Below are 57,671 nucleotides of genomic sequence, written 5' to 3'. Positions count from 1 at the left end.
TGCGCTTCCAGGATAGCCAGACAGCGGTGAAGGTGTTGCGTCGGCCCACCCAGCAAGTGTTTTTCGACGCCATGATGTCGGGACAGTTGCGCCTGGTAGGGGACGCTCAGGATATGGACAGATTGCAGCGTCTGCTCAAGCATCTGTAGGTGGATGACGGCAACCATTGTGTGGCTCGTGATCGCGCGGAGCTGGCCCACCGACAGCGAGTGAATCTTGGCACCCTCATCCACCACACCTTGATCGTGTTACAGAACTTGATAGTGCTGCAGGCATTGAGGACATCCCGTTTCAGGGAGCATCACCCACCGTCTTCCTGCACGCTTCCCACGACATGCCTTATGGCTCTGCGCGGTCTACACCTGCCCATAGCGCCCAGCTTCTTCTCCCAGCCAGCGCCGGATCAGCGGGCGACTGGCCCCAGGATCGCGTGCCAGTAACGCGTCCGCCAGTGGGGTGATCTGTGGCAGCAGGTCGGCGTCGCGTTCCAGATCGGCAATCTTCATCTGGGCCAGGCCTGTCTGGCGGGTGCCCAGCACCTCGCCTGGACCACGAATTTCCAGATCCCGCTCGGCAATGCGAAAGCCATCGGTAGTTTCTCGCATCACCGCCAGGCGCTGCTTCGAGGTGTTCGACAGCGGCGGGTGATAGAGCAGCACGCAGTAGCTTTCGGTGCTGCCTCGACCGACGCGTCCACGCAGCTGGTGAAGCTGGGAGAGCCCGAGACGTTCAGGGTTCTCGATGATCATCAGGCTGGCGTTGGGCACGTCGACACCGACTTCAATGACGGTAGTCGCTACCAACAGGTCCAGCTCACCGCCCTTGAAGGCAGCCATGGTAGCGGCCTTGTCGGCGGCTTTCATGCGACCGTGTACCAGCCCGATGGACAGCTCAGGCAGGGCCTCTGTCAGCTCCTGATGGGTCACCTCGGCTGCCTGACAGGTCAGCGCCTCGGATTCCTCGATCAAGGTACACACCCAGTACGCCTGCCTTCCTTCGGCACAGGCGTTACGAATTCGTGCAATGACGTCGGGCCGACGCTCGTCCGGCACCACAGCAGTGGTGACCGGAGTTCGGCCGGGCGGTAGTTCATCAATCACCGACACATCAAGATCGGCATAGGCACTCATCGCCAGGGTGCGTGGGATCGGCGTCGCAGTCATGACCAGCTGATGGGGCGTCAGACCACCTTGCTCGCCTTTCTCGCGCAGTGCCAGGCGTTGGTGGACGCCGAAGCGATGCTGCTCGTCGATGATGGCCAGGCCAAGGCGGTCAAAAGAGACGTCATCCTGAAAGATGGCATGGGTGCCGACAATCATCCGCGCCCGACCATCGGCGATAGCCGCCTTGGTATCCAGTCGTGCCTTGCCCTTGAGCTTGCCCGACAGCCAGGCGACGTCGATGTCCAGAGCGATGAACCAGTCGCGAAACGCCCGATAGTGCTGTTCTGCCAACAGTTCCGTCGGCGCCATGATGGCGGCCTGGCAGCCTCCGGCAATGGCGGTCAGGGCGGCCATGGCAGCGACCACGGTCTTGCCTGAACCCACGTCACCCTGGACCAGCCGCAGCATGGGAGCAGGCTTGGCCAGATCGACGCCAATCTCGTCGAGCACACGCCGCTGGGCGCCGGTCAGAGAAAAGGGCAACTGCGCCAGAAAACGCGTCTTCAGACTGCGTCCGCTGGGCAAGCAAGGGGCGCCGTCGGACTGAATACGCAGGCGCACCTCGCGCAGGCTCAATTGATGGGCCAGCAGCTCTTCCGTGGCCAGGCGTCTGCTGGCCGGATGGCGGCCATCGCTCAGGGCGTCGACATCGCTGTCCGGGGGTGGGTGGTGCAGGGTCTTCAGGCTGTCCTGCAGTCCGACCAGGGAAAACTGTTGGCGAATGTCGTCCGGCACATAGTCGGGCAAGGCTGCTGGGTCGGCCTCGAGCATCGCCATGGCCTGGTCGATCAAGGCGCGCAGCCTGGCCTGGTGGAGACCCTCGGTGGTCGGATAGATGGGGGTCAGATGATCTTCCACGGGTGGCTCGTCACCCCCGATCAGGCGGTACTCGGGGTGGTAGATCTCCAGCCCCGTGGCACCGGCGCGGGCTTCACCGAAGGCGCGCACCCGTGTGCCTGGACGGAATTGCTGCTGCTGGGCAGGAGAAAAGTGAAAGAAGCGCAGGCTGAGAATGCCGCTGCCATCCTTCAGTCGCACCAGCAGACTGCGGCGCCGACCGCGGATGACGTCAGCGGCACTGACATCTCCCTCGACGACCGCTTCATGGCCCCCGCGCAGGGTCGCGATGGGGGTGATCCGCGTGCGGTCCTGGTAGCGCAGCGGCAGATGAAAGAGCAGATCCTCGACGGTCTCCACTTTCAGCCGCGCGAGCTTCAGTGCCAGCGCCTCGCCCACACCCTTCAGTGATGTGACGGCTTCGTTCAGGCGACTCACGCCGTCTCCTGGTCGGCGGCGCGGCAGCGGGCGATGGCTTCAGTGACCGCATCGATCGCCTTGGGCCGCGGAAAGCTGGCGCGCCAGGCGATCGCCACCGTGCGCCCCGGGGGCTCGCTGAACGGTCGGCTGATCAACATGCCGCTCTCATAGTGGCTGGTACCAATGGCGGAGCGTGGCAATACCGTGATGCCAAGACCCGACGCGACCATGTGGCGAATGGTCTCCAGGGACCCGCCTTCTGCGGTCAGCGTGTTGTTGGGACTGTTGAGCTTCTGGCTGATGGCCGGGCAGGCTTCCAGGATCTGGTCACGGAAGCAGTGACCTTCACCCAGCAGCAGCAGGCGTTCTTCCAGCAAGTCTTCCTTGGCGATGCTCTTGCGCTTGGCCCAGCGATGATCTGACGGTAGCAGAACCTCGAAGTCTTCTTCATACAGCGGCTTGGTGACCACGTCGGTCTCGGTAAACGGCAGGGCGACGATGATGGCATCCAGCTCGCCGTTCCTCAGCTTGCGCCGCAGCCCACCGGTGAAGCCTTCCTCGATATAAAGAGGCATCTGGGGGGCGCCTCGGGTCAGCTCCGGAATCAGATGCGGGAACAGGTAGGGCCCGATGGTGTAGATCGCACCAATGCGCAGGGGACTGGCCAGCTGGTCACGTCCGGCCGTCGCCAGTTCCTTGATGGCGCTGCTTTGTTCCAGCACGCGCTGAGCCTGCTCGACGATCTTTTCGCCGAGGGGTGTGACCTGTACCGTGGACTTGGATCGCTCGAACAGGGCGACCTCCAGCTCCTCTTCCAGCTTTTTCACCGCCACCGAGAGTGTCGGCTGGGAGACAAAGCAGCGCTCTGCGGCACGCCCGAAATGGCGCTCCTGGGCCAAGGTTACGATATAGCGGAGTTCTGTTAGAGTCATATGGTGCCGATCGGCATCCTCTGTTCGGGGTATTGATCAAGGCGCCAGACGCTGGATGCGCGGGTCTCCGGACCGGAGCCTCATAGGGATTTTATATCAGGGGGACGCGGTAAAGGTGAAGACGACGACGTTGATTGTTGGTTGTGGCGACATTGGCATAGCGCTGGGCCGTGAACTTCTGGCCAAGGAACATCGGGTCATTGGTGCTCGGCGCCACCCCGAACGGCTGGCCGAAACGGGCATCGAGGGAGTGACGGTGGATCTCGCCGATCCTGAATCCGTGACTGCTCTACCGGATGCTGACATCGTGGTATACGTGGTCAGCGCTGACCGCTTCGAGGAAGATGCGTATCGTGCGGCATATCCGCAGGGGCTGAAAGCGGTCCTGGGCACCCTGTCAGAACGTGATGTCCCGCCCCGCCATGTGTTCTTCGTATCCTCCACCAGCGTGTACGCCCAGCGTGACGGAGAAACGGTCGATGAACAGAGCCCTACCGAGCCATCCGGCTTTTCCGGCGTGTTAATGCGGGAAGCCGAACAGGCGTTGATCGATCACTCGCTACCGGGAACCGTGGTGCGCTTTTCCGGCATCTATGGGCCTGGCCGCGACCGTCTGATTCGGCAGGTCAGTGAAGGACGGATTGCGCCCGCCACGCCCCCCATGTACTCCAATCGCATTCATCGCGACGATTGCGCCGGGGTGCTGGTGCACCTGATCGACAAGGCGTTGCAGGACGACGCCCTGGCCCCGCTCTATCTGGCCAGTGACAGCGAACCCGCCCCGCTCAATGAAGTGATGACGTGGTTGGCCAAGCAGTTGAAGGTCGAGTGCACCGAGACCATTCAGTCCCCGCTGCGGCGCAGGGCCAGCAAGCGTTGCGATTCTCGTCTGCTGATCGAGAGCGGCTACCGTTTTCGTTACCCCAGCTTTCGCGACGGCTACGCTCAGGTCCTCAAGGAAGGGGGCTTCCTGCAGGTGGATCCCGTCGGCTGAGATTGCCTGGAAAGGTCAGGGCCCGCGACATGTGTCACGGGCCCGGTCGCTAGGACAGCTCGACAAGACGCTGATGGCACAGCGAGTCATCACGGTGCCTATGGGCTTGGCTAGTAGGCCAGACGCCAATTCAACCCATACAGCTCGAAGCCGTCATTGGGTTCCTTGATACTGGCGTTGGAGTAGTGGGTGACGCTGACTGACAGGTCACCATAGACCCCCATTCTTACGCCCAGAGCCAAACGATCTTCGAACTGAAAGGCGCTGCCCAGGTCTCGGTCCTCGATGTGGGTATCGACAAATCCTGACGCGCCAATACCTCCCTCGACGAAGACGTGTTCCCAGCTGTAGCGAAGTGCCGGACGAACATAAAACGCCTGGTTATCGCTGCGTTCATCCCCCTCGAAAAGAATGAATCCTGTGCCCAGGCGAAGATCCAGTGCCGGATGATAGTGGCTGAGGTCAAAGGTCCAGTCGTAGCCCAGGTCCAGGGCTCCTGTCCCTTCACTGGTGGAGCCGAGACCAAGCGTCGGACCAGCCATGGCTGGAGTGGCAAGGCTGGCAAGCAGGCAGACGGCCAGCGGACGAGCAAGTATGTTTGGCATGAGTGTTCCCTGGTTCTTTTCATCCCTTGTTATTGGCCTGCGATGTCCCTGCAAGCCTTCACCCGAGACAGGGTGAACCTGTCTGTCACGCATGTGCGGTCGGTGCGGACCGCGGGGGGCTGGCAGCACGTTGGGCAAAGGTGCTGGCAACTCTGTGTATGATCGATGCCACAAAGATGCGTCAGTTTTTTGCCAATAGAGCCACCAACTGACGGTGATTCACCCTGATGATTCGCCTTCATGCCTTGCTGGAGGCCAAGATCGTGTAGTGGCTTCCCTCATGGCTTAAAGATGACTGTATTAGGTGAATAGAAGTATAGGGCCAGCAGAATTTGTCCACGGATAAAGCTTGTGCCGCAGGCGCCATTGCTCTACGCCGTAGCGATACATGGGGACGAAAATGAGAAGGCCGGTGAGCCAGTCCCATGTCAGCGAGCTGACGAGACAGCGCTGCCTGTTGCAGCAGAAGATTCTGAGGTGGTTGCCCGGGGCCGATCCAGACAATGCCGGGAGTCTTAAAAACACCGAGGGTATCGAGGACGAGCCGGCCGTTCACGGGCGGGTAGTGTTCGACAAACTGGCGAAGGCGTGCGCTTGTCGTCGCATCCTGTTCACCCAGGAAGGCCAAGGTCAGGTGAATATTGGCATCGGCAATGCGGCGGCCGCCACAGTCAGCCTCCAGCGCTTCGGAGAGGGCACCCAGGCGCTTGCGCAGGGCGTCGTCAGGGAGCAGGGCGATGAACAGTCGCATGATGGGCTGGGCCAGCGAGGAGCCATGCCGGTACCTTGATGACGCCACAGGCACCGGCAGGCGTGAGGGTCATCAGTCGCCGATGACCATGACCGCTTCTGCTTCGAACTGGCTGCCCTTGGGCAGTGCCTTGACGCCTACCGCCGCACGGGCCGGGTACGGCTTGGTGAAGATCTCTTCCATCACCTTGTTGACCGTGGCGAAGTTGTCCAGGTCCACCAGATACAGGTTGAGCTTGACGATGTCCTGCAGTGAGCCAGCGGCTTCTTCGCAGACGGCTTTCATGTTGGTGAACACCTGGCGCGCCTGGGCCTCGAAGTCATCCGACACCAGCTCCATGGTGGTCGGGTCGAGCGGGATCTGGCCTGACAGGTAGACCGTGTTGCCGGCCTTGATCGCCTGGGAGTAAGGACCGATGGCGGAGGGGGCTTGATCGGTGTTGATAACAGCCTTGTTGCTCATTATTGACTCCTGATGTCATGTCGATGGCGACAGCCACGTGGCGAACGGCCATGGGATTCATGGCCTGTTGGCGCCACCCAGGTCAGTTGCCGAGACGAGAAATCTTGCCGATATGGGAGAGATTACGCAGTCGCTTGATGATGCGCGCCAAGTGAATGCGATCCCGCACAGAAAGCGTCAGATTGACGATGGAGAGACGAGCGTCTCTCTCTTCGATACCAATGCGCTCGATGTTGGCGTCGGCATCGGTGACCAGTCCGGCCAGTTCGGCCACCAGACCGCGACGACTCTCGACCTCCAGGCGCAGTGCCACCTGGAAATCTTCATCAATGGTGTCCGACCAGTTCAGGGTGAACAGCTTTTCCGGATCGCTCTTCAGCTCCTGCAGATTGCGACACTCGGAGCGATGTACCACGATGCCCTTGCCCACCGATAAGTGGCCGATGATCGGATCGCCCGGTAGCGGATAACAGCAGCGCGCAAACTTGATCACCATGCCTTCCACGCCACTGATAGTGACGTTGGAGCTGTCGCTGCTGTCGCGATTCTGCGTGATCCGCTCGCCCCGCTGCAGCTCCACCAGGCGCCGCGCGATGACGTGGGTCATGCGGTTGCCAAGCCCGATGGCTTCCAGCAGATCGGACTCGTTCTGGATCTCCATTTCCTTGAGCAGGCGGGCCATGACGTCGTCACCCAGATCTTCCAGGTGTACCTCGAACTCCATCAACGCCCGGGTCAGCAGGCGGCGACCAAGCTGCACGGCTTCGGTGTGCTGTTGGTGCTTCAAGGCGTGACGAATGGCCGAGCGGGCCTTGGCCGTGACCACGAAATTGAGCCAGGCAAGGTTAGGCTTGCCCCCAGGAGAGGTGATGATCTCCAGCGTCTGGCCGCTTTCGAGGCGGGTCGACAGCGGCGCCAGGTGACGATCGATGCGACAGGCGATGCAGGTGTTGCCGATCTCGGTGTGTACCGCATAGGCAAAGTCGATCACGGTAGCGCCCTGGGGCAGCTCCATGATGTCGCCCTTGGGGGTGAACACGTAGATATCGTCCGGGAACAGGTCGTTCTTGACGTGCTCGATGAACTCCAGGGAGTCGCCGGCATGGCGCTGCATCTCCAGCAGGCCCTTGACCCATTCGCGGGCCCTGGCACGGCTGCCCTCGGCAATCGGATGCGAGGTCTGGCCTGCCTTGTAGAGCCAGTGGGCAGCGATGCCGTTGTTGGCCATGGCTTCCATTTCACGAGTGCGGATCTGCACTTCGATGGGCATGCCGTTGGTGCCGAACAAGGTCGTGTGCAGGCTCTGGTAGCCATTGGCTTTGGGGATCGCGATGTAGTCCTTGAAGCGTCCGGGTACCGGCTTGTAAAGGTTGTGCACCATGCCCAGGATGCGATAGCAGCTGTCGACATCGTCGGCGATGATGCGAAAGCCGAACACGTCCATGATCTCGGCGAAGGACTTTCGCTGGTCGCGCATCTTGCGGTAGATCGACAGCAGATGCTTCTGGCGACCGATGACGGTGCCCTTGAGCTCGTGCTCGTCGAGCCGCGTCTGCAAGGCGTTCTGCACCTGGCGAATGGCGGAGCGACGATTGCCACGGGCGCTGGCCACGGCACGCTTGATTCGCTCGGCCCGCATCGGGTGGATAGCCTGAAAGGACAGGTCCTCGAGCTCGACGCGAATGGTGTTGATGCCAAGGCGGCTGGCAACGCGAGCATAGATTTCCAGGGTTTCCCTGGCGATGCGACGCTTCTTGTCAGGTCTGAGCGCACCGAGGGTGCGCATATTGTGCAGACGGTCGGCCAGTTTGACGATGATGACCCGGATGTCCTGGGACATCGCCAGCACCATCTTCTGGAAGTTCTCAGCCTGGGCGACGGCCTTGTCCTCGAAGGTGATCTGGGTCAGCTTGGATACACCGTCGACCAGGTCGGCCACGGGCTCGCCGAACTGTCTGGCCAGGGCCTCCTTGGGGACGCCGGTATCCTCGATGACATCGTGCAGCATGGCCGCCATCAGACTCTGATGGTCCATGTGCATGTTGGCGAGGATATTGGCCACCGCCAAGGGATGAGTCACATAGGGTTCACCGGAACGCCTGCGCTGGCCGTCATGGGCCTGTTCAGCGTAGTAAAAGGCACGCCTGACCTGCTGGATTTCCTCGGCGGGCAGATAGCCTCCGAGTCGGTCAGACAGATCGTCGATGGTGAACATGTGGCGTGCCCCGACTGCGTGATGAGGACCCCGTGGGATGGCCAACGGCCATCCCCGGCGCGATCATTCCTCGGAGGGCGAGGCGTGAGAGTACTCGGGACGGAAGCGGCTGGGAGCCTCGACCGGCTCGTCCAGTACGCTGTCATCGATCAGGCCGTCGGCGATTTCACGCAGGGCCATGACCGTGGGCTTGTCGTTTTCCCAGGGCAGCAGGGCATCGCGGGAGCCGCGGGCCAGCTGACGGGAGCGCTGGGTGGAAATCATCACCAGCTTGAAACGGTTCTCGACATGTTCCAGACAATCTTCGACGGTAACTCGCGCCATTGGGCCCTTCCTGATCTGACAGACAGTGTGTCGGGCAGGTGCTGGCCTTTCGCGGTCGGCGAGACGGACTATGCCCCCGCCGACGATTGCGCCCGGGGGTTGCACCTGCGAAGTGACAGGCTAGATTACTCGAGTCACGCCGCTTCTGACAAGACGCTGGACGGTCGTTGCAGTGCCGAACCGCTTGCCCAACGGCGTGGTGGTGAGGAGGTACCTCAATTGTGTGGCTGCGTATCGGTCAACAGCGCTTCGAGCAGGGCAGCATGACGCTGATTCTGGCGCGGGGTCGCCAGGCGCTGGGCGACGACCAGTGCACGCAGTTCGTCCAGCGCCGTGGTGAAGTCGTCATTGATCACCAGGAAGTCGTATTCGTCATGGTGAGACATTTCACTGACGGCTTCACGCATGCGCGCGCTGACGACCTGATGGTCATCCGTACCACGGCTCGACAGGCGACGCTCGAGCTCTTCCCGGGAGGGCGGCAGAATGAACACCGAAACCGCGTCCGGCATCTGCGCCCTGACCTGACGAGCGCCCTGCCAATCGATCTCGAGGATGACGTCCTGACCTGCGGCCAACAGGGTTTCCACGGCGCTTCGCGAGGTGCCGTAGCAGTTGTCGAAGACCCGTGCGTGCTCGAAGAAGTCGCCCTTGTCGATCATGGCGTCGAAGGTTGGCATGTCGACGAAATGGTAGTTCACGCCATCTACCTCGCCCGGTCGCTTGGCTCGGGTCGTATGCGAGACCGATACCTGAATGCCGTCGAGGCCCTCGATCAATTCGCGCACCAGGCTGGTCTTGCCGGCGCCGGAAGGGGCGGAAATGATGAATAGCGTACCTTGGGACATGGGCGGGGTCTTCACCTGAGGGATTCGGAACAGAGAGTGCAATATGAGGGCAACCGAGGGCCCGAAGTATGGCACAGTTGCCGTCCGGGCTGCACCCGTCGACGCCGGAGAGGGAGATCTCGCACGCGGTGCCTGATACAGGGAATGAACATGAAGAAACCCTCTTGGAGGGCGTCATTGACGGGCATGCTGATTCGCCTGTTCGCACGCCTGGTGACATCGCCACGGCCAATCTGGTCGGGAATCGCGCCGATAGCGCGCCAGCGGCTGTATTACGCCAATCACTCCAGTCATGGCGACTTTGTCTTGATCTGGACCACCTTGCCGCCGCGCCTGCGAGCGCGAACTCGCCCGGTGGCGGGGGCCGACTATTGGCTGGCGTCGCCGCTGCGCCGCTTTTTGATTCATGAGGTGTTTCAGGGCGTGCTCATCGCGCGTCAGCGCAAGACAGACCAGACGGCGACGCAGCCACAGGGAGACCCCCTCGAAGACATGGGCGCTGCACTGGCAGCAGGCGACTCCTTGATCCTGTTCCCTGAGGGCACGCGTAACACCCGTGAGGATGGCATGCTGCCGTTTCGTTCCGGGCTTTATCACCTGGCCCAGCGCCATCCCGAGGTCGAACTGGTACCGGTATGGATCGATAACCTCAACCGGGTGCTGCCCAAGGGCGAGGTGGTTCCCCTGCCCCTGCTGTGCACCCTGACCTACGGGGCACCCCTGCCGCGTATTGATCACGAGAGCCGCACAGACTTCCTGGCGCGTGCCCAGGAGGCGCTGATGGCGTTGGCGCCGAACGCGCAAGAAGCATCGCTCCAGGGAGGCGCGTCGCATGAATGACATGGTGATCCCCGCAGGCCTGGGAACGCTGCTGGCGGCGATTGCCGGCATCCTGGTGGTCGCGAGTACCATCGGTTTCGTGTTGGCGAGGCGTTACTCCCCTGGTGGGGAGAACGAGGTGATCGAGAACCTCAACCAGCGTATTCGTTCCTGGTGGCTGATGGCGATACTGATGGGCATCGCCCTGCTGGGCGGACGAACAGGCGTGGTGCTGCTGTTCGCCTTTGCCTCCTTCTCCGCGCTGCGCGAATTTCTCAGCCTGATTCCTTCTCGACGCGCCGATCACTGGGCGTTGGCGCTGGTGTTCTTCGTGGTGCTGCCCGTGCAGTACGTGTTTATCTGGCAGCAGTACTACGGCATGTATTCGATCTTCATTCCGGTGTATGCCTTCTTGCTGCTGCCGGTTGTCGCCGCGATCAGGGGCGATAGCCATGGCTTTTTAGACCGAGTCAGCGAGGTGCAGTGGGCCTTGATGGTGTGCGTGTTCTGCGTATCGCACGTGCCCGCATTGCTGACGCTGGATATTCCCGGTTTTGAAGGGCGCAATGTCCTGCTGATTGCCTTTCTTATCGTCGTCGTCCAGCTCAGTGACGTGCTGCAGTACGTGTGGGGCAAGCTGATAGGTCGGCGCAAGATCGCCCCACGCTTGTCCCCATCGAAGACGATTGAAGGGTTTGTCGGAGGGGTGGCGAGTGCCACCCTGGTCGGTGCCGGACTGGCCTGGATGACCCCGTTTACCTTGCTCCAGGCGGCCTTGCTGGCACTGATGATCGCGTTGCTGGGCTTCGTTGGAGGGCTGGTGATGTCAGCGATCAAGCGTGATCGCGGGATCAAGGATTGGGGACACCTGATTGAAGGGCATGGTGGCTTTATCGATCGCCTGGATTCAGTGATCTTTTCCGCGCCCATCTTCTTTCATGTGGTGCGCTACTTCTGGTCTGTCGCCTGAGCTGACTCGCTACCTCTGCCTTGTGGGCGTCATGACGACAGCGCCGGTCCTCAGGGGACCGGCGCTGTCGTATGAACCACCCGGCGGAGCGGGTCGGGAGTGTGCCCGGCCGAGATCGTCGGTCGGTCGCCGCCTCAGGCGTTGTTGTCGGCCGCCTGCGCCCGTGCGGCACGACGGGCGTCGCTGCGTTTTTCTGCCCGCAGCCCCAGCATGAACACCACCAGGCCGCCAAACGCCAGCCCTGCACCCACCAGGCCACTGGATGACCAGGGAGCGCCCGCCTTGATGGCCACACCACCGAGATAGGCACCCAAGGCATTGGCACAGTTGAACGCAGCGTGGTTCATCGAGGCCGCCATGGTCTGAGCGTCGCCGGCGACGTCCATCAGGCGGGTCTGCAGGGCAGGCCCCAGCGCCATGCTGGTGCCGACCAGGCCGACAAACAGTATGCCGGTGTAAAGGTTGTTGGCGGCAAAGTAGAAGGCGGCCTGGACGACCAGACACCACAGCAGGATTCTGGGCACCGCTTTCATCAAGTGGCGATCGGCGGCGCGTGCACCCACCAGGTTGCCGATGATGCCACCGATGCCGAAGATCGCCAGGACCCAGGGTCCGATGGACTCGGGCATGTCGGCCTGGGCGCGCAAGGTGGGGACCACGTAGCTGAAGACCGAGAACATGCCGCCAAAGCCGATGCTGGCAACGCCCAGAGTGTAAAGCACGCGTTGTTTCACCAGGGCTGTCAGCTCGCGCTTGGGACTGGCCTTGACGTCATGGGGCTGGCGCGGCACGAACAGCCGGATCATGCCCATGGTAAGGAAGGCGATGACACCGACCGCATGAAAGGCAAACTGCCAGCCCATCCACTGACCGGCCCAGGTCGCCAGGGGGGCGCCGATCACGATGGCACTGGTCAGACCCAGCATGACACGACTGATGGCCCGCGCTCGCTCCTCGACCGGGACCGCGGCGGCGGCGACCAGAGCGGCGACGCCGAAATAGGCGCCGTGGGGCAAGCCCGCAATGAAGCGCAGCCCGACGAAGGGCCAGAAGCTGGTGGCCAGGGCGCTGGCGATATTGCCAATGGCGAAGACCAGCATCAGGCAGATCAGCAGTGTACGCCTGGGCACCCGTGCCGCCAGCGCCGAGATCAATGGAGCGCCGACAACCACGCCGAGGGCATAGGCGGAAATCGCGTAGCCCACGTCAGCGGAACTGACCGACAGGTCCAGAGCGACCCGCTCCATCAACCCCATGATCACGAATTCGCTGGTACCGATGCCGAAGCCACCAAGGGCAAGGGCGAGCTCCGCCAGGCGAGGATGCCGTGCACGAAGATTGGTGATGGAGATTGCCATGGGACCTCCCGACAAACGAAAACGATCCCGACGGGATGTCGAGATCGTAAATTTACGACGAAAGTATAAAGCAACTAACAGGCGTGTTCTACCGTCTGTAGGGTCCTTTCTCGGCGACAATGATGACAATATTCTCGAATATGCCGACCTTTTGTCGCCAGTACGCCGGTGGTGGCAGGCCTGCGCAGAGCGCACAGCTGGCGATTTCATCGCTGATCAGATTCGGAGCTTTACTACATGAACGGCACGACCTGGCCTGGACGAGACCTTCACTCAGCTTGGTGTGTCCTTAGGTGAAAAAGTTTCATCTCTCGCCAGCCCACTGATTTTCTGTGCACTTTTTTCTCAGGGAACTGGCACCACCCGGTGTGGATGATCCGTTCACTCAGATGATTCGATGATGATCAAAGAGTTACGGATAGGTGCCTGAGGTTGCTGGAGCCAGGGCAGCCACAGACGGTTGGCCGTGAAACAACTACCTTGATAATCCATTACGCTGCGGCTAATTCCGCTGAAGAGGGTTCTGCCGGTGAGCGGGACCGTCTCGTTCTGGCGCATCGTCCCTGCTGCTGATGGCAGCAAAGGGTGACTCCATGAAGGTGATACTGAGGCAAACGATAACGTCTTCTTCCGCTCGCGCCAAACCGCTGACAGTAGCGGGAGTCTGGCGGGTGCAGGCGGGAGGTCAGCAGTTGTTGGTCGCGCCCAATGCGCGCTGGCCGGCGCTGCGTGCGACGCTTGATGACAGTACTGGCGATAGTACTGGAGATAGTACTGGCGATAGTACTGGCAATAGCGCCGACGTGCAGGCGGTGGATGTCGCCCGAGGGAGCCTGCACGGTGTCTGCCAGAAGGGCCGGCTGTTTCAGCAGCAGTATCCTGACGTGCCGGTACTGCTGAATGCGGGCCGCTATCTGGTGGTCGACCTGGACCGAGCCACGGCGCGTCAGATCAACGCTGGGCTCGATGACCATCAGGAGCCGTGTTTTCGCCTGTTTCCGCTGAACAAGGACACTGTTCTGTTCCATCAGGCCAAGCCCACCGCGGTTCCTGAGACTCGCGCCACGTCGCTGACTGCCCTGGTGAACTCGGCCTCGCGTTCACGCTATGACCAGTTGATCAGACAGCTGGTGTCCTGGCCCACTCGGCATTCTACCAGCGCCAGCTATGGCGAGGCCGCGGATTGGGCGGAAGGCCAATTTGCTGCTGCGGGTTTGTCCTGTTCGCGTCAGACCGTATCGATCCCGACAGGGGGCACCAGTAGCAATGTGGCAGCCGCGCTGGCAGGGGTTGGCGCCCATCCTCGGCATTGGCTGGTCGTGGCGCACCTGGACAGCGTCAATCATCAGGGAGGACCGTCGGCGCCAGCTCCGGGCGCCGACGACAACGCCAGCGGATCGGCGGCGGTAGTGCTGATGGCCGAGGTGCTGGCTCAGCGCCAGTTCGACGATGACATCAGCTTTGTCCTGTTCGGTGGGGAAGAGCAGGGGCTGCATGGTAGCCGTCAGTGGGTCGCGGGACTGTCGAGTAGCGAGCGGCAACGGATCGCGGGCGTGGTCAATATGGACATGATTGGTTCGGTCAATGCGACGCCTCAAGCCGTCCTGCTGGAAGGCGCGCCGCTCAGCCAGGACATGCTCGATGGACTCAGCGCCGCGGGAGCGCAGTTTACTGATCTTGAGCTGCAGGTCTCGCTGAATCCCTTCGCGAGTGACCATGTGCCCTTTATTGATGCTGGCATTCCGGCGGTATTGACCATTGAAGGTGCCGATGGAGCCAACGCCAATATCCATGGGCCTGGTGACGTGCTGGCCACGGTCGATATCGACTATGCGATGAAGATCTTCAGCATGAACCTGGCCTTTGTGGCCGAACGCGCCGGGCTACGGTCGTCGATGCAGCCCCCCGCGCCGCTGCCGCTATGTGTTTGCCGCGGCGACGAGCGCCATCATCGGGGGGACCCGTGGCGTCACTTCGAGGCCCACCGGCAGGCGCTGCTGGCGCAGTACCGTCGTCTGCAGGCGTCGGCACAATGGCATCCGTCCCTCGACGCCGGGTGGCAATGGGCCTTGGCGACGAAGGTCTCTGCATGACCGCGCTGGAGCGTAGAACAACACCTCATAAGGAGGCAGCCATGACGATGCCGCTGTGCGGAGACTGGGTGGAAGTGAAGGAGGAGGGAGTGAACGGCTGCATGATTCTGCGCCATCCCGATTCACCGGCGATCGCCCCGTCGCGCATGCCTCGTCGGCGGCTTTGCCTCCACCCTGATGGCTCTGCCGAGTGCTACAGCGGCAGCGCATCCGACCGGCCCTGTCGTGATGCCACGGGACATTGGCAGCAGCAAGGACAAAAGCTGCAGCTGACGTTGCCCGGATGGGAAGGCGATTACGACATTGATGCAGTGGAAGAGGACATTCTGATCATCACCAAGCGATAGGCTCCTGGCGCAACCCGCCCGAGGCGAATGGGAAGAGCGTTGTGGGGCCGCAGGAGGCCAGCCTGCCGCTGGCCAATGAGTCCGTACTCACAACGCTGGCCTCCTGGCTGGCGGGGAGCAAGTCATGTCTGAAGAAATGAACCATCCAAGAGGATGTCGCTGCTGTGGCACCATGGCGCTGCACCGGCGCCTGCTTGACGAAGACCCAGGGTACGCCCGTCGCCGGGCGCGCATCGAGGAGCACGCCTTTCGTGCCATGCGTGGCACCATGGCACAGCGTCCGGGATGCACGCGCATACCGGTGGTGGTGCACGTGGTCTACAAGACCGATGCCCAGAACATTTCCAGAGAGCAAATCGACAGCCAGATCGAGATCCTCAACCAGGATTTCCGCAAGACCAACGCCGATATCTCCAGCGTACCGGCGCCGTTCGCCCCTTTGGCGGCGGATGCCAGACTGCTGTTTGTCCTGGCCACCACCGATCCAGACGGCAACGCCACCGACGGCATCACTCGCACCCAGACCGAGGTCAGCGGGTTCTCGGGGGATGACAAGGTCAAGGCCGACGCCACCGGCGGCAAGGATGGCTGGCCCTCTGATGAGTACCTCAATATCTGGGTCTGCCCGCTGAGCGGAGGTCTGCTCGGCTATGCCCAGTTCCCGGGAGGCCCCGCCGCCACCGACGGCGTGGTCGTGACCTACACGGCCTTCGGCAACATGGGCACCGCCCAGGCGCCGTTCAATCTGGGGCGTACGGCCACCCATGAAATCGGCCATTGGCTCAATCTGTTCCATATCTGGGGGGATGACGGCACCGGCTGTTCCGGCTCGGACTTTGTCGACGATACGCCCAACCAAGGCGGCGCTAACGTGGGCAAGCCCAGCTTTCCCAAGGTGTCCTGCGACAACGGTCCCAACGGCGACATGTTCATGAACTACATGGACTACGTCGATGACGACACCATGGTGATGTTCACCGAAGGCCAGGTGGCACGGATGCAGGCCTGCCTTGACGGACCCCGCAGCGCCATCGGCGAGACGGTGTCCTGTACGCCGGTATTGCCCAAGTTCCCGCCTAAGGACAGCCCCAAGGAGCTGACCAAGGAGATCGTCAAGGAGCTGGCCAAGGACCCGATCAAGGACCCGGCCAAGGAAACCGGCAAGGAGCTGCCCAAGGATCGCCCGAAGGAGGTGATCAAGGATTTTCCCAAGGAGGGACCGAAGGATGGTGGCAAGGATCTGTTGAAGGACGGCATCAAGGAGCCGCCGAAGGAGCTCAGCAAGGAAAAACCCAAGGAGCTGCCAAAGGACCTGGCCAAGGACAAGCCCAAGGACCTGGCCAAGGATCCAGGCGTCGACCCTGGCAAGATCAAGCCGCTGGATCCCCCCAAGCAGGTCTACGAAGCCCCTGGCAAGGCCCTGCTCGAGGGCGGCAAGCAGGCCTTCGAGAATCCGCAGCCCGGCGGCTGGGGCAGTGTACCGGTGCAACCCGCCATGCCGGTGCAGCTTGGTACGCCGCTGCAGCCCTTCGTGCTGGCGACCGGCCAGCCTCCTGCCGGAGCGTCATTGAAGCCGCCCACCAGTGACGGCGCAGACAATGGTCAGGCGCTGCTCGCTGAGTACGCGCAAATGCTGGCGTACTACGCTCAGCTTCACCAGATGGGCATGCTCGATCAGCAGGGGATGATGGCCTGGCAGCAGGCCTGGGAAGCCTACCTCCAACTTGGCGGCCAGTAGCTCCCGTTCACATGGCGAGCGTCACCCTGGCGCCCGCCATGTTTCATGTAGCGGTCTCATTGCCCATGGGAGCTTTCCATGATTCTGATCCTGTCCTTTGCCGACAACACCCACGTCGAGCGTGTGCTGGAACATCTGCATTCACCGGTGGACGTCATCGACGTCGCCGACTTTCCCCAACGGCTTGGCATTCTCGCCTACGCCGGTGCCAGCGGCGACAGCCTGTGGTTGACGCTGCCCGATGGTCGGCGTCTGGCACTGGATGAGGTGCGCTCGGTGTGGAATCGACGTCTGCGCCCCTTCGACCTGGACCCGGCGTTGGGCGATGGCACCGAGCGCCTGTTCGCCTGGTCTGAAACTCAGGAAGCGGTTCAGGGCCTGTGGTACGCCATGGACGGCTTCTGGATGAATGATCCTCTGGCCGACGAGCGTGCCCAGCGCAAGCTTGCTCAACATCGACTGGCCCACCGGCTGGGGCTGGAGATACCCGATACCCTGATTACCAACCGTCCGGAGGCCGCCGCGGAATTTGTCGGCCGACACCTGGAGGGTGGCGTGGTGCGCAAGGCCTTTCGCAATATCGTCGAGGCCCCGCGAGAGACCTTGAAGGTCGGTGAGGCCGAGATCGCCCAGCTCGATGCTGTGCGCCTGGCCCCGGTGATCTTCCAGGAATATATCCCGCTGGCGCTGGATATTCGGGTCACCGCCGTGGCCGGCGAGATGTTCGCCACCGCCTTTGAAAGCGAACCTCAGTATGAGGTCGACTACCGCAGCGGGGTGGGCAGCGCCAGGGTGTTTGCCTATACCCTGCCGGCCGAGGTGGAGACAGGCCTCAGGGCACTGATGAAGGCCTTCGGCCTGGCCTACGGCGCCATCGACCTAAGGGTCACACCCGAGGGACGTCACGTCTTTCTCGAGGTCAACCCTGCCGGCGAGTACCTGTTCGCCAGCGAGCGCACCGGCCAGCCCATTCCCCAGGCCATCGCTGCCGCCCTGGAGCGTGGCGGCGGCGAGTGGTAGCCGTCAGGACTCCTGCGAACGTCAGTAGGGACCATCGGCGGAAGAGGGGGAAGCGGGGCCGAGCGAAAAATCAGCCGCCCGCTGTCGTACCGCTTGCATCAGCAGGCTGACGTCCAGCCCGACAGCTACAAACTGGGCACCAAGGGCCAGGTAGTGCCTGGCCTGATCCGGGTCACCGGTCAGCACACCGGCAGCTTTGCCGCTTTGCTTGACCCGCGTGATGGCGGTGTCGATGGCTGCTTGCACCTCGGGGTGGGACGCATTGCCGAGATGACCCATGGAGGCAGCCAGATCAGCGGGACCGATGAATACGCCATCGACACCATCAACGGCACAGATGGCTTCGAGGTTATCCAGCGCCGTTACGCTTTCCGCCTGAACCAGCAGGCAAACCTCGTCATTGGCGTGCTGAAGGTAGTCTTTGCGGGCGCCCCAGCGGGAGGCGCGAACGATGGGTGAGGCTTCTCCGCGGATGCCCTGTGGAGGGTAGCGGGTGGCCGCCACGATGGCGCGGGCTTGCTCCGCCGTGTCGACCATGGGCACCAGCAAGGTCTGTGCACCGATATCCAGTACTTGCTTGATCAATGCCGTTTCGCCCTGCACCACTCTTACTACCGGGTGGCCACCGGCGGCCGTCACCGCCTGCAGTTGGAAAAGCAGTGAACGCAGGTCATTGGGGCCGTGCTCGCCATCTACCAGCAGCCAGTCAAAGCCTGCACTGGCGCACATTTCAGCGCAATACGGGTCGCCCAGCGATAGCCACAGGCCGATGCGATGATGACCCTCGGCCATCGCGACCTTGAAGGGATTACCCGCCGAGGGGGCGTGCCGTGGAGTCGTTGTCATTGTCGGTGTCCTTTCGAGCGTGTGAGCAGCGCTGACGCGATGGCCATTTATCTGCCTCTGTGTGCCGATACTCTTACGCGAATTGCCACCTCATCGCCAGCACACGGTCTAGCGTAGTCATCCCTCATCCCTCATCCCTCATCCCTCATCCCTCATCCCTCATCCCTCATCCCTCATCCCTCATCCCTCAGCCATCGACATCAGGCGGCGCAGCACCGTCGGATCCTGGCGCAGGCCATCGTGCTCGTACTCGTTGGTGATCCAGTAGCGCAGGTGGGGAATGGCCTTGGCGGTGGCCAACGACAGTTCGGCGTCCACGTACATGTCGTCGAAGCAAATCAATGCCATCACCGGGACCTGATTGGCGGCCAGTTGGTGGCGATCATAGAAGGGATGGGACAGGCGGCGCTGTGCCAACCGGTGTACGGCGTCGCGAAACGGCCTGAGGGCCTGGATGTCGTCGAACATCCAGGGGTAGATCATCTCGCCGGTCAAGCTGAGAGGACGCCGCGTTTCGTCGAAGATGTCGCCGCGCTGGCGTTCGGCGGACCAGTCGCAGGTGCCCTCGGGGCGGGCGTAGATATTCTCGTGAATGGCGGCAAACAGCGGGTTCTCGTCAAACCCGGTCAGCGTCATCACCTCCACCAGGAAGTGATGATTGAGGTGGCGACGGTCATCATCGCTGAAGGCTTCTTCCAGCAACCAGTGCAGGCGCTCGGCACCGTCACCCATGCCGAGCATCAGGCCCAGGCTCTGCAAGCGGCGGACGCTGAACGGATCACCATTGGGCAGGCGCACATCGTGGTCGAGCAGGTGATCGGCGATGGCATCGAGCTGGTCCTTGTCAGCCGGAAAGCGCGCCAGATAAGCGTCCAGCTTGGCCGCCACCCGCCGATGGGTACGTCGATAGACCTCGTCGGGGTCGGCTTCGATGGCAGGGAGCCCGCCGGTGATATAGCACCTCTCGAGTCCCTGAGGCGCATAGGACAGGTAGGTCAGTGTAAGGAAACCGCCGTAGCTCTGGCCCAGGGTCGCCCAGCGCGCCCCTTGATAGCGAGTCTTGCGCAGGTGCTCGAGATCCGCCACGACCGCGTGGGCATCGAAGCAGGCCAGATAGTCCGCAGCGGCTTCGGCATCGTGGAAGGCGGCCATGATGTCGCCGGTGATACGCGAGCTACGCCCCGTACCCCGCTGATCCGGCAGGATCACCCGGTAGTGCTTCAGCGCCTCGTGCAGCCAGCCAGGCCCATGGGCTGTGGGGCGGGGAGACTTGCCCCCCGGCCCCCCCTGGAGAAACACCAGCAGTGGCAGATCCTCATCCTGACGCTGTGCGGCAGAGACCTCGCGATAGAACAGGCTGAGGGTGTCGCCGTTGTCCGGGTGGGACCAGTCAAGGGGCACGGTCAGTCGATGGTCGGTGATATGCAGGCCCTGGATGGCGTGGTCGGTCGGCATGTTGGTTTCCTGCGTCCTGAAGCGATGCAACAACCGGGCGGCGATGGCCGCCTGGCACGTCGTGTGCGGAGTGTGTCCCCTGTGGCCGGGGCGGGGCGAGGGCAGACTCAGTCGGCGCCGCGCATCGCCCGGCGGATGAAGGGCAGGCAAAGAGCCAGCAGCAGGGCGCTACCCCCGCCAATCGCCGCCATGGCGATAAAGTAGCCGACTTCGCTGTCCTCGGTATAGAAAGCGCCCAGCTTGCCGCCGGCAGCGAAGCCAAGTGACAACGACAGGAAGAACAGCGCCATCATCTGAGTCTGGAAGGAGCGCGGCGCCAGTTTCGTGGTCACCGACAGGCCAATGGGGGACAGGCACAGTTCAGAGGCGGTGAAGCCCAGCAGCAACAGCACCAGCATGATCAGGGGCATGCTCGAACCGTCCTCACCGAGAAACGGCAGGTACCCCAGGAAGGTCGCACCGATGATGGCCATGGCAATGACGAACTTGCCGGCAGACGAGGGTTGGCGTTTGCCCAGCGTCGTCCACAGCCAGGCAAAGACACCGGAGAACAGAATGATGGTCAGCGCCTGTACCGATACCAGCCAGCCAACGGGAATCTCCCAACCGAACACGACGCGATCCACGCGCTGGTCGAAGAAGGCAGTGATCACGGTATAGGACTGGCTGTAGAGCGCCCAGTAGGCGGCACTGGTCAGAAACAGCGGGATAAAGGCCAAGACTCGGCTGCGCTCTTCGCGGGTGACCTGTGACGAGCGCAGGATGGTGGCGAAGTAGGCGACAGTGGCGACGGCAATGATGGCCAGCATCACTTCGGACAGGTTGTTGGCGCGTACCAGCCCGCCCATGGTGGCTACGACCAGAACGGTGATCGCGATCACCGCCATGACCAGATAGCGTTTGAGGGTCGTGGGCGCGACAGGGTTCGGGGCGACCTTCTGGTCATCCGGCAGGCCCTTGCGACCCGCGGTGTACTGGGCCAGACCGATGGCCATACCGACCGCTGCGATACCGAAGCCGACATGAAAACCGGCCTTTTGCTGAAGCAGCCCGGTCAGCAGAGGGCCGACGAAGCCACCGATATTGATGCCCAGATAGAAGATCGAGAACCCTGCGTCTCGCTTGGGACTGCCCGCTTCGTAGAGCGCGCCCACCAGCGCCGAGCAGGTGGCCTTGACCCCACCGCTGCCCAAAGCGACTAGCATCAGGCCTGCTGTCACGCCGTAGACCCCTGGCAGGATCGCCAGGGCAATATGGCCGAGCATGACCACGATGCCGGAGTAGAACAGGGTGCGCTCAGCCCCAAAGACCCGGTCGGCTAACCAGCCACCAAGAATGGTCGCCAGATACACCGAGCTTCCGTAAGCGCCGACGATGCCGATGGCCACCGATTGATCCATCGCCAGGCCACCACGGCTGGCCTCGTAGTACAGGTAGATCAGCAGGATCGCCTGCATGCCATAGAAAGAGAAGCGCTCCCACACCTCCATGCCGAACAGGGTGGCCAGTGGCCAGGGATGGCCGAAAAAACGGCGCTCTTTGCCGGAATTCCCGGCAGGGTTGGAGGTTTCCATGGAGTAACTCCCGATGGTTAGCAATATCGAACGGATAATGCGCAATGACGTGGTGAAAACCCTAAGGTTTGTCACGCGTCAGCGCAAAGTTCGTGTCCCTAGACGGCAAAGCTTCGCCGCAAGGTCGCAAATGCTGCCGACGCCGCAACACCGCTGGACGTCAGGCGCTAACGCGATGGGTTGCCTTGGGTAGAAAGAATGTTCTACTCTTCGTAGTAGAATATTCTTTCTACCACGAAGAGTAGGTAGCGCCGCTACCACCTTCTCCAGGACAGTGCATGAATCGAGAACAGATTGCCGAAGGGCTGGAAACCGCCTTTAGTCAGCGTGGCTTCGCCGAGCCCAGCGTGCCGGAGCTCAAGATTGCCTCGGGCGTCAGCTTGAGGACCTTGTATCGGCACTTCCCTTCCAAGGAGGCCATGGTCATCGGCGCGCTGGATCACCGACACGCGCGGTATCTGGCGCTGCTGTCACAGTCGCTGCCCGCTCCGGGGGCGGAAGCAGTCTGTGTGCTGTTTGATCGGCTAGGGAGGTGGATGGCCGACAATGCTCCCCACGGCTGTATGTCGATGAGTGCCTTTGCGGCGTTTCCCGGCAACGTCCACATCACCGACTCGGTCATGCGCCACAAGCGAGAGGTGCGTGAACTGATGGGCAGTGCCAGCGGCAGGCCTGACCTGGCGGCAGAACTGTTTTTGCTCCACGAAGGTGCCTCCAGTGCCTGGCCCACTCAGGGTGATGCTGCCATCCACGCGGCCCAGCGAGCCGCTCGACGACTGTTGGGAGATGTCTGATGAACGATGTTCCATGCCACATGATGAAAGGCGTTCAGCTGCTGGGCCATGGCGGCCCTGAGATGCTGGTATACCGTGAAGACCTTCAGGTGCCTCAGCCTGGCCCTGGAGAGGTGCTGATCAAGGTAGCGGCTGCCGGGGTCAACAACACCGATATTAATACGCGCCTTGCCTGGTACTCCAAGGGTGACGGTGACAGCGAAGATGCCAGCTGGTCTGGTCAGCCTCTGCGGTTCCCGCGTATTCAGGGCGCTGATGTGTGTGGCCGGATCGTCGCGGTAGGTCGTGGTGTCGACGACTCGCGGGTGGGCGAGAGAGTGTTGATTGAACCTTGTGTCCGCGAGAGTGCTGGACAGGAACTGGCGGCTCCTTGGTATTTCGGTTCGGAATGTGATGGCGGTTTTGCAGAGTTCACCAAGGTGGCGTCTCGACATGCCTACCGTATCGAGAGTGCGCTCTCCGACGTTGAGCTGGCGTCCTTCCCTTGTTCCTACTCCACCGCGGAAAACATGTTGACCCGGGCCCAGGTGGTGGAAGGCGACAAGGTCCTGGTGACAGGGGCTTCCGGAGGTGTGGGGTCTGCAGTGGTCCAGCTGGCCAAGGCCCGAGGAGCTGATGTAATCGCCATGACCGGGAAGGGCAAGGCGCAGATCCTGCGTGAGCTGGGTGCCAACCAGATCGTGCTGAGGGATCAGCCGTTGTCTGAGCATGTCGCTGCGAATAGCGTCGACGTAGTGATCGATCTGGTAGCGGGCGAGCAATGGCCTGAGTATTTGAACGTGCTGCGCCCCGGGGGACGATACGCTGTTGCGGGCGCCATCGCGGGCCCTCTAGTGGAGCTGGACGTTCGCACGCTCTACCTCAAGGACCTCAGCCTGTTGGGCTGTACCGTGTTGGCTGAGGAGGTCTTCGGCAACCTGGTCGAGCGTATCGAGCAGGGGCAGGTTGCCCCCCTGGTGGCAGCAACCTTTGCGCTTGATGATATCGCTTCGGCGCAGCAGCGCTTTCAGGAAAAGCATCACGTGGGGAAGCTGGTGCTGGACGTCGGCAGCCAGCGTTGACGGGTGATTCCGCGCTAGCGAGGGAGTCCAGAGAAAACCATGAAGGTCTCTGGAGGCCGCCGTCGAGATCATGCTGATCCTGCAATGGCCTCCAGAGCTAACTGTTATGCCGGAAAGGCAGGTAATGCGACGCTACAGCTGCATTGCGTTAGCTTGGTTTGCGCTCGCCGGCAGTCCATCCACAAAGCGTGCGATGCGCTGGCAGGCGTCTTCAAGCTGCGCCTCGGACACGGCGAAGGATAGCCGCACGAAGCCTTTGGCGCTGCTGCCGAAGGCTTCCGCATCCAGTACCGAGACCCCGGTGCTGCGGAACAGTTGCCAGGCGAAGTCGATGCTCGAAAGCCCCGTCTCGCGGATGTCCACCAGCATGAACATACCCGCCTCGGGCGCCTTGATGCCAAGCCGCGAGCACTGTCCCAGACCCTCCATCACAATCGCCCGGCGGCGCCGATAGACCTCGCGCGCCTGGTCGACAACGTCGTCGTCCAGCTCGAGCGCGCGCAGAGTGGCCTGCTGAACGAAACCTGGCAGGCCATACAGCATGCTCAGCAGCAGGTTATCCAGATGCCCGATCAGCGCCTTCGGTCCCACCACCCAGCCGGTACGCCAACCGGTCATGGCATGGGATTTCGACAGGCTGTTGATGACAATCGTCCGCTCCTGCATACCCGGCAGGCTGGCAATGCTTTGATGGTCGCGGTCGTAGGTCAGCTGACCGTAGACCTCGTCGGAGATCACCCACAGGTCATGGCGCCGCGCGACCTCGGCGATTGCCTCGAGCTCTTCCGGGCGGTAGACGTTGCCCGTGGGATTGTTGGGCGTGGCAAAGGCGATGCCGCGGGTGTTGGGCGTCAGCGCCGCTTCTATCGCCTCTCGGGTCAGCCGGAAGTCGTCATCGGCATGCTGGGCGATGGGCACCATGCGTGCCCCGGACGCCTGCAGGCTGGCGGCATAGGTCAGGTACATGGGTTCGGGGACGAGCACGTCGTCGCCGTGTTCAAACAGACACAGGGCGGTGGCGAACAGCCCATTTTGTGCCCCCGCCACCAGCGTCACCTCATCGGCGGAGACCGGCGTGCCCTGGAGGCGGCGCTGTTTGGCGGCGATGGCACGGCGCACTTCTTCTCGTCCGGTCACTGGGGTGTAGTGGGTATCGCCAGCGGCCAGCGCCTCCACGGCGGCTTCGATGATGCGCGGGTCGGTGGTGAAGTCGGGGTCGCCGATACTCAGCACGATGACGTCTTCACCCCGTTCGGCGGCGTCACAGGCCGCGAAGTGGATGTCCCAGGCGGTAACGGTCTCGCCGGCGATACGGCCCACCAATGAGGAATATTTCATGCAAAGCTCCTGAGCTATTGAGCCAGGCTTTGGCGAGTGCCTGGCGTAGACGATCTGGTGTCAATGGTCTGGCGTAAATGCTGTGGGGTCATGGGACCCATAGGGTGTCTTGAGCGCGTCAGGCGGATACCTGCCCCCCCTGGTCCAGCGGGGTTTTTCCGGCGATCTTGCACAGTTCTGCTCCGGGGGGCAGATAGCGACTGGATGTGCGCATGTAGACGACGCCCTGACTGGCGCTGACCACCGGCGTCACCTCCGCCGTGAGTGGGTCGACCAGATCCGCCAGCCGCTGGCCGACGTCAACGCGATCCCCGGGGGCCACATGAAAGGCCACCACTCCCGCCACCGGCGCCTTGACGGTCAGGGCGCCCTGGAAGGGGGTGGGCTCGGCCTTCAAGGCGGGCGCCGGGGGAATCTCGTCAGCGATGAAGCCTTGCTGGACCAGGTAGCGATACAGGGCAATGGCATCGGCCCGTGCGATCTCGTGGTCTACGTCCTGCTCTCCGCGCAGTTCCACGGTGGCGGTAACGCAGGCCGCGGGAACAGGGAAGCGATCCCCAAAGTGGTCGGCCAGCCGCCACCAGGGCTGGCCGCAGGCCTCGTCGAAGGAAAAGGATCCGGTGCCTGTCCCGAGCAACATGGCCTCGGCGCCCAGATAGCGGGCCAACGGCTCGAGCTGTGGCCAGTAGGGGGCTTCCAGATACAGATGAACAATCGCCTGGGCATCGCAGTGCAGGTCCAGCACCAGATCGGCGTCATGGGCCAGACGCAGTTGCGCCTTCTTGAGTGACCGGATATCGCTGTCACAGGGGAGCCTGTCGATGGCCCCCGCCAGCGCCTGGTGGATGATCCGGCGGTTGTCCTGGGGGGAAGGGCCGAGCTGCCCTTCCAGCGCATCCATCAGGGGGGTGGCCAGATCCGGATAGTCACGATTGAAGTTGAGGCCGGTGGTGAAGTCGAAGCGGCCCATGGCATCGTGCATCAGGCGTTGGCCCAGGGCGATGGGGTTGGCCACCGGGACCAGGACGATCTCCCCGCGCAGCAGGTGGTGGTTTTCGGCGTCAGCGATCAGCTGGCGCAGGTGGTGGAGCACCAGCATGCCGGGAATTTCATCGCCATGCAGGCTGGCCTGCAGGTAGGCCTTGCGAGCTCCTTCACCGAAATGAAAGCTGGTCAGGGTTCGTTCCACTCCATGCACCGCTGGCAGCAGCGGGCAGCGCTGTTCACGCATACTCGGTATTCCCGTCCTGATAGGTCGTTGGTGGGGCCATGTCCTGTGTCACGGACGCTTGTGGACGCGCATCGTGGTGGGCCTTTTCTATGTCGGTTGGCCACACCACGCAAGCATCCAGCGTTTCCTGCAGCGTCAGCGGGTCGATGCCTCCTAGCGGGGCGATCATGATCAGGCGGCTGCAGGCGTCTGCCATGGAGGTATCTGCCAAGGTACTTTCTGCCATGGAGGTATCTGCCAAACCGCTGTCACCAAGGGGCGCTATATCGATACGGCTGCCGACCAGGTGCACCGCTACCGCGCGACCGTTCATCTCCTCGGGATAGCAGATCCCCTTGGCCCGGTAGATGGACGTAGGCAGTGCGCGCAGCGCTTCTCGCAGCGCCTGCAGCCGGACGGGATAACGGCTGGTCCAGTGGGTGCTGGTGAAACGGGCGGCATGGTCCTCGCCGGCGCCCTGGCGTGGAGCGACCAGGCCACCGGGGGATGATGGCATCGCCCGCAGCGATATGGGGCGCTGACCCACATCGACGCCCAGTACCATCGAGAGCGGCACCTGTCCCCGCTGGGTCTTGTATAGACGAACTCCCGGGTAGAGCCAACGGCGCTCGAAGGCGTCGATCTGCGCATCGCTGGCCAGATCGGTCTTGTTCAGTATCACCATATCGGCCACATCCAGCTGCTCCGTGGCCAGTCTCGCCATATCGCCGTCCAGGCGATCGAACTGTTCGGCGTCGACCACCGTGAGAATGCTGTCGATGGTGACCCTGTCACGAAAGATCGGGTAGCGCAGCGTATTGGCGATCTTGGTCGGATTGGAGACACCGCTGGCCTCGATCACGATGTGCTCCGGGCGGCCTGCCTGCATGTTCAGCAGTCCCGTCAGCTGATCGATAAGATCGCCCTCCACCGTGCAGCAGATGCAGCCGTTGGCCAGGCTGACGGTGGTCTGGGTTTCGCTGATGATCAAGTCCTTGTCGATATTGATGGCGCCAAAGTCATTGACCATCACCGCGACGCGCCGACCGCTGGTGGCATGCAGCAGGTGGTTGAGCAGGGTCGTCTTTCCCGCCCCGAGAAACCCGGTGATCAAGGTGACGGGAACGACAGGGAGTGAAGATGCCATGGGCCGTCTCCTGGGCGTTAGGCTGTAGTCATCGCAACGTGGTGTCTCAGAAGGCCGGCGGCGGCTGCGTCCACACGGCTTCGAGCTCGCTCTGCTGGAAGTCACCTGCGGCGTCCCAGGTCGGGCGACCTTCCAGCAGTGTCCACTCCACCTGGGTGGCATGAATGCCGCCACGGGCGGGCACCTCGAACAGGTTACGGTCCAGCACGATCAGGTCGGCGGACTTGCCAGCCTCGATGGAGCCGGCCTGGTGCTCCATGCCCATGGCGTAGGCGCCGTTGAGGGTCGCCACGCGGATGGCCTGCTCCAGGCTGATGGGGGTGCCGTGGAAGGTCTCGTCATCCTGTGACCAGGGGTTGGCGCGAGTGACCATGGCTTCCAGCCCGATCCACGGGTCCGGGTTCGAGACCGGCCAATCGGTGCCCATCACCGCGACACCGCCTGCCTGCAACACGCCGGCAAAGTTGTAGGCGCGCTGCATGCGCTGCTCACCGAAGACGGCACGTGCGTAGGCGAACGATGAGGGGAACCAGCCCACCGGCGAGAATTCGGCAATCGCATCCAGCTCGGCGAAGCGCGGCAGATTGGCGTCGAGCAGGGTGGTGCTGTGGGCGCACTGGTGGCGCATGCGCAGGCCGCCATTACGACGCTTGGCCTCGGCGATGGCGTTGAGAAAAATGTCCGAGGCGCCATCACCGGTACAGTGGGCGATGACTCGGATGCCTCGGCGATCCATGTCGGCGATCATGTCGCAGACGTGCTCGGGGGTCAGGTTCAGATGTCCTTGCCAGTCCTTCTCGCCGGGCCAGGGGCTCGACAGATAGGACGAACGGGATTCATGGGTGCCGTCGAAGTGGAACTTGACCGCGTTGGCGTTGAGTCTGGCGCTGCGATAGAAGTGACGCTCACCGGCCAGCAGCTCCCAGCGACGCTTGACCGGGAAGATGTCATCCTGCCAGCTGATGGCGGCTTCGACCCGTGCGGTCAGGCGGCCTTCCTGATCCAGACGCTTGAGCGCATCCAGCCGATGCTCGCAGACGTGCACGTACTTGGTGCCGACCACCCCGCGTGAGCTTTGGAAATGCACCCCATCGCGGTAGGCGCGGTAGAGCGCCTGGGCCGGTGTCGGCGGCATGGCGGCATGGATCATGGCGTAGGCGCCGTCGACCAGAATACCGGTGGGTTCTCCGCTGATGCTGTCGCGCTCGATGTAGCCATGGCGGGGGTCGCTGGTGTCCGCCGTGATGCCCGCCAGTTCCAGCGCCTTGGAGTTGGCCAGCATGCAACCCCATGAGCGATCGAGAATGGCCACCGGCCTGTCGGCAATGACGCTGTCGAGCCAGTGGCGGTCCGCCGTCAGCCCGGCCTGCTTGAAGGTGTAGCGGACGAAATAGGCGCCGTAGATCCAGCCTTCGGGCGTCTGCTCGGCATAGTCGAGGATCGCCTGCCGGACCTGGGCAGGCGTCGGGTCCTCGATGCCCACATCCAGATAGCCGGCATAGTCAGGGGCCAGCGCAAGATCCGGATGGGTATGCATGTCATACAGACCAGGCATGGCAAAGCGACCCTTCAGGTCCACCACCCGGGTGTGGGGGCCGATGGTTGCGGCAACGTCGGTGTCATCACCCACCACGAGGAAGCGCCCATTGGCAATGGCGACTGCCTGGGCCCAGGGCTGGGCCTCATTGACGGTATAGATACGGCCGTTGGTAAGGACCAGGTCAGCCTGTGGAAGCTCGCTGCCCATGTGAGGGGCGGAAAGTGGTGCGGCATTCGCCATGACATCGATTTCCTGAAGGTAATCATCGACAAGGGGCCGTGAGGCCCCTGACGTTCACAAGTACCGACGCGTGCAGTGACAGCGTGGGGATGGGCACGGTGTTGGGGGCCACCGTGCCGTTTTCGTCAACCGAGCAGCAGGTGGCCGAGCAGTGACAGCACCGGCAAGGACACCAGCACCCGCAGCAGGTAGATCCACACCAGGTCCAGAAGGCTCAGGCCGATGTTGGCTCTGACGAGCACGATGGCCACTTCGGTGAAGAACACGATCTGATTGACGGCGACACCGGCCAGGACAAAGCGGGTGACTTCACTTTCGATGCCAGCGCCCAGCAGTGACGGCATGATGCTGTCGATCAGGCCCGCCAGCAGCGCGGGCGCTGCCTGTTCAGCTTCCGGCAGCGCCAGCAGGTCGAGCAGCGGTACCAGCGGCAGCGAGAGGATGTGGACGATATCGGTGAACTGCACCAGCGCAAGCCCCGTACAGCCGATGACCATCATCGCCGGGTATATCGTGATGATGATGTCGCCGCCGACATGCAGGCCACGCTTGACCAGCTCCAGCGGGGAAGCTGCGTGCTCGGCGCGCTCCACCGCGCGACGCACGCCCAGGGCCAACAGGCTTTCTCCTGTCTGGCGGTCTTGCACCTGTTGCTGGCCTTCTGGTGGAAAGTAGGAGTGAGGCTTGCGTGACAAGGGAGGCAGGCGCGGAATGATCAGGGCGCAGACGAAGCCCGTGACGGCAACGCTGGCGTACCAGATCAGGAAATGCTGCTCGAGACCGATCAGCTTGATCAGCAGGTACGCGTAGGCCAGGGAGACGATCGAGAAGTTGGTCGAGATGATGCAGGCTTCACGCATGGAGTAGAAGCCGTTGCGGTACTGTTGCGTCGTCAGAATGATGCCGACACTCGATGAGGACAGCCAGGACGCCAGGCTATCCACCGCGGAGCGGCCGGGAAGGCCGAACAGGCGCTCGAACGCACGGCTCAGCAGGCTGCCGACGAACTCCATCAGCCCGTAGTCAGTCAGCAGCGGCAACAGCACCGAAGACAGCAGGCAGATCGCCACCACCACGGGGCCCACGTCGTACAGCAGCACGCCTCCGGTGTCGCGGTGCCAGATCCACTCAGGGCCCCACTGGAAGTACACCATGACCATCAGAATGGCGCCGGTAACGCGTACCAGCGTCCACACCGGGCCAGGGTTGAACAGCTGGATGAACCTGTTCTGGTTGTGCTTCAGCGTCGTCAGGCTGACCACCACGGTGGCGATAGTGGGGATGACGGTGACCAGTACCGTACCTTCCACCATGATGGGTTTGATCACGGCGTTGATGATGTCGACGATGAAGGCAATCATCACCGTGATGCGGCCATCGACAAAGACGGGAGTCAGAAACAGCAGAATACCGAGGAGGGTCGGCAGGAGGAACTTTAGCAGTTGGGAGCGACGATACTGACGTAATATCTGAAAAAGTCCACCGGAATGCGCTTTTATTTCGGGGATATCGTGCATGTGGTTACCAGTTTATTCGTTGTTGTCGAGTATCAGTCTAGGAAGCTTGGCGGGAACCGAATAACGATTTATTCTTCACATGTCATGCGCAAATGGAATGAACTTTCGTGGCCCGTCAACTGCCCACCATGGTGTCTCTCGCCTGCTTCGAGGCAACCGCACGTCATCTCAGCATGACCCGGGCGGCGGAAGAGATGAGTCTGACCCAAAGCGCGGTCAGTCGTCAGATCCGAAATCTCGAAGAGATGCTCGGTTGCGAGCTGTTTCGGCGGGTGCGTCAACGGCTAGAGCTGACCGGTGAAGGTGCCGATTACTTGCGTGAAATTTCCCCTTCCATGGAGCAGATCGAAGCCGCTACAGCAAAGTTGCTGGCGCGCTGGTCGGGGCAGTGCCACGTGGGAGCAGAGCCCTCCTTCGCCATGCGCTGGCTGTTGCCACGGTTGCCGGCGTTTCAGCAGCGCCATCCGGACATTCAGATCGAAATCATGAATGACTTGAGGCGGCTCTATGAACGCCGAGATGGCTTCGACGTGGCGATTCTCTATGGGGATGGGCAGTGGCCCGATCTGGAGTGCCGACTGCTGATGCCGTGCTCGCTGGTGGCGGTATGCACGCCCACGCTGCGCGACCGCTATGGCGTGATCGATCACACCGAAGAGCTGCTCCGTTACCCATTGATTCACCACACCTGCGTCAGCTCGGCACGGCTATCCTCGACCTTTCTCTGGCTGGAGGCGGCTGGGCTCAGTGGGGAGCAGATCGAAGCGCTGCCGGGGCAGCGCTTCGAGCACTTTCGCTTTGTGCTGGATGCTGCGTTGCACGGGGTGGGAGCCACCGTGCTACCTGACTACTTTGTGGACCAGGAGCTGGCCGATGGGCGGCTGGTGGCGGCGTCCACGACACCCCTGATGATCGGCAACTACTACGTGGTGACGCCACGCGGACGACATCCCGATCATCGTATCGAGGCCTTTAGCCACTGGCTGCTGTCTTCCATCCAGCAGGCTGATGGTTAGCCTGCAAGAGCGGATGATCAGGCAAAGTCGCCCTCTTCACGCACCTCGATCAACCACGGGCCGTCGGCCTCTTTGGCCTGTTGCAGCAGACGCTCAAGGTGGTCGAGGCCGGTCGCGGTATGGGCCTCGCAGCCGTAGCCCCGCGCGATGGCCACCAGGTCAGGCGTATAGATATCCACCCCTATTGTGGGAATTTCCCGCTCCTGCATATAGCGTTTGATCTCGCCGTAGCCCTGGTTGTTCCACAGCAGGATGACGATGGGCGTCTTGGTTTCCACCGCCGAGGCCAGTTCCGGCAGGGTGAACTGGATGCCCCCATCACCGATCAGCGATACGACGGGGCGGTTGGGAGCGGCCAGCTTGGCGCCGATGGCGGCGGGAAGGCCGTAGCCCAAGGTGCCGTAGCCGGTTGATGAATTGAACCAGCTGCGCGGCGACTCGGCCTCGTAGAGGAAGTTGCCCGAGTAGACCGGCTGGGTCGAATCCCCCACCACGATAGCGCCTGGCAGCGTGCGCTGGACCAGCTCGAGCACGCGTTGCTGGGTGCGCCAGGCAGGCGGCCACTCGGGGGCGAGCTGACGCTGGATGTCCGCCACCCGCTGCTGTCCTGGCGTCGGCGTCGCGGCGGCCGCTGGGGTGGCTGATGGGGTGGCCGATGGGATAGAAAGACGCTCGAGCAGCGCCTGCATGAAACGCCCGGCGTCGCTGACGATGGCAAGGTGCGCAAGGTGGTTACGTTGCAGCTGCTCGGCATCGATGTCGACGCGAATCAAACGACCGTCGATCCTGAAGTTACCGTCGAAGACGGCGTCATAGTCGGTCTCGCCAAGCTCTGTGCCGATGGCCAGTACCACGTCCGCCTCTCGTACCAGCTTGCGCACAGGGTCCAGGGACTGGGTGGAGCCCAGCGCCAGTGGATGACCCTTCGGCAGTAGACCCTTGGCATTGACGGTGCAGGTGGTGGGGGCATCCAGCGCCTCGACCAGCGCGCGGGCAGCCTCTGCATGGTCGGCAGCGCCGCCCCCAAGCAGGACGACCGGCTGCTGGGCCGCTGCCAGCAGCTCGGCGGCGGCGTCCACCAGCGCCGCATCCGGTGCGGGAGGGGCTGGCAGTGCGGCAGCCTCCAGCACCAGGTGATCGGCGGGGGCGGTGATGACATCAATCGGAATTTCGATATGCACGGGTCTTGGGCGAGCCCCGCGGAACACCGCAAAGGCTCTGGCCAGTACCCGTGGCAGCTCGTCGGGCTGCTGCAGGGTATGGCTGAAAGCACTGACCCCAGCGACCATGTTGCGCTGGGAAGGCAGCTCGTGCAGACGGCCCTCGCCAAGGCCAAGCTGCTCGCGTCGGTTGACGCTTGAAATCACCAGCATGGGCACGGAATCCGCGTAAGCCTGTCCCATGGCGGTCAGTATATTCGTCATTCCTGGACCAGAAATGATGAAACAGGTGCCTGGTTTTCCTGTTACACGTGCATAGCCATCGGCCATAAAGCCAGCACCCTGCTCGTGACGTGGTGTCACATGAGTGATCCGGGTGGCAGGTAGTCCTCGGTAAAGTTCTACCGTGTGGACGCCGGGAATGCCGAAGACGGTATCAACACCATAAGCCTCAAGTAGCTGAACCAATGCTTCGCCACAGGTCAACATGTCGCCTTTCCTTCTTGTTGGAGTAGGGCACCGGAGATTAGCGCCTGGTGACAGGTTTGCGCTACAAAAAAACCTGCGTTTTGAAAAGAAAGGGGCGCGCTGAATGGCGAAGCACAGTAGAGATATCGTTCAGTGACTGGGAAAATGCATTGTTCATTTTTCAGCAATATGCTTTATTGACCCTATCGCACGCAAAATTGCGTGCAATCCTGATCCGGCCTATATTGGTCACATAACAACACTAACAATCACGGCCTCGGTGCAGCATGGCGAGGCCTCAGGAGAGACAGGATGTTGCCGCAGCGCGACCTCATCGGCTATGCCGATACTCCCCCCGGCGGGCGTTGGCCCAACGGCGCCCGTCTGGCGATCAACGTCGTCGTCAACTACGAGGAGGGCTCCGAGCGCTCCTTCGCCATGGGCGATGATGACCAGGAATCGATGACCGAGTGGGGCAGCTACGTGACCCCCGCCGGCACCCGTAACCTGGCCATGGAATCGATGTACGAGTACGGCTCCCGGGTCGGCATCTGGCGAATTCTCGATATCCTGCGCGAGGCCGGGGTGCGCTCGACCTTCTTTGCCTGTGCCGTGGCCCTTGAGCAAAACCCCCGCGTCGCTCGGGTGGCGAGTGCCGATGGCCATGAATTCTGCAGCCACGGCTATCGCTGGGAAGAGGTCTTTCGCTTGAGCGAAGACGAAGAGCGTGAGCATATTCGACTGGCCATCGACTCCATCACCGCCACCACCGGCAAGCGTCCTGTTGGCTGGTACTGCCGCTACGGACCCAGCGTGCATACTCGGCGCCTGCTGTTGGAAGAAGGCGGTTTCCTGTATGACGCCGACGCCTATAACGACGACGTGCCGTACTTCACCGAGGTGGAGGGCAAGCGTCAGTTGGTGGTGCCCTATACCACGGACATGAACGACTTCCGCTTCTGGCTCTCGCCAGGACTGACCTCCGGTCGCGAATTTCTCGACAACCTCAAGGAAGGCTTCGACGTGCTGTTCGAAGAGTCAGCGAGGGGGCCGCGAATGATGTCCGTGGGGCTGCATCCGCGGATGGTCGGGCGGCCCGGAAAGATCCGCGCGCTCAAGGATTTTATCGCCTACGCCCAGGCTCACGAGGGGGTCTGGTTCGCGACCCGGGAAGAGATCGCCAGAGCCTGGCTGGAGCGTGAATCAGCCGCGTGACGCTTGATCCAACCACTGGCCTGAACAGCAGCATCGCTACGACAGTGCCTGGTCTCGGCACCCGGTCCCAGGATCGGCACAGAGACAACCGCGCTTCCGCCGCTTGGGGGCGCACAAAAAATAGCCACTCCCGCAACAATGACAACAAGCAGAGGAACGTCCCATGACCCTTTTTTCCAAGACGCCACGCGTAGTGACCCTGGCCGCCGCCCTGGGCCTGAGCCTTGCCGCTGGCAGCGCCATGGCCGAGACCCTCAAGGTCGGCGCCAACATCGGCAACCTGCCCTGGGAATTCCAGGACGACAGCGGTGACTACGTCGGCTTCGAGATCGACCTGGTCAACGAGGTCGGTAGTCGCCTGGGCTACGACGAGGTCGAGATCAGCAACATTCCCTTCAACGGCCTGTTCTCGGCGGTACAGTCCGGGCGTATCGACGTGGCGGTGTCCTCCATCACCATCACCGACGAGCGTCTCGAGTCGGTGTCCTTTGCCCAGCCCTACTACGACAGTGACCAGTCTCTGGCGACTCACACCAGCAAGGGCATCACTGGGCTCGAGGACCTGGACGGCAAGGTGGTTGGCGTAGACACCGGTTCCACCGGCGACATCTGGACCAGCGAGAATCAGGAGCAGTACGGCATCAAGGAGATCCGCCGCTACGAGGGCCTGCAGCCGGCCATGCTTGACCTGTCCAGCGGCCGCCTCGACGCCTACATTTCCGACATTCCGGCGGTGCAGTACTACGTGCGCGACAAGCCCAACCTGGAAGTGGTCAGCCGCATTCCCAGCGGTGAGCAGTACTCGATGATGTTTGCCAAGGATGCCGAGCTTGCCGCCAAGGCCAGTGAGGTGATCACCGAGCTCAAGCAGGAAGGCTTTATCGCCGAACTGCACGAGACCTGGTTCGGCGCCGCGCCGGATGCCGGCACCAGCACCGTCGACGTGCGTGATATGCCAAGCGTCAAGTGATGTCGGGGCCGTGGCGCCCGCGCGCCACTGCCCACCCACCCTCGGCCGTGGAGGCTGGTTGAATGGACCTGGTCCAGACATTCTTTAACTGGGAGGTGCTGGTACGCACCTTCCCGATGCTCGTCCAAGGGCTCGGCATGACCATCGCGCTGGGCTTCTTGAGCATCCTGCTGGGGCTGATCGGTGGGCTGGGGCTGGCGCTGTTGCGCCTCTACGGCCCCAAGCCACTGCGCTTTCTGACCATTGCCTACATCGATGTGTTTCGCTCGCTGCCGGTGCTGGTATGGCTGGTCATCGTCTACTACGCACTGCCGTTCGTCGGCATCACCCTGTCACCGTTTGCTGCAGCCTGTACCGCCCTGACCATGATCTCCAGCGCCTACGCCGCGGAGATCTACCGCGCCGGCATCGAAGCGGTGCCTCGGGGCCAGTTCGAGGCCGCCCAGTCGATCGGCCTGAGTCAGTATCGGGTGATGTGCGACGTGGTCCTGCCCCAGGCGATCCGCCTGATCATTCCGCCGCTGACCAGCAACTGCATCAACGTGATGAAGGACACCGCCCTGGCCTCGGTGGTGGCGATGCCCGACCTGCTCAAGCAGGCGACCCAGGCTCAGGCCCTGGCGGCCAATCCCACCCCGCTGATTGGCGCAGCGCTGCTGTATCTGGTGGTGCTGTTGCCGCTGGTGAGGCTGGTCGGCTTGCTAGAAAAACGCTTCGCCCAAGGCCGAGCTTGAAGGAGATTGTCATGATTGAACCGACCCAGCCGGTGTCGCAGGCCCCTTCCGCTGCGTTTGACCGCCAAGCCGCCGCCGCCCGCAGAACCCTCATCTCGCTCAAGGGCGTGAACAAGCACTACGGTGATTTCCATGCGTTGAAGAATATCGACCTGGAGGTGGCGGAAGGCGAGGTGGTGGCGATCCTCGGCCCGTCGGGCTCCGGCAAGTCGACCCTGATTCGCTGCATCAATCATCTGGAGGCCTACAGCGCCGGCGATATCTATGTCGATGGCACCCGGGTCCAGCCCGGCCCGGAGCTGATCGAGGTGCGCAAGGGCGTGGGCATGGTGTTCCAGAGCTTCAACCTGTTTCCCAACATGACGGTGCTGGAGAACGTCACCCTGGGGCCGATCCGGGTACGTGGCATGAGCCCAGGGGCTGCCCAGGCCAGAGCCAAGGAATTGCTGGAGAAGGTTGGCATCGCCGAGCAGATGTACAAGTACCCGAGCGCCCTGTCCGGCGGTCAGCAGCAGCGGGTCGGCATTGCCCGGGCACTGGCCAATGAGCCGCGGGTGCTGCTGTTCGATGAGCCGACGTCGGCGCTGGACCCCGAGATGGTCGGCGAGGTGCTAGACGTCATCAAGACCCTGGCTGGTACCGGTGTGACCATGCTGCTGGTGACCCACGAGATGGGCTTCGCCCGCCATGTGGCGGACCGGGTGATCTTTATGGAGGCCGGACAGATCGTGGAGGAAGGCGCTCCCGAACAGATCTTCTCTGCGCCGCAGGAAGATCGAACCCGCGCCTTTTTCCAATCGGTGCTGGCGCACTGAGGCTTGGCCTCGACCCGTTTACTTGACCCAGTTTCTCTTAACCCAGTTTCTCTTAACCCAGCTTCTCTCGACCCAGCTTCAAGGATTCCCCATGGCTTTCGAATCACATTCCGCCCCCCCGCTTGATCTGGAAAGCATCAGAGCCCAGTTTCCCTCCCTTGCCAGTGACTGGGTGTTCATGGATAACGCCGGTGGTGCTCAGGTGCCGCGTGTCGTGGTGGATCGCATCAGCGACTATCTGCTGGGCGACAATGTTCAGCTAGGGGCCAGCTACGCCCCCAGCCAGCACTCCAAGGCCAAGGTCGACGCCGGTCGCCGGGCGGTGGCGACGCTGGTCAATGCGCAGCATGTGGAAGAGCTGGTGTTCGGGCCGAACTCCACCATTCAGTTCCGGCTGCTGGCGGACGCCATGGCGAGCCAGTTCGCCCCGGGCGATGAAATCATCGTGACCAATACCGACCATGAAAGTCACATCGGTCCCTGGCGACGTCTGCAAGCGCGAGGCGTCAAGCTGCGCTTCTGGAACTGCCATCCCGAGACCCTGGAACTGGAGCTCGACAGCCTGGCCGAACTGCTCAACGAGCGAACCAAGCTGGTCTGCGTGACCCATGTCTCTAACCTGCTCGGCACCATCAATCCGATCAAAAAGATCGCCGCCATGGCTCACGACGCCGGTGCTCGCATCTGCGTCGATGGCGTGGCCTTCGCGCCCCACCGTGCCATCGATGTCCAGGACTGGGATGTCGACTACTACGGCTTCAGTCTCTACAAGGTATTTGGGCCGCATCACGCGGTGCTTTACGTCAAGAAAGAGTGCCTGCTGGAGCTGGACAGCATCTATCACCATTTCTTTACCAAGGACCAGATACCGGGAAAAGTGGAGCCGGGAAATCCCAACTATGAGCTGACCTACAGCGCTACGGGAATCCTCGAATATCTGACCTCGCTTTCGCCTAAAGACGACGGCGTATCCTTGCGCAATAGGCTGGAAGATGCCTTCGAAAGGATCGCGACACATGAGGCGAAAATTGGCAAGAAACTGATCGACTATCTCAATCAGAAAGAGCGCGTCCGTATCATCGGAAGAGCGGATGCTGACATCGATAAACGTGTCGCGACGATCAGTTTTATTGTGGAAGGAAGCCAGTCTGACGATATCGTCAGGCGCATCGATGACGCGAAGGTCGGTATTCGCTACGGAGACTTCTATGCGCGTCAGCTGGCCGAGGACCTCGGACTGATGGAGATCCAGGGTGTCGTGCGGGTCTCGATGGTGCACTACAACACCGAAGACGAGGTGGACCGGTTGATCCAGGCCCTGGACGCGGTGCTGTAGTAGACGGTCGCAATAGACAGAAGCGAGGCCTGGTGACAGGGGCCTATCGCCGACGAAAACGCCCACCATCGCTGACAAGGCTAGTCAGGCCTGGTCAGTGATGGCGGGTGTCGGTGGCGATATCGTAGATGTTGGCCTCGGCGCGTCGCTGCTCGGACAGTTCCAGGCTGTAAAAGATATGCCGGCAGTGTTCCATCATCGACTGGGCGGCGCCCTCGGCGTCGCCGGCCTCGATCATATCGACCAGGGACTGGTGCTCATGGGTCAGGCATAGCACCCCGCTGGGGCGTTCGTAGAGTGACTGGATAATACAGAAGCGACGGATGATGGGGCGCACGATGGCGATCAGCTCTTCATTGCCGGTCAGCTCCGCCAACAGCAGGTGAAAGTCGCCGGAGATGCGGTTGACGCTGGGCTTGCGTTCCTCGAACACCTGATGCTCCAGGTCCAGATGCTGACGCAGGGTGGCAATGCCGCTGGCATCGATGCGCTCGCAGGCGATGCGTGCCACCGCCGCTTCGATGTGCAGCCTCGTCTCGAAGATATCGTAGGCTTCCTTGACGGACGGCAGTGAGACAAAGGCGCCCCGATGCATCTCGAAGCGTACCAGCCGCTCCGCCGTCAGTCGGTTCAGCGCACGCCGAACGCGGCTTCTTGGCGTGTTGAACGCCGTGGCAAGCTTCGCCTCATTGAGTCGCTCGCCGGGACGAAGGCGCTTGTCGATCAGCGCATCAACGATGCGGTCATAGACAAGCTCTTCAGCCAGCGCTTCGGGCTTTTCATGTGGGGATGAAGGTGCGTCTGTCGACATGGCTGCGTCTCGCCATCCCTTTCTCCTTGGTGCTGGCTCCCAGATGCGGGAAAGCCTGTCCAGGCAAGGTGAAAAGTGGAATAAGAAAAAGACAAACCAGCATATGACGCTGGTCTATTTCTTTCCAGAGACTACCATGACCATGGCCGCCACGTCATACCGCTTCTACCAAAGAATGTCTCCCTGTCATCACCTGCTGTGTGACAGCCTAGAGTCCTCAATAGCGAGGCAAATAACGATTGGCTATTGGGCGGCGAGATCGTCGATTTTCTGCCCCTCAATAAAGGCGATAAGGTTGCTGAAGGCATCGCCAAAGTACAGCTCATAGCCATCTTTTTCCACGTAGCCAAGGTGGGGCGTTGCCAGCACATTTGGCAGGTGCAGAAGAGGGTCTTCGACCACCGGTTCCTGCTCGAACACATCCACCGCCGCCATGCCGGGGCGTCCGGTGCGCAGCGCCGCCTCCAGGGCGCCAGAGGCGATCAGCTCAGCGCGACTGGTATTGACCAGCAGCGCACAGGATTTCATCGCCGCCAGGTCAGCGTTACCGACGATACCGCGAGTCGCCTCGTTCAGGCGCAGGTGCAGGCTAAGCACGTCGCTGCGCTCGAACAGCTCGCGTTGGCTGGCGACGACCTCGATGCCGGCCTGGCGGGCACGCTCACGGGAGCCCTCTCGCCCCCATGCCAGCACTTTCATGTCGAAGGCTTGGCCGTAGCGAGCGACACGGGCACCGATCTTGCCGTAGCCCAGGATACCGAGGGTTCTGCCTTCCAGGGCGGTGCCCAGCGTACGCTGCCAGCGACCCGCCTTGAGGTTGGCGACTTCCTCGGGAATATGCCGCATGGCGGCCAGCACCAGCGCCCAGGTCAGTTCCGCGGCGGCGGTGGGCGAGCCGCGGCCTGCCAGCACCGTTACACCATGCTCGCGACAGGCCTCGAGATCGATATGGGCCACGCCACCTCCGGTCTGGCTGATGACCCGGAGCTTCGGCAGGCGTTCGAGCAGTGCGCGGGTGATCCTGGTTCGCTCGCGGATCAACACGAGTGCCTCCGCGTGGTGAAAGCGTTCAACCTGGGCATCCAGCGACGTCAACGTGTCGTTGAACAGCGTGACCTGGTGGCCGGACAGACGATCAAAGGCCGACAGATGGCGAACGACATCCTGGTAGTCATCGGGAATCACGATGTTCATGGCGGGCTCCGGGGTGAGGCGCAGCGAGACGAGGGAGTGACCAGCATGCCACAGGAGATGAGTCGCGCCCTACCGGGGGCTGCATTGCTGGCGGCCAGGCGGCAATGGGCATTGCTATCCACTAGGGCCAGTGGGATCTTGGGAAGCCTGGGTGGAGCGGGCCTCTCGCCTGTTCGCTCCAGCGGGTGTTGACCCTCGGTGATGGTTGACTCTCGAAGACTGTTGACCTTCGAAGATGGCGCTCTGCATTCAGGATCGGCCCATGACCCATACTCAGGAGTCCCGCACCATCCACACAACCGCCGTCAGTGGCTTCGACGACGCGCTGCTGGAGCAGGTTCGCGCTCGCTTTCATCACGTGGATCACTGTCCCTACACCGGCCCCCGGGTCTTTTTCGAGAATGCCGGTGGCTCGTTGACCCTCAAGGCGGTGGTCGCGCGCATGGCGGAAGTGGCCGCCTTGCCGGATAACGACCATCGCGACAATGAGGCGTCTCGAGCTATCTCGGCCGTGATCGACGACGGGCGCCAGGCCATGGGCTGCCTGCTGGGCGTCGAGGATGGCATCGTGTTCGGCGGTGAGACCGGCACCGAGTGCCTGTTTCGGGTGATTCGCGCTGCCGCCACTGCCGCATCACCAGGTGGCAGTATGGTCGCCTGCGAACTGGAACACCCCGCGACCTTTGACGCCACCGCTGTGTGGGCCAAGCGCACCGACAGACAGCGCCTGACGGTGCCCTTTGACCCTCATACAGGCAGAGTGACGGCCGAGGAGTATGCCCGCTTTGTTCAGCCTGACACCCGCGTCGCCACGATTCTTCACACCAGTCCGGTCACCGGTATGACCCAGGACGTTGCTGCCATTGCCGCAGCGATCCGTTCTATCGCGCCGGACTGCTACATCATCGTCGATGGTATCCAGCATGCACCCCACGGAGCCCTGTCGGTATCGGCCTATGGCGTCGACGCCTACGCGGTGTCGCTGTACAAGGTGTTTTGTCCCTTCAACGATGGCTACGCCTGGGTCTCTCCGCGCCTGAGCGTCGTGGACCATGACCGTCTAGCGGGCAAGCCGGACGACGCCTGGGAACTGGGTAGCCGCGACCCTGCTGCCTGGGCGGGTGCCAGCGAGATGGTGGCGTATCTCGAGTGGCTGGGCGGGAACTTCACCACGGTGAAGGGTCGTCGAGAGCGATTGCTGGCGGCCGGCCAGGCCATGCATGACCAGGAGGCGGCGCTGATGCAGCGGCTGATCCATGGTGGTGACGGCGTTGCCGGACTCAAGGAGCTGCCCGGCGTGACCTTGATCGGCGAGGTCGATAGCCCCTGGCGCGAGGGCGCGGTGTCGTTCTGCGTGGAAGGGCGTGACGCCCTGGACATCGTCGCCGAGCTTGGCGAGCGCGGTATCCGCGTCCACGCCCGCAAGGACGACGCCTATTCGGGCAATATCCTTCGTCCCTTGGGCCTGCCCTCAGTTACCCGAGTCTCGCTGGCCCACTACAACACGCCTGAGGAGGTCGATGCTTGCCTGAGCGCGCTGGCAGAGGTGGTAATGGGCCGGTGACATTGGGTCGGCAAGGCTCACTTTTCCCACGCCCAGGAGTTGTCCCTTTTTCTGATCGGCGAGGACCCAAGCGATATCGCTCAATTGTGGCATGAGCTGGCGTGGAAGGGAGCGTCGTAGTCGGCTGGAAGGGATGTGCCTTTACTGAGGTTGTCTCGTTCCACGACGACGCCCAGCACGGGTCCGCCATCCTGTCAGAGCACAGTGTGCTGGCTCAGACGCCGCCCGCGTTGCAGGGTTTCGGCAACAGCATCGCGAGATCTGGGGGAACGGTGTGCCTACTTTGGAAGCGCCTTTCTCAGGCGCCTCCGCCCATCACTCAATATTCTGGATCTGCTCGCGCATCTGCTCGATCAACACCTTCAATTCCACCGCGCAGCGGGTGGTGTCGGCGACCACGGATTTGGATGACAGGGTGTTGGCCTCGCGGTTCAACTCCTGCATCAGGAAGTCCAGGCGGCGGCCGATGGGGCCTTTCTGGCGGAGCTGGCGGCCTACCTCGGTGACGTGGGTGTCGAGCCGGTCCAGCTCTTCGGCGACGTCGGCCTTCTGTGCCATCAGCACCACTTCGGCTTCCAGTCGCTGGGGGTCCAGCTCGACCTGCAGGCTGGCGAGCTTGTCTTCCAGCTGGGTGCGCTGACGTTCGAGTATGTCGGGCATTTTTTCCCGGACTTCCGCCACCAGGTCGTGGATTGCGCTTAGTCGATCCTCGATCAGGGTCTTGAGCTGCTCGCCTTCACGGGCGCGACCTTCCACCAGGTCATTCAGCGCCTGCTGGAACATCTGCTGGGCGGCGGACTTGACCGCCTCGATATCCAGGCCGCTGCTTTCCAGCACCCCCGGGTGGCCGAGCATTGCCAGTGCATCAGGCATATGCACTTCAGGAATGACGGCACGCACTTCGCCCAGCGCGGATGACAGTGCTCCCAGGCGTTCGCGGTTGACGCTCAGGCTTGCCCCGGACTCGCTTGCCTCGAAGCGCAGCGTGCATTCGATCTTGCCCCGGGCCAGGCGCTTGCGCAGGGCGTCGCGAAAGCCGGGTTCCAGGTCTCGCAGGGCTTCCGGCAGGCGAAAGTGCGGTTCCAGGTAGCGCTGGTTCACGCTGCGCAACTCGAGCTGCAGACTACCCCAGTCGGCTTCCAGGTCCTGGCGCGAGAAGGCGGTCATGCTGTGAACCATGGTGATCTCCTGATTGGGCGGCTGCGGCAGTGGTGGCAACGGGGACGGACACCAGGACAGGGTGCGGCTCATGCCTTTGGCTGATGGTGGTTGTCTGGTGGTTCTCGGCAGTGTACCCGATTCGTCGGCCAAGGCGTGTAGAATGGTCGGCCGTGTTTTCATTCCATGATCGATGTCGTAGCCCCGGTCAGGTCGCGTTGTCTACCTGGCCCAGGCGTGATGTCGACCAAGAGAGGTGCCATGTCCTCCGACATTCGTCGTCCCAGCGGACGCGCTTTTGATCAGACCCGCGAGATTCGCCTGACCCGTGACTATACCCGCCATGCCGAGGGCTCGGTATTGGTGGAATTCGGCGATACCAAGGTGCTGTGCAACGCCAGCGTCGAGGCCGGTGTGCCCCGTTGGCTGCGAGGCAAGAAGCAGGGCTGGGTGACGGCCGAATACGGCATGCTGCCCCGGGCCACCCACTCACGCAGCGGACGCGAGGCGTCACGCGGCAAGCAGGGTGGTCGCACCCTGGAAATCCAGCGCCTGATCGGACGCTCGTTGCGCGCCTCGGTCAATCTCAAGAAGCTTGGCGAGTTCACCATTACCGTGGACTGCGACGTGATCCAGGCCGATGGCGGTACCCGCACCGCTTCCATCACCGGTGGCTGTGTGGCACTGATCGACGCGGTTCGCTACCTGCAGCGTGAAAAGCTGATCAAGACCGATCCCTTCGAGCAGCTGGTCAGCTCGGTGTCGGTGGGGCTCTACCGCGGTCAGCCGGTGGTGGATCTCGATTACCCGGAAGACTCCAGTGCCGATACCGACATGAACGTGGTACTGAGCGAAGCGGGTGAGCTGATCGAAGTACAGGGCACGGCCGAGTCAGGCACTTTCTCCCGCGCTCAGCTCAACGCCATGCTCGACCTGGCCGAGAAAGCCGGTCATGAGCTGTTCGAGCATCAGCGCGAGGCACTGGGCAACCGTAGCTGAGTGCCGACCATCCAGCGGTGGCGCCACCCAAACGATGACGCCGGCCCCCCATCTTCACAGGGGGCCGGCGTTTTCGTGCCAGGCCCCGGACCAGGGCCTGACGGCGACGTAGGGAGGCTTACAGCTGCAGATCGTACTCGACGATCAACGGTGCGAATTCAGAGAAGGTCGCATCGTAGTCGATCCAGGCATCGGTGATATGCCGGCGGAAGTTCGGCCCGACGATCTGGTAGTCCAGGCGCCAGCCCTCCTGGCGGGAGCGCGGCTGATCCTGATCCAGCGCCGGCCACCAGGTGTATTCATCACCATCGCGGTTGATCTCGCGGAAGGTATCGATGAAGCCGGTGGGGCCGAACACCTGGTCCATCCAGGCGCGCTCTTCGGCCTTAAAGCCTGGCGTCGTCTGGTTATCGGACCAGTTGGCCAGATCGATGGTCTTGTGGGCGATGTGCCAGGTGCCGCAGATGATGTACTCGCGACGTTTGCGAGCCATCTTGGACAGATACTCCTGGTACTGCGCCATGAATGCCTGCTTGGCGGCGGGGTCGCTGCCATCAGGCATCAGGAAACTGGCGATCGAGAAGCGATCGTAGTCGGCCTGCAAGAAGCGGCCTTCGTGGTCGCACTGGGGAAAGCCCAGGCCGTACATGATGGCCTTGGGGATTTTGCGGCAGTAAAGGCCGACCCCTGCAAAACCGTCCTGCTCGGCGTCGAGGAAGTAGCCCTCGTAGCCCTCAGGGTAAAGAATGCTGTCGTCCAGCTCGAAGCTTTTGGCCTTGATGTTCTGGACGCAGACAACGTCGGCGTCCTGGTTGGCAAGCCAGTCGAGAAAGCCTCGACCGACGGCCTCGCGGATGCCGTTCACATTGATAGTGGCGATTTTCATACGTGGTCCCTTTTGCGTCGCGCGTGTATGATACCCGACGTTTCGACGTTTGGGTAAATGGCCGTTCGAGAAAAACGTGATAAGGCCAGGCAATTGGACAGGAGGCCTCGTGGCTGACAAGGCACCACAACAGCCAGGCGCGGCGCGCCTTCACCCCTACCAGCGGGAATTCATTGAATTCGCCATCGGCGAGGGCGTACTCAGCTTTGGCGAGTTCACCCTGAAGTCCGGGCGGGTGAGCCCGTACTTCTTCAATGCCGGCCTGTTCAAGACCGGGCGTGCTCTGGCCAGTCTCGGCCGCTTCTATGCCAAGGCCATCGAGCACAGCGGTATCGACGCCGACGTCCTGTTTGGCCCCGCTTACAAAGGCATCTCCCTGGCTGCCACCACGGCAGTGGCATTGGCCGATCATCATGACCGCGACATGCCTTTTGCGTTCAATCGCAAGGAGGCCAAGGATCATGGTGAGGGCGGTAACATCGTGGGGGCCGCGCTGTCTGGCCGCATCATGATCATCGATGACGTGATCACCGCGGGTACCGCGATTCGCGAGGTGATGGGCCTGATCGACGGCGCCGGTGCTCAGGCGGCGGGCGTGGTGGTCGCGCTGGATCGTCAGGAGCGCGCCAGCGACGACACCGACAAGAGCGCTATCCAGCAGGTCAAGGCCGAGTTTGGCATCCCGGTGGTCAGCATCGTGGGGCTTGACCAGGTATTGGCTTACCTCGAAGAAACCGGGGGCGATACCCTCCAGGTTCACGCCGACGCCATTCGCGCCTATCGCGAACGCTATGGGGTCAGCGCCTGACGCTTGTTCGCATCCCTGCGCCGAGGCCTGTGTCCACCGAGGGCCTCGGTGATCTCCCTGCCTCACATCGTCCTCCGCCATCCTGGTGATGTCTCATGCTCGACGTGGTGCTGTATCAACCCGAGATTCCGCCGAATACCGGTAATCTGATTCGGCTGTGCGCCAATACCGGATTTCGTCTGCACCTTATTGAGCCGCTAGGTTTCACCCTAGACGATAAGCGGCTCAAGCGCGCGGGCCTGGACTACCATGAATGGGCCAGGGTCAGGGTGCACGCCGACTGGGATGCCTTCGTCGGTGAGGTGGCGCCAGAGCGCATCTTTGCCGTCTCCACCCGTGGACGTCGCGGCTACCACGAGCCCGACTATCGCGCTGGTGACGCCCTGGTATTCGGCCCCGAGACCCGCGGCCTGCCACAGGCCATGCTCGATGCGCTGCCCGCGTCTCAGCGCCTGCGCATCCCGATGCTCGAGGATAGTCGTAGTCTGAACCTGTCCAATGCCTGTGCGGTGCTGGTGTTTGAAGCCTGGCGACAGCTCGACTTTGCCGGTGCGCTGCAGCTGGACCCGGTAGCCGAAGCGCCGCAGGCGGTCAATGCAGGTGCCCATGGCGGCGCCCAGGAAGACGCATGAACGCTCCCGTGAAGACCATCCGTGAACGTATCCGGGGCCTCAACCCGCGTCAGCGTGAGGCCGTCCACTACATCGATGGGCCTTGTCTGGTCTTGGCCGGCGCCGGTTCCGGTAAAACCAGCGTGATCACCACCAAGATCGCTTACCTGATCCAGGAATGCGGCATGAGTGCCCGCCGTATTGCCGCGGTGACCTTTACCAACAAGGCAGCCCGGGAAATGAAGGAGCGGGTCAGCTCGATGCTGCAGGGTCGCGAGGGCCACGGCCTTACCGTCTCCACCTTTCATACCCTTGGCCTCAATATCATCCGCGGTGAGCTCAAGGCGCTGGGCTACAAGCCGGGCTTTTCGCTGTTCGACCCGGAAGATGCCAAGGCGCTGCTGCGCGACCTGATGAACAAGGATGCCCAGGTCGACGCCGACCAGATCAACCAGGTCCAGGCAGTGATCTCCAACTGGAAGAATGATCTGGTGCTGCCAGGGCAGGCGCTGTCCCATGCCGCCACGGAAGACGAACAGTATGCGGCGCGGGTCTATGAGGCCTATGTGCGTCACCTCAAGGCGTACAACGCGGTGGACTTCGATGACCTGATCCTGCTGCCGGTGGTGCTGCTGCGTGACGATCCTGAGGCGCTGGCGCGCTGGCGGCGCAAGATTCACTACATGCTGGTAGATGAATACCAGGACACCAACGTCAGCCAGTACATGCTGGTGCGCATGCTGATGTCCGAGCGCCAGACCTTTACCGTGGTTGGCGATGACGACCAGTCCATCTACGCCTGGCGCGGCGCCAGGCCGGAAAACCTGGTCACCCTGGGGGAGGATTTTCCGCGGCTCAACGTCATCAAGCTGGAGCAGAACTATCGCTCCACCGGCATCATCCTGCGCGCCGCCAACACGTTGATCGCCAACAACCCCCACGTCTACGACAAGACCCTGTGGTCGGACATGGGCCAGGGCGATCCCATTCGAGTGGTGGTAACCCGCCATGAAGAGGCGGAGACGGAGCGCGTGGCCAGCGAGATCCTGACCCGGCGAATCAAGGAGCGCGCCGAATGGCGGGACTTCGCGGTGCTTTACCGCGGCAATTTCCAGGCGCGCCTGCTGGAGTTGAAGCTGCAGCACTACCAGATTCCGTACAAGCTGTCCGGCGGCACCTCGTTTTTCTCCCGTGGCGAGATCAAAGACGCCATGGCCTACCTGCGGCTGCTGATCAATCCAGCAGACGACAATGCGTTCTTGCGAATCGTCAACGTGCCGCGCCGCGAGATCGGCCCGACGACACTTGAGAAGCTCGCCAACTACGCCACCGAGCGGGGCGTATCGCTGTTTGCCGCCTGCCATGAGCTGGGGCTTGCCGAACAGTTGCCGGCCCGCGCGGTGGAGCGCCTGACACGCTTTACCCACTTCATCGACGGCGTACGTCGACGGATGGACCAGGGCGACGCCATCGCGGCCATTCGCGAGATGATGCGCGAGATGGACTACGAGGCCTGGCTCTATCAGAACGCCAGCGCTCCCACCATTGCCGAGCGGCGCATGGCCAACGTGTGGATCCTGATCGACCAGTTGGAAAAGTCGATGCAGTCGGACCCTGAGGAAAACACCGCCAGCACCGATACCGAGACGGACGACGTGGAGTCAGCCATTTCGCGCCTGGTGCTGCGTGACATCCTCGAACAGCAGGCCGAAGAGGATGACTCGGACAGGGTGCAGCTGTTGACCATGCACGCGTCAAAAGGTCTCGAGTTTCCCCACGTCTACCTGATGGGGTTGGAGGAGGAGCTGCTGCCCCATCGAAACTCCATCGAAGCCGGCACGGTGGAAGAAGAGCGCCGCCTTGCGTATGTGGGCATCACCCGCGCCCGACGTACCCTGACCATGACCCTGGCCCGCCAGCGCAAGGCCTACGGTGAGCTGATGGACTGTGTGCCTAGTCGCTTCCTGGATGAACTGCCGCCGGATGACCTGGAGTGGGAAGGGCGCGCCGATCGGGAGGACCCGGATCGCAAGCAGGAGCGCGGCAAGAGCGCAATTGCGGGGCTTCGCTCGCTACTGGATTAACGTTATCCACACCCCTTTTTTGCAGCAGGTGGTGTGGATAAATGGTTGCGGTGAAATGATGGCGGTGAAGGGTAGCGCCAACGACGGCGGGGCGCCCTTGGGCGCCCCGCAGCATCTCGTGATGAGATAGCCAGTCATGAGCAGGCCAGTGATGAGTCAGCCCTTACTGGACCATGTAGTGAACCGCGGCCTTGATCTCATCGTCGGACAGGCTCGGATTGCCTCCCTTGGGCGGCATGGCATTGAAGCCGTTGATGGCGTGGTCGTACAGGGTCTCGAAGCCCTGGGCCAGACGCGGCTCCCAGGCGGCAGCATCACCGCGCACCGGGGCGCCAGCGATACCCGCCTCATGGCAGGCCATGCAGATACCACCATAGACCGCAGCGCCATCAATGGCGGCAACAGCGGGATCCATCTCCACCGCAGCGCCGTCAGCTGCCGCTTCGTCGTTTGCTGCCTGGTCTTCCGCTGCCTGGTCTTCCACTGCTTGGTCTTCCACTACAGGATCGCTGGCGGCGGTGTCAGCGGCAGCCGTGTCCTCAGCCGCCGTCTCGTCTGACGCGGTAGCGTCTGCCGAGGCATCTTCGGTGGCGTCGGCGTCGGCGTCGGCGTCGGCGTCGGCTGCCGGCACGTCCATCACCGGTTCCACCAGGTAGGCCACCGCTGCATGGACTTCCTCATCGGACAGGTTGGGGTTGCCGCCGCGGGCAGGCATGGCATTGAAGCCATTCAGCGCATGATCCAACAGCGTGTCGAAGCCTTTGGTGGTGCGCTCGGCCCAGGCGGCTTCGTCGCCGCGCTTGGGCGCGCCGGCGACGCCGGTATCATGGCAGGCCATGCAGATGCTGCCATAGACGGCTTCGCCGTCGGCGCCACCCGATGCACCGCCGCCGTCGCCCCCTGCTGACGCCATGGCCGCGCTGCCGCAGTCCTGGCCCTCGAGGCAGAGCGATCCCACCGGTGCCAGGCGCTCGGCCATGGCGTCCCGTGCGGCGTCGTCCTGCGCCATTGCCTGGCTTGTGGCCAGGCCCAGGGTGATCAGGCACCCCAAGATCAGCTTGCTGGATTTCACTCTCACCACCTCTAGTGACGGTCTACTGAATCACAGTTTTTGTATCGGTGGCGCCGAGCTCTTGATACCCCCTCGCCGGGCGTCACGCTGTGCCGGCAGTATAGCGACAACGCCGAAAGCGGGAAAATGCCCCACCCTGGCGCAAAGGCGCGCGATAGCCCGTAGCGTGCGCCATCGGGTGGACACTGAGTGGCGCCCGATGTAGGATATGGCTCGCCGTGTGGCAGCTGTCCACGGCATCGCGCGCCCTTAGCTCAGCTGGATAGAGCGTTGCCCTCCGGAGGCAAAGGTCAAAGGTTCGAATCCTTTAGGGCGCGCCATAGAATTCAAAGGCTTACGACACGTTCGTAAGCCTTTTTTCGTTTCGGGAGAAGGGGCGTTTCAGGCTTGCTGGCGGTCCTTCTGAGCTGTGCAGAGCAAGGCTTTCCCACGCGTCCCATCTGCTTGAAACAGCGGGTTTTCTGATCGAAAGAGCACGTTTTGCTCGATGTTTGACCCGGCCGAGAGTCAGCGCTTTCGATGATCCAGGTCATGTTTGTAGTGACGAAGACGACGCATCTGCCAGCGGGGAGGCGTTGTCCGTCCTCGGATGGCTGGCCGAGTCGTCTACCTTGAAGCGCCCCACCAGTGCGGCCATCTCACGGGCGCGTTGATCCAGCGCCTGGCCTGCCGCCGCCACCCTTACCACCAGGTTGGCGTTTTGCTGGGTCACGTCTTCCAGCTGTGCCAGTGCCTGGTTGACCTGCTCAATGCCCAGAGACTGCTCGCTAGCGGCGATAGAGATCTCGGAGACCAGCGTCGCCGTGCGTTGGGCATGCTCCGAAATGGTGTCCAGGGCCTCACTGGTAGACACCACCAGCTGCTCCCCCCGATCGACTCGCTGCGTGTTCGTGTTGATCAACTGGCGGATGAGGGTGGCCTCCTCCGCACAACGACTGGCCAGCTTCTGGACCTCCGAGGCCACCACGGAAAATCCTCGTCCTTGATCACCGGCACGTGCCGCTTCGACAGAGGCGTTAAGGGCAAGGATATTGGTCTGGAAGGCAATATCGTCTATCGCTTCCACGATCTTGGTGACTTCCTTGTTGGCGTCACGTATGTCTGCCATGGCCTCACGGGTCTGGGCGGCATTGTGGCTGACGTTGCTGGCTCTACTGGCCACCTCTTGGGTCATTGCCTGGGCCTGCTGAGCGGAGTCCGAGGTCTGTTTCACGGTCGCCGTGATCTGTTCCATGCTGGAAGCGGTCTCGACCAGTGAGGCGGCCTGCTGCTCCGTTCTGCTGGCCAGGTCCTGATTGTCCCGGGCAATCTCGCCACTCACCGCCTCGACGGCACTGGATCCGTGCTTCAGGTTGATCACCAGGCTCGCCATGTTGCTCAAGGCGCCGTTGAAGGCCCGATACAGTGTCGACAGTTCATCGGCGCCAGCCACCTCCAGGCGCTTGGTCAGATCATCTTTTTGCTTGCTGATCTCCGCCACCGCAGCCGACAGTGGCCGCACCACGCTGCGTGCCGTGATGAGCGAGAAGCTCAGGGTGATGATCACCACCGCCAGCATGACAAGCCCCTGGTAGATCAGTTGCTCGAGGGCTTGTTGCTGAAGGTGTTCGGTCGTCTCGTAGAGCGTCTGCTCGGTATTCATGGCAACGTCTTTCAGGCCATCGATGAAGGCTGTCTGGGCGTCGAACCAGGTGTGGGGATCGATACCGAAGCCACCATTGGTCGACTTGTCGAAGACCACCTCGCGCATGGTGGCGAGCTCTGTGCCCAGAGGACTGTCGAGCAACTCCTGCAGCGCGAGCTGGCTGTTCTGGGGCGACAGCTCAAGGAAGTTCTTCCTGTGGACGTCGGATTTCACGATCAGCGCGAGGAGCTTTCTGAACATGCTGGTCGACAGGGAGTCGGCGCTGAAGGCAGCGGCCAGCACTGCACGCTCGATCCCGGCAAGCTCCTTGATGTTCAGCAGGTCGTAGTAGGCGGTCAATTGCCGCGAGACGTCTCCCTGATCAATGCCGAAGGTCTCCTTGGCGACGATGTCGATCAGCGCCTCGTTGATCGCGCTGTAAGCATCCGTGACGTCCTCGGCACTTGCCGCGAGGCTGTCTGCACGCTGGCGCAGCTGGTCCGTCTTCTGGAGCAGGCCCAGTGCATGCTTGACCTGCGCCTCAACCCTGGCGTCGTGCTGAGAAAAGTCGATCGCAGCGACATGGTCGTTAAAGGCATCCGCTTCGACGCTGGTTGCCTGCCGCTGTCCAGGCAGCTCCGTGCGGTAGTTGACGCCATGGCTGCTGACAAACGCAGCGGTCATGCCCCGCTCACGCTGAAGCTGATGCACCAGGTTGCCCGCATATCTGCTGAGAGTGGCCATCTCCTGCAGATCCTCCATCTCGGCAACGACTGCCTTGCGGTCCATGACCGTCGTGATGGTGATCCATGTGATGGCCAACAAGGGGATAGACAGCACGAGGAGGAATTTACCTCCCATGCTCAGGCGATTGAGAAGTGATGTCATGGGTACGGGCTCGCGATGAAAGAGTGCTATCGCCTGTCGTAGGGAGGAAGAGGCGAGTGCTCACTTCCCCCATGACGGCTGCGAGTAGCGGTGATGCGAGGGTTATCGACCTGTGATGAAGCAAGGTTGAGGAGCTTGTGCCATTGCCGCTGGGCGGCATGATCTGAGTCACCGGAACGGGCTTTTTACACCGAAGAGGTAGTGCGTTTTCTTCACTGGTAGCGTTAGCCGTCGCCGTGTCGCAGCGCGTTGTCCTGGCCGTGGAGCAGCGGGTGGCCGACATGCGGTGACGGTCTTGAATAAGCCATGCTTATTCAAAGAATAAAATCTCGAAAATTGTCTTATACATCCCCCTGTCCGACTCTCTAGTGATGCCGGTAGGCCTGCGTCCTGCTGGTCCCGTTCCCACAATCACAACATCACTCGGGCAGACTCATGAACTCAAGAACACTTGGTGTGTTGGCGCTTGGCGCCTTTGCCGGACTGTCTTCTTCCGCTCACGCTCTCGATATCAAGCTGGGCCACGTGCTGGCACCCACCCATAGCTGGCATATCGCCGCGGAAGGCTTCGCCGACGACGTGCGCGAGGCGACCGAAGGGCGCGTCAACTTCCAGGTCTTTCCCAGTGGCCAGCTCGGCAACGAGAAGACCATGGTGGAAGGCATGCAGATTGGCAGCGTTCCGGCGGGAGTCATCGGGTGCGGCTCCTTCCAGCCGCTTGATGCACGCTTTGGCATCGTCGAGCTGCCCTATTCCTGGGCGGACCGCGAAGACGCCTATGCCGCCTACGACGGTGACCTGGGTAGCGCGCTGGAAGAGATCGCCGCGGGTTACAACATGAAGATTCTGTCCTGGTGGGAAAACGGTTTCCGCCACGTCACCAACAACCGCGCTCCGGTGGAAACGCCCGAGGACCTGGCCGGCCTCAAGATTCGGGTGACGCCGGACAAGATGCGCCTGGACACCTTCACCGCCCTTGGCGCGAGCCCCGCTCCCCTGTCCTTTGGTGAGCTCTACTCGGCACTCCAGCAAGGCGTGTTCGACGCTCAGGAGAATCCGCTGTCCATCATCCACTCCTCGTCGTTCTTCGAGGTGCAGGACTATGTCTCGTTGACCGGACATGTCTGGGCGCCCGCCTGCCTGACCGTTGCCAATACGGTATGGCAGCGACTGTCCGAGGAGGATCAGACGGTCGTCCAGACGCTGGCGAACCAGTGGCGGGATGAGCAGCGTCGCATGACCCAGGAAGATGACTCGCGCCTGGTGGCCGAACTCGAAGCAGAAGGCATGAGCGTCAACCAGGTCGATACCGCGCCCTTCAATGCGGCGGTACAGGGTGTCTGGTCAGACTACGAAGACGTGTTTGGCAGCGAGCTGATGGGTCTGGTCAAGCGCTATCGTGAAGGTCAGTGAGCCCCATGGGACTCGCGACCCTCGCTCGTTTCGTCTCGCGCCTGAGCCTGGCGCTTGCCGGTATCGGTGCCGCCATGCTGGCGGCACTGGTGGCCTACTCGGTGTTCATGCGCTGGGTGGTAGGGGCACCGCCACACTGGGCAGAAGAGCTGCCCCAGCTGGTACTGGTCTGGACGGCTCTGCTGGCCGGAATCGCCTGTACCCACAAGCGCAGCCATCTGAATGCCGGTCTGCTGCCGCTGTTGGTCACTGCCCCTTCACTACGCCGCGTGATCACGCGCATGACCGACCTTTTGCTGTTGGTCATGCTGCTGATACTGGCCAAGGCCGGGTGGGACCTGGCCTGGTTGACCATGTCCCAGACCACCACCGCGCTGCAGCTGCCGGCCGGGCTGGTCTACCTGTCGGTCCCGGTCTGCTGTGGGGCGATGGCGTTGATGCAGTGTGGCCACGTGCTGGCCCCAGCGCCGGTGACTGAGGAGCGTGCATCATGACCCTGGGAGCCCTGACCCTGGTGGGCGTTTTCGCCCTGGCCATCCTGATCGACATTCCGATTGCCTTCGGCCTGATCCTGGCGGTGCTGTCGTACCTGCTGATGTTCGGTGCCGCGCCAATGATGGTATCGGCCCAGCAGTTCGTGGCCGGCATGGAAAGCTTCACCCTGCTCGCCATTCCGCTGTTCGTGCTGGCCGCCCAGCTGATGAACCATGCAGGTCTGACCCAGCGCCTGGTGCGCCTGTGCATGGCTCTGGTGGGCGATATCAAGGGCGGACTGGCGGTAGTGGCGGTGCTGGCGTGCATGATGTTCGGTGCGCTGTCTGGCTCCGGCGTGGCTGACGTCATTGCCATCGGCAGCATGCTGCTGCCGGCGATGCAGCGCAGCGGCTATCACCGTGGCTTCAGCAGTGCCCTGGTCGGTACTGCCAGCTCCATCGGTACGGTCATACCGCCCAGCATCGTCATGATTGTCTACGGTACGACCTCCAACACCTCCGTCGGCAAACTGTTCATGGGCGGCGTGATCCCCGGAATGCTGCTGACCCTGGCCCTGGTAGGCGTGGCCATCTACGTCTCTCGGCGCAACGGCTGGAGTGGCGGCACCCGGCCCGAGCCAGGCGAGCGTCGCCGGGCATTCATTGCCGCCTTGCCGGCCCTGCTGGTACCTGTGCTGATTATCGGAGGCATTCGGTTTGGCGTCTTCACGCCTACCGAGGCGGCTGCCTCGGCCATTGTCTACGCGCTGATCGTCGGCACCCTGATCTACCGCAGCCTGAGTCTCAAGGACATCGTCGACAGTGTCATCGCCACCGCCGAGACCTCCGGGGCGATCCTGATCATCATCGGGGCGGCCGGCATGTTTGCCTGGGGTTTGACCTACGAGCAGGTGCCCCAGGCCATCGCCGCGCTGATTGGTGACATCACCGACAGCCGCTACGGCGTATTGCTGCTGCTGACCGCCGTGTTGCTGGTGCTCGGCTCCTTCATGGAGAGCATCGCGATCATCATCATTGTCACCCCTATCGTGATGCCGCTGCTCGGTCAGTATGGCATTGACCCGGTCCACTTCGGGGTGCTGCTGACGGTGAATCTGGCGATTGGTGCGAATACTCCGCCACTGGGTGTCGATCTGATGGCAGCCTGCCGTATTGCCGGTATCAGCGTCATGGAGTCGCTGCGCTATCTGGGACTGATGCTGGGGGCCATGGTGGCGGTGTTGCTGCTGATCACCTTTGTGCCGGACATCGTCCTGTTCCTGCCCAACTTGATGGAGTGACCGTCATGAGTGCCACGACGTCGATCAGCGCTCCTCTCAGCGCCTGCCGTAGCTGGCTGTTCGTGCCAGGACATGACCCGCAGCGTTTGGAAGAGGCGCTGGCAAGTGGCGCCGAGGCGATCATTGTCGACCTGGAGGAGTTCACCCCCGCGCCGCAGCGCTCCCGTGCCTGCATCGACTTTGCGTCCTTTGCCGAGCGTTGCCGTCAGCGGGGGCGCCTGCCCATGGCGCGCATCAACCCGCTGGCGCAAGGCGGTGATGGCGAACTGGCGGTGCTGATGCGTGGGCTGCCGGCCGCCATCTTTCTGCCCCAGGTCGAGTCGTCCATGGACGTCGTGCTGCTGGCGATGGCCATGGCACGGGAAGAGCGCCGCGGCCGCCTGGAGCAGGGGGCGACGGCGCTGATTCCGACATTGGAGAGCCGCGTTGGCGTGCAAGCCGCCCAGCACATCCTCAAGGCCAGCCCAAGAGTCACGGCGGCGCTGCTGGGTACCGGCGATCTGTCTCGGGATCTGGGGGTGGCCGCCGACGCCGACGTGAGTCACCGCGTCCAGGTGCTGGCTCCCTGGCGCGAGCGCTTCTTCGCCGCCTGTGCCGAGGCCCAGTGCCTGGCCATCGATGGCCCATGGCCCTATCCGCAGGGCATCGACGACGATCTGGCCTGGGCCAGGTCCCGTGGCATTCGCGCGCGCTGTGTCGTGCTGCCAGACCAGGTGGCCACCGTTCATCGCGTCCTCGGTGACGCCTGAATTGCCTTTTCATACCAACAACGATATCGAGAACTCTGACATGAGCCAGCCAGCGACAACTGCCGTGACTTCTGCCTCTCAACCACGCCGCAACGGTGGTCAGATCCTGATGGATCAACTGCGGTTACACGGCGCGCGCCGAGTCTTTCTGGTGCCTGGTGAAAGCTATCTACCGTGCATCGATGCCTTGAACGAGCACCGTGGTGCCATCGACCCCATCGTCTGTCGACAGGAAAGCGGCGCGGCCTATATGGCCGAGGCCTACGGCAAGCTGACCAACGAGCCCGGCATCTGCTTCGTCACACGAGGACCCGGAGCCACCAACGCGTCCATCGGCGTGCATACCGCTTACCAGGACTCCACGCCGATGATTCTGTTTGTCGGCCAGGTGGGGAATGATTTCGTGGAGCGCGAGGCCTTCCAGGAGATCGACTACCGTCGCATGTTTGGCCCCATGGCCAAGTGGGTGGCGCAGATTGATGCCACCGATCGCATCCCCGAGTACATCGCCCGAGCCTACCGCGTGGCCACCAGCGGTCGACCGGGGCCGGTGGTGCTGGCGCTGCCCGAAGACACCCTGTGGGGCGAAGCGGAGGTTGCTGACGCCCGGCCCATGGCAGCCTTGCATAGCTATCCCTCACGCGATCAGTTGGCTGAACTGAAGGCACGCCTGGCCGAGGCCGAGCGTCCCTTCCTGTTGATTGGCGGCAGCGGCTGGACGAGCGAGGCCCAGGCGCAAATGGTCGCCTTTGCCGAGCGCTTCGACTTGCCGGTGGGTGTCGCCTGGCGCCGGCTGGAATGCTATGACCAGCACGATGAACGGTTCGCCGGACATGTTGGCTTTGCCATGGATGACGCCCTGCGCGAGCGCCTGAAACACAGTGACCTGCTGATCGCTGTCGGCACTCGCATGGGGGAGGCGACCAGCGAAGGCTACTCCTGGATTCAGTCGCCGAGTCCCCGCCAGACGCTGGTGCATGTCTATCCGGACCCGGAGGAGCTGGGCCGGGTCTATCATGCTGACCTTGCGATCAACGCTGACGTGGTCGGATTTGCCAGCGGCCTGGACGCGCTGGCCCCTGATGCGCCGCCACGTTGGGCCGAGCAGACCCGTGCCGCCCGTGCCGATTATCTGGCCACCCTTGAGCCGCAGCCCGCGCCGGGACCGCTGAGCCTCGACCGTGTCGCTTGCAGCGTGGACCGTCGGCTGCAGGGACAGGGCTGCGTCACGGTGGGGGCAGGCAACTACGCGCTTTATGCCCACCGCTACGTGCGCTTTTCCGGCCTCGGCAGCTCACTGGCGCCGACCGTAGGGTCAATGGGCTACGGGCTGCCGGCCGCGATCTCATACAAGCTTGAATACCCTGATCGTCCTGCCGTGTGCTTCGCCGGGGACGGCTGCTTCCAGATGAATCTGCAGGAGCTGGGGGTCGCACTGCAGTATGGCGTGGGTATCGTGGTGCTGGTGTTCAACAACGGCATGTGGGGCACCATTCGCGCCCATCAGGAAAATGACTTTCCGGGGCGCGAGATTGCGCTGACCTTTACCAACCCGGCGTTTACCACCCTGGTGGAGTCCTACGGTGGCCTGGGCGAAGTCGTTGAGCGTGACGCGGACTTCGACGGCGCCTTTGAGCGTGCTTTGGCCTACGCCGAGCGTGAGCGGCGCCCAGCCTTGATCGAGCTGCGCTACGAAACTGACGG

Annotated in this window: 50 protein-coding genes and 1 tRNA gene (2 of these 51 cut by a window edge); 27 read left to right on the top strand and 24 right to left on the bottom strand. The window is 62.4% G+C overall.

Annotation, left to right across the window (positions count from 1 at the left end):
• Positions 1-149, top strand: the 3' portion of a protein-coding gene (locus KUW18_RS05100) for a hypothetical protein (RefSeq protein WP_206942024.1). The gene continues 208 nt to the left of window position 1, outside the view; only the last 149 of its 357 coding nucleotides appear in the window; the start codon falls outside the window, past its left edge; its stop codon occupies positions 147-149.
• 207 nt (positions 150-356) lie between these two features.
• Here KUW18_RS05100 and recG read toward each other — a convergent pair whose 3' ends face one another.
• Both recG and KUW18_RS05090 read right to left on the bottom strand, forming a co-directional pair.
• On the bottom strand, positions 357-2,438 hold the full coding sequence (gene recG / locus KUW18_RS05095) for an ATP-dependent DNA helicase RecG (RefSeq protein WP_222560950.1): 2,082 nt from the start codon (positions 2,436-2,438) through the stop codon (positions 357-359).
• Entirely contained in the window at positions 2,435-3,352 is a 918-nt protein-coding gene (locus KUW18_RS05090; protein ID WP_222162289.1) for a hydrogen peroxide-inducible genes activator, read from the bottom strand. Before KUW18_RS05090 ends, recG begins: the two co-directional genes overlap by 4 nt.
• A gap of 115 nt (positions 3,353-3,467) precedes the next feature.
• On the opposite strand from KUW18_RS05090, the gene KUW18_RS05085 reads away from it, so the two are divergent.
• Positions 3,468-4,346: an SDR family oxidoreductase gene (locus tag KUW18_RS05085; protein WP_222560949.1), complete on the top strand. Its 879-nt coding sequence runs from the start codon at positions 3,468-3,470 to the stop codon at positions 4,344-4,346.
• Positions 4,347-4,456: 110 nt separating this feature from the next.
• Here KUW18_RS05085 and KUW18_RS05080 read toward each other — a convergent pair whose 3' ends face one another.
• From KUW18_RS05080 to gmk, 6 genes are all read right to left on the bottom strand, one after another.
• Entirely contained in the window at positions 4,457-4,951 is a 495-nt protein-coding gene (locus tag KUW18_RS05080; RefSeq protein ID WP_222560948.1) for an acyloxyacyl hydrolase, read from the bottom strand.
• Between the two features lie 238 nt (positions 4,952-5,189).
• Positions 5,190-5,702: an RNA 2',3'-cyclic phosphodiesterase gene (gene thpR / locus KUW18_RS19940; RefSeq protein ID WP_222560947.1), complete on the bottom strand. Its 513-nt coding sequence runs from the start codon at positions 5,700-5,702 to the stop codon at positions 5,190-5,192.
• Between the two features lie 72 nt (positions 5,703-5,774).
• The gene (locus KUW18_RS05070) at positions 5,775-6,164 is read right to left on the bottom strand and encodes a RidA family protein (protein ID WP_206942017.1); all 390 of its coding nucleotides are present in this window, start codon (positions 6,162-6,164) and stop codon (positions 5,775-5,777) included.
• 82 nt (positions 6,165-6,246) lie between these two features.
• A complete protein-coding gene (locus tag KUW18_RS05065) occupies positions 6,247-8,379 on the bottom strand; it encodes a RelA/SpoT family protein (protein WP_206942015.1) in 2,133 nt (710 codons plus the stop codon).
• 63 nt (positions 8,380-8,442) lie between these two features.
• The gene (gene rpoZ / locus KUW18_RS05060) at positions 8,443-8,703 is read right to left on the bottom strand and encodes a DNA-directed RNA polymerase subunit omega (RefSeq protein WP_206942013.1); all 261 of its coding nucleotides are present in this window, start codon (positions 8,701-8,703) and stop codon (positions 8,443-8,445) included.
• Positions 8,704-8,918: 215 nt separating this feature from the next.
• The gene (gene gmk / locus KUW18_RS05055) at positions 8,919-9,551 is read right to left on the bottom strand and encodes a guanylate kinase (protein WP_206942011.1); all 633 of its coding nucleotides are present in this window, start codon (positions 9,549-9,551) and stop codon (positions 8,919-8,921) included.
• A 150-nt stretch (positions 9,552-9,701) separates the two neighbouring features.
• Between gmk and KUW18_RS05050 the strand changes: the two genes are divergently transcribed.
• Together KUW18_RS05050 and KUW18_RS05045 are read left to right on the top strand one after the other, a co-directional pair.
• Positions 9,702-10,391, top strand: a complete 690-nt coding sequence (locus KUW18_RS05050) for a lysophospholipid acyltransferase family protein (RefSeq protein WP_222560946.1) — start codon at positions 9,702-9,704, stop codon at positions 10,389-10,391.
• Positions 10,384-11,340 (top strand): phosphatidate cytidylyltransferase, encoded by a 957-nt coding sequence (locus KUW18_RS05045; RefSeq protein ID WP_222560945.1) that lies wholly within the window; start codon positions 10,384-10,386, stop codon positions 11,338-11,340. Before KUW18_RS05050 ends, KUW18_RS05045 begins: the two co-directional genes overlap by 8 nt.
• Positions 11,341-11,474: 134 nt before the next feature.
• On the opposite strand, the gene KUW18_RS05040 is transcribed toward KUW18_RS05045, so the two are convergent.
• Positions 11,475-12,698 (bottom strand): MFS transporter, encoded by a 1,224-nt coding sequence (locus KUW18_RS05040; protein WP_222560944.1) that lies wholly within the window; start codon positions 12,696-12,698, stop codon positions 11,475-11,477.
• Between the two features lie 593 nt (positions 12,699-13,291).
• Between KUW18_RS05040 and KUW18_RS05035 the strand changes: the two genes are divergently transcribed.
• The 4 genes from KUW18_RS05035 (at position 13,292) to KUW18_RS05020 (ending at position 17,896) form a co-directional block, all read left to right on the top strand.
• Positions 13,292-14,791, top strand: a complete 1,500-nt coding sequence (locus KUW18_RS05035; RefSeq protein ID WP_222560943.1) for a M28 family metallopeptidase — start codon at positions 13,292-13,294, stop codon at positions 14,789-14,791.
• Between the two features lie 41 nt (positions 14,792-14,832).
• The gene (locus KUW18_RS05030) at positions 14,833-15,138 is read left to right on the top strand and encodes a hypothetical protein (RefSeq protein WP_222560942.1); all 306 of its coding nucleotides are present in this window, start codon (positions 14,833-14,835) and stop codon (positions 15,136-15,138) included.
• Positions 15,139-15,262: 124 nt separating this feature from the next.
• Positions 15,263-16,876: a zinc metalloprotease gene (locus tag KUW18_RS05025; protein WP_222560941.1), complete on the top strand. Its 1,614-nt coding sequence runs from the start codon at positions 15,263-15,265 to the stop codon at positions 16,874-16,876.
• A 78-nt stretch (positions 16,877-16,954) separates the two neighbouring features.
• Positions 16,955-17,896, top strand: coding sequence for a RimK family alpha-L-glutamate ligase (locus tag KUW18_RS05020; RefSeq protein WP_222486893.1), 942 nt, complete (start codon positions 16,955-16,957; stop codon positions 17,894-17,896).
• 21 nt (positions 17,897-17,917) lie between these two features.
• Here KUW18_RS05020 and hpaI read toward each other — a convergent pair whose 3' ends face one another.
• From hpaI to KUW18_RS05005, 3 genes are all read right to left on the bottom strand, one after another.
• Positions 17,918-18,742 (bottom strand): 4-hydroxy-2-oxoheptanedioate aldolase, encoded by an 825-nt coding sequence (gene hpaI / locus KUW18_RS05015; protein ID WP_222560940.1) that lies wholly within the window; start codon positions 18,740-18,742, stop codon positions 17,918-17,920.
• A 180-nt stretch (positions 18,743-18,922) separates the two neighbouring features.
• Positions 18,923-20,197, bottom strand: coding sequence for an alpha/beta fold hydrolase (locus KUW18_RS05010; protein ID WP_222560939.1), 1,275 nt, complete (start codon positions 20,195-20,197; stop codon positions 18,923-18,925).
• Between the two features lie 107 nt (positions 20,198-20,304).
• A complete protein-coding gene (locus KUW18_RS05005; protein WP_222560938.1) occupies positions 20,305-21,771 on the bottom strand; it encodes a peptide MFS transporter in 1,467 nt (488 codons plus the stop codon).
• A gap of 278 nt (positions 21,772-22,049) precedes the next feature.
• On the opposite strand from KUW18_RS05005, the gene KUW18_RS05000 reads away from it, so the two are divergent.
• Positions 22,050-22,565 carry a TetR/AcrR family transcriptional regulator gene (locus KUW18_RS05000; RefSeq protein ID WP_222162301.1) on the top strand — a complete coding sequence of 172 codons (516 nt, stop codon included), beginning with the start codon at positions 22,050-22,052 and terminating at the stop codon, positions 22,563-22,565.
• Positions 22,565-23,626, top strand: a complete 1,062-nt coding sequence (locus KUW18_RS04995; RefSeq protein WP_222162302.1) for an alcohol dehydrogenase family protein — start codon at positions 22,565-22,567, stop codon at positions 23,624-23,626. Before KUW18_RS05000 ends, KUW18_RS04995 begins: the two co-directional genes overlap by 1 nt.
• 132 nt (positions 23,627-23,758) lie before the next feature.
• On the opposite strand, the gene KUW18_RS04990 is transcribed toward KUW18_RS04995, so the two are convergent.
• From KUW18_RS04990 to KUW18_RS04970, 5 genes are all read right to left on the bottom strand, one after another.
• Positions 23,759-24,964, bottom strand: a complete 1,206-nt coding sequence (locus KUW18_RS04990) for a pyridoxal phosphate-dependent aminotransferase (RefSeq protein ID WP_222560937.1) — start codon at positions 24,962-24,964, stop codon at positions 23,759-23,761.
• 118 nt (positions 24,965-25,082) lie between these two features.
• Entirely contained in the window at positions 25,083-26,195 is a 1,113-nt protein-coding gene (locus KUW18_RS04985) for a succinylglutamate desuccinylase/aspartoacylase family protein (RefSeq protein WP_222560936.1), read from the bottom strand.
• Complete coding sequence (locus tag KUW18_RS04980; RefSeq protein WP_222560935.1) at positions 26,188-27,321, bottom strand: CobW family GTP-binding protein; 1,134 nt, start codon at positions 27,319-27,321, stop codon at positions 26,188-26,190. Before KUW18_RS04980 ends, KUW18_RS04985 begins: the two co-directional genes overlap by 8 nt.
• 46 nt (positions 27,322-27,367) lie before the next feature.
• On the bottom strand, positions 27,368-29,101 hold the full coding sequence (locus KUW18_RS04975) for an amidohydrolase (RefSeq protein ID WP_222560934.1): 1,734 nt from the start codon (positions 29,099-29,101) through the stop codon (positions 27,368-27,370).
• A gap of 125 nt (positions 29,102-29,226) precedes the next feature.
• A complete protein-coding gene (locus KUW18_RS04970) occupies positions 29,227-30,618 on the bottom strand; it encodes a YjiH family protein (RefSeq protein WP_206941990.1) in 1,392 nt (463 codons plus the stop codon).
• 107 nt (positions 30,619-30,725) lie between these two features.
• Between KUW18_RS04970 and KUW18_RS04965 the strand changes: the two genes are divergently transcribed.
• On the top strand, positions 30,726-31,634 hold the full coding sequence (locus tag KUW18_RS04965; protein ID WP_222560933.1) for a LysR substrate-binding domain-containing protein: 909 nt from the start codon (positions 30,726-30,728) through the stop codon (positions 31,632-31,634).
• 17 nt (positions 31,635-31,651) lie between these two features.
• Here KUW18_RS04965 and KUW18_RS04960 read toward each other — a convergent pair whose 3' ends face one another.
• A complete protein-coding gene (locus KUW18_RS04960) occupies positions 31,652-33,283 on the bottom strand; it encodes a 5-guanidino-2-oxopentanoate decarboxylase (protein WP_222560932.1) in 1,632 nt (543 codons plus the stop codon).
• Between the two features lie 291 nt (positions 33,284-33,574).
• Here KUW18_RS04960 and KUW18_RS04955 point away from each other — a divergent pair, with 291 nt between their 5' ends.
• The 5 genes from KUW18_RS04955 to KUW18_RS04935 all read left to right on the top strand — a co-directional run bounded on the left by KUW18_RS04955 (position 33,575) and on the right by KUW18_RS04935 (position 38,332).
• Entirely contained in the window at positions 33,575-34,477 is a 903-nt protein-coding gene (locus KUW18_RS04955) for an allantoinase PuuE (protein WP_222560931.1), read from the top strand.
• 163 nt (positions 34,478-34,640) lie between these two features.
• Positions 34,641-35,447, top strand: coding sequence for a transporter substrate-binding domain-containing protein (locus KUW18_RS04950; protein WP_222560930.1), 807 nt, complete (start codon positions 34,641-34,643; stop codon positions 35,445-35,447).
• Positions 35,448-35,509: 62 nt separating this feature from the next.
• Positions 35,510-36,181, top strand: a complete 672-nt coding sequence (locus tag KUW18_RS04945) for an amino acid ABC transporter permease (protein WP_222162311.1) — start codon at positions 35,510-35,512, stop codon at positions 36,179-36,181.
• 11 nt (positions 36,182-36,192) lie between these two features.
• Positions 36,193-36,996 carry an amino acid ABC transporter ATP-binding protein gene (locus KUW18_RS04940; RefSeq protein ID WP_222162312.1) on the top strand — a complete coding sequence of 268 codons (804 nt, stop codon included), beginning with the start codon at positions 36,193-36,195 and terminating at the stop codon, positions 36,994-36,996.
• Positions 36,997-37,087: 91 nt separating this feature from the next.
• On the top strand, positions 37,088-38,332 hold the full coding sequence (locus KUW18_RS04935) for a cysteine desulfurase-like protein (RefSeq protein WP_222560929.1): 1,245 nt from the start codon (positions 37,088-37,090) through the stop codon (positions 38,330-38,332).
• Positions 38,333-38,426: 94 nt separating this feature from the next.
• Here KUW18_RS04935 and KUW18_RS04930 read toward each other — a convergent pair whose 3' ends face one another.
• A complete protein-coding gene (locus KUW18_RS04930; RefSeq protein WP_222560928.1) occupies positions 38,427-39,143 on the bottom strand; it encodes a GntR family transcriptional regulator in 717 nt (238 codons plus the stop codon).
• A 243-nt stretch (positions 39,144-39,386) separates the two neighbouring features.
• Positions 39,387-40,337 (bottom strand): D-2-hydroxyacid dehydrogenase family protein, encoded by a 951-nt coding sequence (locus KUW18_RS04925; protein WP_222560927.1) that lies wholly within the window; start codon positions 40,335-40,337, stop codon positions 39,387-39,389.
• Positions 40,338-40,599: 262 nt separating this feature from the next.
• On the opposite strand from KUW18_RS04925, the gene KUW18_RS04920 reads away from it, so the two are divergent.
• Positions 40,600-41,901, top strand: coding sequence for an aminotransferase class V-fold PLP-dependent enzyme (locus KUW18_RS04920; RefSeq protein WP_261396423.1), 1,302 nt, complete (start codon positions 40,600-40,602; stop codon positions 41,899-41,901).
• Between the two features lie 315 nt (positions 41,902-42,216).
• Here the strand turns inward: KUW18_RS04920 and KUW18_RS04915 are convergent, their stop codons facing one another.
• A complete protein-coding gene (locus KUW18_RS04915; protein WP_222162317.1) occupies positions 42,217-43,080 on the bottom strand; it encodes a YicC/YloC family endoribonuclease in 864 nt (287 codons plus the stop codon).
• A 240-nt stretch (positions 43,081-43,320) separates the two neighbouring features.
• Between KUW18_RS04915 and rph the strand changes: the two genes are divergently transcribed.
• The gene (gene rph / locus KUW18_RS04910; RefSeq protein ID WP_206941954.1) at positions 43,321-44,058 is read left to right on the top strand and encodes a ribonuclease PH; all 738 of its coding nucleotides are present in this window, start codon (positions 43,321-43,323) and stop codon (positions 44,056-44,058) included.
• A 118-nt stretch (positions 44,059-44,176) separates the two neighbouring features.
• Here the strand turns inward: rph and KUW18_RS04905 are convergent, their stop codons facing one another.
• Positions 44,177-44,944: an exodeoxyribonuclease III gene (locus tag KUW18_RS04905; RefSeq protein WP_206941952.1), complete on the bottom strand. Its 768-nt coding sequence runs from the start codon at positions 44,942-44,944 to the stop codon at positions 44,177-44,179.
• Between the two features lie 109 nt (positions 44,945-45,053).
• On the opposite strand from KUW18_RS04905, the gene pyrE reads away from it, so the two are divergent.
• From pyrE to rep, 3 genes are all read left to right on the top strand, one after another.
• The gene (gene pyrE / locus KUW18_RS04900; RefSeq protein WP_206941950.1) at positions 45,054-45,752 is read left to right on the top strand and encodes an orotate phosphoribosyltransferase; all 699 of its coding nucleotides are present in this window, start codon (positions 45,054-45,056) and stop codon (positions 45,750-45,752) included.
• A gap of 95 nt (positions 45,753-45,847) precedes the next feature.
• Positions 45,848-46,384 (top strand): tRNA (uridine(34)/cytosine(34)/5-carboxymethylaminomethyluridine(34)-2'-O)-methyltransferase TrmL, encoded by a 537-nt coding sequence (gene trmL / locus KUW18_RS04895; RefSeq protein ID WP_222484152.1) that lies wholly within the window; start codon positions 45,848-45,850, stop codon positions 46,382-46,384.
• Positions 46,381-48,447, top strand: coding sequence for a DNA helicase Rep (gene rep / locus KUW18_RS04890; protein ID WP_206941947.1), 2,067 nt, complete (start codon positions 46,381-46,383; stop codon positions 48,445-48,447). The genes trmL and rep overlap by 4 nt, the downstream gene beginning before the upstream one ends.
• A gap of 163 nt (positions 48,448-48,610) precedes the next feature.
• Here rep and KUW18_RS04885 read toward each other — a convergent pair whose 3' ends face one another.
• A complete protein-coding gene (locus KUW18_RS04885) occupies positions 48,611-49,519 on the bottom strand; it encodes a c-type cytochrome (protein ID WP_315900646.1) in 909 nt (302 codons plus the stop codon).
• 243 nt (positions 49,520-49,762) lie between these two features.
• Here KUW18_RS04885 and KUW18_RS04880 point away from each other — a divergent pair.
• A tRNA-Arg gene (locus tag KUW18_RS04880) sits at positions 49,763-49,839 on the top strand.
• A gap of 209 nt (positions 49,840-50,048) precedes the next feature.
• On the opposite strand, the gene KUW18_RS04875 is transcribed toward KUW18_RS04880, so the two are convergent.
• A complete protein-coding gene (locus KUW18_RS04875) occupies positions 50,049-52,031 on the bottom strand; it encodes a nitrate- and nitrite sensing domain-containing protein (protein WP_222560925.1) in 1,983 nt (660 codons plus the stop codon).
• 435 nt (positions 52,032-52,466) lie between these two features.
• Here KUW18_RS04875 and KUW18_RS04870 point away from each other — a divergent pair, with 435 nt between their 5' ends.
• The 5 genes from KUW18_RS04870 to KUW18_RS04850 form a co-directional block, all read left to right on the top strand.
• Complete coding sequence (locus tag KUW18_RS04870; RefSeq protein ID WP_206941943.1) at positions 52,467-53,444, top strand: DctP family TRAP transporter solute-binding subunit; 978 nt, start codon at positions 52,467-52,469, stop codon at positions 53,442-53,444.
• Between the two features lie 5 nt (positions 53,445-53,449).
• Positions 53,450-53,938, top strand: a complete 489-nt coding sequence (locus KUW18_RS04865; RefSeq protein ID WP_206941941.1) for a TRAP transporter small permease — start codon at positions 53,450-53,452, stop codon at positions 53,936-53,938.
• Positions 53,935-55,218, top strand: a complete 1,284-nt coding sequence (locus tag KUW18_RS04860) for a TRAP transporter large permease (RefSeq protein WP_222486873.1) — start codon at positions 53,935-53,937, stop codon at positions 55,216-55,218. The genes KUW18_RS04865 and KUW18_RS04860 overlap by 4 nt, the downstream gene beginning before the upstream one ends.
• A gap of 5 nt (positions 55,219-55,223) precedes the next feature.
• Positions 55,224-55,967, top strand: a complete 744-nt coding sequence (locus KUW18_RS04855) for an HpcH/HpaI aldolase/citrate lyase family protein (protein WP_222560924.1) — start codon at positions 55,224-55,226, stop codon at positions 55,965-55,967.
• A gap of 64 nt (positions 55,968-56,031) precedes the next feature.
• Positions 56,032-57,671: the 5' portion of a thiamine pyrophosphate-binding protein gene (locus tag KUW18_RS04850; protein WP_315900645.1), read on the top strand. 55 nt of this gene lie beyond the right edge of the window; the window shows 1,640 of its 1,695 coding nt (coding positions 1-1,640); the start codon lies at positions 56,032-56,034; its stop codon lies off the right edge, out of view.

It is taken from the genome of Halomonas sp. DP5Y7-2, assembly GCF_019802025.1.
In the GTDB taxonomy this organism is placed as follows: domain Bacteria; phylum Pseudomonadota; class Gammaproteobacteria; order Pseudomonadales; family Halomonadaceae; genus Halomonas; species Halomonas litopenaei_A.
The sequence above is the reverse complement of the archived record's forward strand: the minus strand, read 5'-3'. Positions and strand labels throughout refer to the sequence as shown.

Coding starts and splice junctions, on each gene's coding strand:
- KUW18_RS04860 (WP_222486873.1), top strand. CDS start 53,935: ATGACCCTGGGAGCCCTGACCCTGGTGGGCGTTTTCGCCCTGGCCATC.
- KUW18_RS04905 (WP_206941952.1), bottom strand. CDS start 44,944: ATGAAAATCGCCACTATCAATGTGAACGGCATCCGCGAGGCCGTCGGT.
- rep (WP_206941947.1), top strand. CDS start 46,381: ATGAACGCTCCCGTGAAGACCATCCGTGAACGTATCCGGGGCCTCAAC.
- KUW18_RS05040 (WP_222560944.1), bottom strand. CDS start 12,698: ATGGCAATCTCCATCACCAATCTTCGTGCACGGCATCCTCGCCTGGCG.
- KUW18_RS04930 (WP_222560928.1), bottom strand. CDS start 39,143: ATGTCGACAGACGCACCTTCATCCCCACATGAAAAGCCCGAAGCGCTG.
- KUW18_RS04915 (WP_222162317.1), bottom strand. CDS start 43,080: ATGGTTCACAGCATGACCGCCTTCTCGCGCCAGGACCTGGAAGCCGAC.
- gmk (WP_206942011.1), bottom strand. CDS start 9,551: ATGTCCCAAGGTACGCTATTCATCATTTCCGCCCCTTCCGGCGCCGGC.
- KUW18_RS04920 (WP_261396423.1), top strand. CDS start 40,600: ATGACCCATACTCAGGAGTCCCGCACCATCCACACAACCGCCGTCAGT.
- KUW18_RS05050 (WP_222560946.1), top strand. CDS start 9,702: ATGAAGAAACCCTCTTGGAGGGCGTCATTGACGGGCATGCTGATTCGC.
- KUW18_RS04955 (WP_222560931.1), top strand. CDS start 33,575: ATGTTGCCGCAGCGCGACCTCATCGGCTATGCCGATACTCCCCCCGGC.
- hpaI (WP_222560940.1), bottom strand. CDS start 18,742: ATGACAACGACTCCACGGCACGCCCCCTCGGCGGGTAATCCCTTCAAG.
- KUW18_RS05035 (WP_222560943.1), top strand. CDS start 13,292: ATGAAGGTGATACTGAGGCAAACGATAACGTCTTCTTCCGCTCGCGCC.
- KUW18_RS04935 (WP_222560929.1), top strand. CDS start 37,088: ATGGCTTTCGAATCACATTCCGCCCCCCCGCTTGATCTGGAAAGCATC.
- KUW18_RS04875 (WP_222560925.1), bottom strand. CDS start 52,031: ATGACATCACTTCTCAATCGCCTGAGCATGGGAGGTAAATTCCTCCTC.
- rpoZ (WP_206942013.1), bottom strand. CDS start 8,703: ATGGCGCGAGTTACCGTCGAAGATTGTCTGGAACATGTCGAGAACCGT.
- KUW18_RS04990 (WP_222560937.1), bottom strand. CDS start 24,964: ATGAAATATTCCTCATTGGTGGGCCGTATCGCCGGCGAGACCGTTACC.
- KUW18_RS05005 (WP_222560938.1), bottom strand. CDS start 21,771: ATGGAAACCTCCAACCCTGCCGGGAATTCCGGCAAAGAGCGCCGTTTT.
- KUW18_RS04960 (WP_222560932.1), bottom strand. CDS start 33,283: ATGTTGACCTGTGGCGAAGCATTGGTTCAGCTACTTGAGGCTTATGGT.
- rph (WP_206941954.1), top strand. CDS start 43,321: ATGTCCTCCGACATTCGTCGTCCCAGCGGACGCGCTTTTGATCAGACC.
- KUW18_RS04925 (WP_222560927.1), bottom strand. CDS start 40,337: ATGAACATCGTGATTCCCGATGACTACCAGGATGTCGTTCGCCATCTG.
- KUW18_RS04980 (WP_222560935.1), bottom strand. CDS start 27,321: ATGGCATCTTCACTCCCTGTCGTTCCCGTCACCTTGATCACCGGGTTT.
- KUW18_RS05065 (WP_206942015.1), bottom strand. CDS start 8,379: ATGTTCACCATCGACGATCTGTCTGACCGACTCGGAGGCTATCTGCCC.
- KUW18_RS05070 (WP_206942017.1), bottom strand. CDS start 6,164: ATGAGCAACAAGGCTGTTATCAACACCGATCAAGCCCCCTCCGCCATC.
- KUW18_RS04985 (WP_222560936.1), bottom strand. CDS start 26,195: ATGCGTGAACAGCGCTGCCCGCTGCTGCCAGCGGTGCATGGAGTGGAA.
- KUW18_RS04950 (WP_222560930.1), top strand. CDS start 34,641: ATGACCCTTTTTTCCAAGACGCCACGCGTAGTGACCCTGGCCGCCGCC.
- KUW18_RS05045 (WP_222560945.1), top strand. CDS start 10,384: ATGAATGACATGGTGATCCCCGCAGGCCTGGGAACGCTGCTGGCGGCG.
- KUW18_RS05080 (WP_222560948.1), bottom strand. CDS start 4,951: ATGCCAAACATACTTGCTCGTCCGCTGGCCGTCTGCCTGCTTGCCAGC.
- KUW18_RS05020 (WP_222486893.1), top strand. CDS start 16,955: ATGATTCTGATCCTGTCCTTTGCCGACAACACCCACGTCGAGCGTGTG.
- KUW18_RS04940 (WP_222162312.1), top strand. CDS start 36,193: ATGATTGAACCGACCCAGCCGGTGTCGCAGGCCCCTTCCGCTGCGTTT.
- KUW18_RS04945 (WP_222162311.1), top strand. CDS start 35,510: ATGGACCTGGTCCAGACATTCTTTAACTGGGAGGTGCTGGTACGCACC.
- KUW18_RS04975 (WP_222560934.1), bottom strand. CDS start 29,101: ATGGCGAATGCCGCACCACTTTCCGCCCCTCACATGGGCAGCGAGCTT.
- KUW18_RS05090 (WP_222162289.1), bottom strand. CDS start 3,352: ATGACTCTAACAGAACTCCGCTATATCGTAACCTTGGCCCAGGAGCGC.
- KUW18_RS05000 (WP_222162301.1), top strand. CDS start 22,050: ATGAATCGAGAACAGATTGCCGAAGGGCTGGAAACCGCCTTTAGTCAG.
- KUW18_RS05025 (WP_222560941.1), top strand. CDS start 15,263: ATGTCTGAAGAAATGAACCATCCAAGAGGATGTCGCTGCTGTGGCACC.
- KUW18_RS05010 (WP_222560939.1), bottom strand. CDS start 20,197: ATGCCGACCGACCACGCCATCCAGGGCCTGCATATCACCGACCATCGA.
- thpR (WP_222560947.1), bottom strand. CDS start 5,702: ATGCGACTGTTCATCGCCCTGCTCCCTGACGACGCCCTGCGCAAGCGC.
- trmL (WP_222484152.1), top strand. CDS start 45,848: ATGCTCGACGTGGTGCTGTATCAACCCGAGATTCCGCCGAATACCGGT.
- KUW18_RS05030 (WP_222560942.1), top strand. CDS start 14,833: ATGACGATGCCGCTGTGCGGAGACTGGGTGGAAGTGAAGGAGGAGGGA.
- KUW18_RS04865 (WP_206941941.1), top strand. CDS start 53,450: ATGGGACTCGCGACCCTCGCTCGTTTCGTCTCGCGCCTGAGCCTGGCG.
- KUW18_RS04970 (WP_206941990.1), bottom strand. CDS start 30,618: ATGCACGATATCCCCGAAATAAAAGCGCATTCCGGTGGACTTTTTCAG.
- KUW18_RS04855 (WP_222560924.1), top strand. CDS start 55,224: ATGAGTGCCACGACGTCGATCAGCGCTCCTCTCAGCGCCTGCCGTAGC.
- KUW18_RS04995 (WP_222162302.1), top strand. CDS start 22,565: ATGAACGATGTTCCATGCCACATGATGAAAGGCGTTCAGCTGCTGGGC.
- KUW18_RS04870 (WP_206941943.1), top strand. CDS start 52,467: ATGAACTCAAGAACACTTGGTGTGTTGGCGCTTGGCGCCTTTGCCGGA.